The sequence below is a fragment of the Pantoea latae genome (assembly GCF_002077695.1).
GTDB lineage: Bacteria > Pseudomonadota > Gammaproteobacteria > Enterobacterales > Enterobacteriaceae > Pantoea > Pantoea latae.
The window spans coordinates 112,470-170,140 of the sequence record NZ_MWUE01000004.1 but is presented as its reverse complement, the minus strand read 5'-3'; the positions used below and the strand labels follow the sequence as shown (position 1 = coordinate 170,140).

At 60.1% G+C, this 57,671-nt stretch carries 41 protein-coding genes (2 of these 41 cut by a window edge); 27 read left to right on the top strand and 14 right to left on the bottom strand.

Annotated elements, in window-relative coordinates; genetic code table 11:
• On the top strand, nucleotides 1–1,877 hold the 3' portion of the coding sequence (gene clpA, locus B2J69_RS02240; RefSeq protein ID WP_081135915.1) for an ATP-dependent Clp protease ATP-binding subunit ClpA. 400 nt of this gene lie to the left of the window's left edge; the window shows 1,877 of its 2,277 coding nt (coding positions 401–2,277); its start codon lies off the left edge, out of view; the stop codon is at nucleotides 1,875–1,877.
• A gap of 89 nt (nucleotides 1,878–1,966) precedes the next feature.
• On the opposite strand, the gene infA is transcribed toward clpA, so the two are convergent.
• The 5 genes from infA to trxB form a co-directional block, all read right to left on the bottom strand.
• On the bottom strand, nucleotides 1,967–2,185 hold the full coding sequence (gene infA, locus B2J69_RS02235) for a translation initiation factor IF-1 (protein WP_002211347.1): 219 nt from the start codon (nucleotides 2,183–2,185) through the stop codon (nucleotides 1,967–1,969).
• A 348-nt stretch (nucleotides 2,186–2,533) separates the two neighbouring features.
• Nucleotides 2,534–3,226 carry a leucyl/phenylalanyl-tRNA--protein transferase gene (gene aat / locus B2J69_RS02230; protein WP_081135909.1) on the bottom strand — a complete coding sequence of 231 codons (693 nt, stop codon included), beginning with the start codon at nucleotides 3,224–3,226 and terminating at the stop codon, nucleotides 2,534–2,536.
• A gap of 31 nt (nucleotides 3,227–3,257) precedes the next feature.
• Nucleotides 3,258–4,988 carry a heme ABC transporter ATP-binding protein/permease CydC gene (gene cydC / locus B2J69_RS02225; RefSeq protein ID WP_081135906.1) on the bottom strand — a complete coding sequence of 577 codons (1,731 nt, stop codon included), beginning with the start codon at nucleotides 4,986–4,988 and terminating at the stop codon, nucleotides 3,258–3,260.
• Complete coding sequence (gene cydD / locus B2J69_RS02220; RefSeq protein ID WP_081135903.1) at nucleotides 4,988–6,757, bottom strand: heme ABC transporter permease/ATP-binding protein CydD; 1,770 nt, start codon at nucleotides 6,755–6,757, stop codon at nucleotides 4,988–4,990. The genes cydC and cydD overlap by 1 nt, the downstream gene beginning before the upstream one ends.
• A 139-nt stretch (nucleotides 6,758–6,896) precedes the next feature.
• Nucleotides 6,897–7,865, bottom strand: coding sequence for a thioredoxin-disulfide reductase (gene trxB, locus B2J69_RS02215; protein ID WP_081135901.1), 969 nt, complete (start codon nucleotides 7,863–7,865; stop codon nucleotides 6,897–6,899).
• Between the two features lie 526 nt (nucleotides 7,866–8,391).
• Here trxB and lrp point away from each other — a divergent pair.
• The 6 genes from lrp to B2J69_RS02185 all read left to right on the top strand — a co-directional run bounded on the left by lrp (nucleotide 8,392) and on the right by B2J69_RS02185 (nucleotide 17,653).
• Entirely contained in the window at nucleotides 8,392–8,886 is a 495-nt protein-coding gene (gene lrp, locus B2J69_RS02210) for a leucine-responsive transcriptional regulator Lrp (RefSeq protein WP_006118610.1), read from the top strand.
• A gap of 119 nt (nucleotides 8,887–9,005) precedes the next feature.
• Complete coding sequence (locus B2J69_RS02205; RefSeq protein WP_081135898.1) at nucleotides 9,006–12,677, top strand: DNA translocase FtsK 4TM domain-containing protein; 3,672 nt, start codon at nucleotides 9,006–9,008, stop codon at nucleotides 12,675–12,677.
• Between the two features lie 177 nt (nucleotides 12,678–12,854).
• Complete coding sequence (lolA, locus tag B2J69_RS02200) at nucleotides 12,855–13,466, top strand: outer membrane lipoprotein chaperone LolA (RefSeq protein WP_081135895.1); 612 nt, start codon at nucleotides 12,855–12,857, stop codon at nucleotides 13,464–13,466.
• A gap of 7 nt (nucleotides 13,467–13,473) precedes the next feature.
• A complete protein-coding gene (locus B2J69_RS02195) occupies nucleotides 13,474–14,817 on the top strand; it encodes a replication-associated recombination protein A (protein WP_081135892.1) in 1,344 nt (447 codons plus the stop codon).
• 94 nt (nucleotides 14,818–14,911) lie between these two features.
• Complete coding sequence (gene serS / locus B2J69_RS02190) at nucleotides 14,912–16,204, top strand: serine--tRNA ligase (protein WP_081135889.1); 1,293 nt, start codon at nucleotides 14,912–14,914, stop codon at nucleotides 16,202–16,204.
• A gap of 297 nt (nucleotides 16,205–16,501) precedes the next feature.
• Nucleotides 16,502–17,653 (top strand): MFS transporter, encoded by a 1,152-nt coding sequence (locus tag B2J69_RS02185; RefSeq protein WP_081136359.1) that lies wholly within the window; start codon nucleotides 16,502–16,504, stop codon nucleotides 17,651–17,653.
• A gap of 359 nt (nucleotides 17,654–18,012) precedes the next feature.
• Here B2J69_RS02185 and pflA read toward each other — a convergent pair whose 3' ends face one another.
• The 4 genes from pflA to ycaO form a co-directional block, all read right to left on the bottom strand.
• Nucleotides 18,013–18,753, bottom strand: a complete 741-nt coding sequence (gene pflA, locus B2J69_RS02175; RefSeq protein ID WP_081135886.1) for a pyruvate formate lyase 1-activating protein — start codon at nucleotides 18,751–18,753, stop codon at nucleotides 18,013–18,015.
• A gap of 162 nt (nucleotides 18,754–18,915) precedes the next feature.
• Nucleotides 18,916–21,198 (bottom strand): formate C-acetyltransferase, encoded by a 2,283-nt coding sequence (pflB, locus tag B2J69_RS02170; protein WP_081135883.1) that lies wholly within the window; start codon nucleotides 21,196–21,198, stop codon nucleotides 18,916–18,918.
• A 69-nt stretch (nucleotides 21,199–21,267) separates the two neighbouring features.
• Nucleotides 21,268–22,128, bottom strand: coding sequence for a formate transporter FocA (gene focA / locus B2J69_RS02165; RefSeq protein ID WP_081135880.1), 861 nt, complete (start codon nucleotides 22,126–22,128; stop codon nucleotides 21,268–21,270).
• A 368-nt stretch (nucleotides 22,129–22,496) separates the two neighbouring features.
• Nucleotides 22,497–24,257: a 30S ribosomal protein S12 methylthiotransferase accessory factor YcaO gene (ycaO, locus tag B2J69_RS02160; RefSeq protein ID WP_081135878.1), complete on the bottom strand. Its 1,761-nt coding sequence runs from the start codon at nucleotides 24,255–24,257 to the stop codon at nucleotides 22,497–22,499.
• 310 nt (nucleotides 24,258–24,567) lie between these two features.
• Here ycaO and serC point away from each other — a divergent pair, with 310 nt between their 5' ends.
• The 12 genes from serC (at nucleotide 24,568) to B2J69_RS02100 (ending at nucleotide 38,585) form a co-directional block, all read left to right on the top strand.
• Nucleotides 24,568–25,653: a 3-phosphoserine/phosphohydroxythreonine transaminase gene (gene serC / locus B2J69_RS02155; protein WP_081135875.1), complete on the top strand. Its 1,086-nt coding sequence runs from the start codon at nucleotides 24,568–24,570 to the stop codon at nucleotides 25,651–25,653.
• An 86-nt stretch (nucleotides 25,654–25,739) separates the two neighbouring features.
• Entirely contained in the window at nucleotides 25,740–27,026 is a 1,287-nt protein-coding gene (gene aroA, locus B2J69_RS02150) for a 3-phosphoshikimate 1-carboxyvinyltransferase (protein WP_081135872.1), read from the top strand.
• A 200-nt stretch (nucleotides 27,027–27,226) separates the two neighbouring features.
• Nucleotides 27,227–27,907 (top strand): (d)CMP kinase, encoded by a 681-nt coding sequence (cmk, locus tag B2J69_RS02145; protein ID WP_081135869.1) that lies wholly within the window; start codon nucleotides 27,227–27,229, stop codon nucleotides 27,905–27,907.
• 124 nt (nucleotides 27,908–28,031) lie between these two features.
• Entirely contained in the window at nucleotides 28,032–29,705 is a 1,674-nt protein-coding gene (gene rpsA / locus B2J69_RS02140; protein ID WP_081136357.1) for a 30S ribosomal protein S1, read from the top strand.
• 87 nt (nucleotides 29,706–29,792) lie between these two features.
• The gene (gene ihfB, locus B2J69_RS02135) at nucleotides 29,793–30,077 is read left to right on the top strand and encodes an integration host factor subunit beta (protein ID WP_033751281.1); all 285 of its coding nucleotides are present in this window, start codon (nucleotides 29,793–29,795) and stop codon (nucleotides 30,075–30,077) included.
• Between the two features lie 201 nt (nucleotides 30,078–30,278).
• Nucleotides 30,279–32,531: a DNA internalization-related competence protein ComEC/Rec2 gene (locus B2J69_RS02130; RefSeq protein ID WP_236722681.1), complete on the top strand. Its 2,253-nt coding sequence runs from the start codon at nucleotides 30,279–30,281 to the stop codon at nucleotides 32,529–32,531.
• A gap of 34 nt (nucleotides 32,532–32,565) precedes the next feature.
• Nucleotides 32,566–34,314 (top strand): lipid A ABC transporter ATP-binding protein/permease MsbA, encoded by a 1,749-nt coding sequence (gene msbA / locus B2J69_RS02125; RefSeq protein WP_081135863.1) that lies wholly within the window; start codon nucleotides 32,566–32,568, stop codon nucleotides 34,312–34,314.
• Nucleotides 34,311–35,312 carry a tetraacyldisaccharide 4'-kinase gene (gene lpxK / locus B2J69_RS02120; RefSeq protein WP_081135859.1) on the top strand — a complete coding sequence of 334 codons (1,002 nt, stop codon included), beginning with the start codon at nucleotides 34,311–34,313 and terminating at the stop codon, nucleotides 35,310–35,312. The genes msbA and lpxK overlap by 4 nt, the downstream gene beginning before the upstream one ends.
• 23 nt (nucleotides 35,313–35,335) lie before the next feature.
• Nucleotides 35,336–36,553 carry a winged helix-turn-helix domain-containing protein gene (locus B2J69_RS02115; protein WP_081135855.1) on the top strand — a complete coding sequence of 406 codons (1,218 nt, stop codon included), beginning with the start codon at nucleotides 35,336–35,338 and terminating at the stop codon, nucleotides 36,551–36,553.
• A gap of 106 nt (nucleotides 36,554–36,659) precedes the next feature.
• Entirely contained in the window at nucleotides 36,660–36,842 is a 183-nt protein-coding gene (locus B2J69_RS02110; RefSeq protein WP_081135850.1) for a Trm112 family protein, read from the top strand.
• The gene (gene kdsB / locus B2J69_RS02105) at nucleotides 36,839–37,588 is read left to right on the top strand and encodes a 3-deoxy-manno-octulosonate cytidylyltransferase (RefSeq protein WP_081135846.1); all 750 of its coding nucleotides are present in this window, start codon (nucleotides 36,839–36,841) and stop codon (nucleotides 37,586–37,588) included. Before B2J69_RS02110 ends, kdsB begins: the two co-directional genes overlap by 4 nt.
• 103 nt (nucleotides 37,589–37,691) lie before the next feature.
• Nucleotides 37,692–38,585 (top strand): protein kinase family protein, encoded by an 894-nt coding sequence (locus tag B2J69_RS02100; RefSeq protein WP_081135841.1) that lies wholly within the window; start codon nucleotides 37,692–37,694, stop codon nucleotides 38,583–38,585.
• Here the strand turns inward: B2J69_RS02100 and elyC are convergent.
• Nucleotides 38,565–39,350, bottom strand: a complete 786-nt coding sequence (elyC, locus tag B2J69_RS02095; protein ID WP_081135836.1) for an envelope biogenesis factor ElyC — start codon at nucleotides 39,348–39,350, stop codon at nucleotides 38,565–38,567. The genes B2J69_RS02100 and elyC overlap by 21 nt on opposite strands.
• 125 nt (nucleotides 39,351–39,475) lie before the next feature.
• Between elyC and cmoM the strand changes: the two genes are divergently transcribed.
• The 7 genes from cmoM (at nucleotide 39,476) to B2J69_RS02060 (ending at nucleotide 50,117) form a co-directional block, all read left to right on the top strand.
• On the top strand, nucleotides 39,476–40,261 hold the full coding sequence (gene cmoM / locus B2J69_RS02090; RefSeq protein ID WP_081135831.1) for a tRNA uridine 5-oxyacetic acid(34) methyltransferase CmoM: 786 nt from the start codon (nucleotides 39,476–39,478) through the stop codon (nucleotides 40,259–40,261).
• Nucleotides 40,258–41,580: a chromosome partition protein MukF gene (gene mukF / locus B2J69_RS02085; protein WP_081135828.1), complete on the top strand. Its 1,323-nt coding sequence runs from the start codon at nucleotides 40,258–40,260 to the stop codon at nucleotides 41,578–41,580. Before cmoM ends, mukF begins: the two co-directional genes overlap by 4 nt.
• On the top strand, nucleotides 41,561–42,277 hold the full coding sequence (mukE, locus tag B2J69_RS02080) for a chromosome partition protein MukE (protein ID WP_081135823.1): 717 nt from the start codon (nucleotides 41,561–41,563) through the stop codon (nucleotides 42,275–42,277). Before mukF ends, mukE begins: the two co-directional genes overlap by 20 nt.
• The gene (gene mukB / locus B2J69_RS02075; protein ID WP_081135819.1) at nucleotides 42,274–46,749 is read left to right on the top strand and encodes a chromosome partition protein MukB; all 4,476 of its coding nucleotides are present in this window, start codon (nucleotides 42,274–42,276) and stop codon (nucleotides 46,747–46,749) included. The genes mukE and mukB overlap by 4 nt, the downstream gene beginning before the upstream one ends.
• Before the next feature lie 153 nt (nucleotides 46,750–46,902).
• Nucleotides 46,903–48,711: a L,D-transpeptidase gene (gene ldtD, locus B2J69_RS02070; protein ID WP_081135814.1), complete on the top strand. Its 1,809-nt coding sequence runs from the start codon at nucleotides 46,903–46,905 to the stop codon at nucleotides 48,709–48,711.
• A gap of 188 nt (nucleotides 48,712–48,899) precedes the next feature.
• Nucleotides 48,900–49,448: a YcbK family protein gene (locus tag B2J69_RS02065; RefSeq protein WP_081135811.1), complete on the top strand. Its 549-nt coding sequence runs from the start codon at nucleotides 48,900–48,902 to the stop codon at nucleotides 49,446–49,448.
• 39 nt (nucleotides 49,449–49,487) lie between these two features.
• Nucleotides 49,488–50,117, top strand: coding sequence for an MBL fold metallo-hydrolase (locus B2J69_RS02060; RefSeq protein ID WP_081135807.1), 630 nt, complete (start codon nucleotides 49,488–49,490; stop codon nucleotides 50,115–50,117).
• Between the two features lie 45 nt (nucleotides 50,118–50,162).
• Here B2J69_RS02060 and B2J69_RS02055 read toward each other — a convergent pair whose 3' ends face one another.
• The 4 genes from B2J69_RS02055 to pncB form a co-directional block, all read right to left on the bottom strand.
• Nucleotides 50,163–51,353 carry an amino acid aminotransferase gene (locus B2J69_RS02055; protein ID WP_081135802.1) on the bottom strand — a complete coding sequence of 397 codons (1,191 nt, stop codon included), beginning with the start codon at nucleotides 51,351–51,353 and terminating at the stop codon, nucleotides 50,163–50,165.
• Nucleotides 51,354–51,560: 207 nt separating this feature from the next.
• Complete coding sequence (gene ompF, locus B2J69_RS02050; protein WP_081135797.1) at nucleotides 51,561–52,667, bottom strand: porin OmpF; 1,107 nt, start codon at nucleotides 52,665–52,667, stop codon at nucleotides 51,561–51,563.
• Nucleotides 52,668–52,968: 301 nt separating this feature from the next.
• Nucleotides 52,969–54,369 carry an asparagine--tRNA ligase gene (gene asnS, locus B2J69_RS02045; protein ID WP_081135793.1) on the bottom strand — a complete coding sequence of 467 codons (1,401 nt, stop codon included), beginning with the start codon at nucleotides 54,367–54,369 and terminating at the stop codon, nucleotides 52,969–52,971.
• 159 nt (nucleotides 54,370–54,528) lie between these two features.
• Nucleotides 54,529–55,734: a nicotinate phosphoribosyltransferase gene (gene pncB / locus B2J69_RS02040; RefSeq protein ID WP_081136355.1), complete on the bottom strand. Its 1,206-nt coding sequence runs from the start codon at nucleotides 55,732–55,734 to the stop codon at nucleotides 54,529–54,531.
• A gap of 241 nt (nucleotides 55,735–55,975) precedes the next feature.
• Here pncB and pepN point away from each other — a divergent pair, with 241 nt between their 5' ends.
• Nucleotides 55,976–57,671: the 5' portion of an aminopeptidase N gene (gene pepN, locus B2J69_RS02035; RefSeq protein WP_081135784.1), read on the top strand. Its footprint extends 920 nt past the window's final position; 1,696 of the gene's 2,616 nt are visible here — the first part of the coding sequence; its start codon is at nucleotides 55,976–55,978; the stop codon falls past the right edge of the window.

Sequence of the window (57,671 nt, the reverse complement as noted above, 5' to 3'; positions counted from 1 at the left end):
TGGTGAACTTCATCTCTCACGGCACGCGCAAAGACGAACCTGGTCAGGCGCCGCACAATGAGAATCCGGTCAACGAAGAGCAAGCAGGCGGGGAGGAACGTATGGAAAACTTCACCACCAATCTCAATCAGCTTGCTCGCGTCGGCGGAATCGATCCGCTGATTGGTCGCGACAAAGAGCTGGAGCGCACCATTCAGGTGCTGTGCCGTCGCCGTAAAAACAACCCGCTGCTGGTGGGCGAGTCGGGCGTCGGTAAAACCGCCATCGCGGAAGGGCTGGCCTGGCGTATCGTGCAGGGCGACGTGCCGGAAGTGATGAAGGATTGCACCATCTATTCGCTCGATATCGGCTCGCTGCTGGCGGGCACCAAATATCGCGGCGACTTTGAGAAGCGCTTCAAAGCGCTGCTGAAACAGCTGGAGCAGGACAACAGCAGTATCCTGTTTATCGATGAGATCCACACCATCATCGGCGCAGGCGCGGCGTCCGGCGGCCAGGTGGATGCGGCTAACCTGATCAAGCCGCTGCTCTCCAGCGGAAAAATCCGCGTGATGGGCTCAACCACCTATCAGGAGTTCAGCAATATCTTTGAAAAAGACCGCGCGCTGGCGCGTCGCTTCCAGAAGATCGACATTACTGAACCGACGCTGGATGAAACCGTGCAGATCCTGAACGGGCTCAAGCCGAAATATGAGGCGCACCACGACGTGCGTTACACCGCGAAAGCGGTGCGCGCCGCAGTGGAGCTGGCGGTGAAATATATCAACGACCGTCATCTGCCGGACAAGGCGATTGACGTCATCGACGAGGCGGGCGCGCGCGCGCGTCTGATGCCGGCCAGCAAGCGCAAGAAAACCATCAACGTGTCGGATATCGAGACGGTGGTGGCGCGCATCGCGCGTATCCCCGAGAAGAGCGTATCGGCCACCGATCGCGACACGCTGAAAAATCTCGGCGACCGCCTGAAAATGCTGGTGTTCGGCCAGGATAACGCCATTGAAGCGCTGACCGAGGCGATCAAAATGAGCCGCGCCGGACTGGGCCAGGATCGCAAGCCGGTTGGTTCCTTCCTGTTCGCCGGCCCGACCGGCGTGGGGAAAACCGAGGTCACGGTGCAGCTGGCGAAAGCGCTGGGCATCGAGCTGCTGCGTTTCGATATGTCCGAGTATATGGAGCGTCATACGGTCAGCCGTTTGATCGGCGCGCCTCCGGGCTACGTCGGATTCGATCAGGGCGGCCTGCTGACCGATGCGGTGATCAAACATCCGCATGCGGTGGTGCTGCTCGACGAGATCGAAAAGGCGCACCCGGACGTCTTTAACCTGCTGCTGCAGGTGATGGACAACGGCATGCTGACGGACAACAACGGCCGTAAAGCGGACTTCCGCAACGTGGTGCTGGTGATGACCACCAACGCCGGCGTACGTGAAACCGAGCGTAAGTCCATCGGCCTGATCCATCAGGACAACAGCACCGATGCGATGGAAGAGATCAAAAAGATCTTCACGCCGGAGTTCCGCAACCGTCTCGACAACATTATCTGGTTCCGCCACCTGTCGCCGGAGGTGATCCATCAGGTCGTGGACAAGTTTATTGTCGAACTGCAGGCGCAGCTGGACGCCAAAGGCGTTTCGCTGGAAGTCAGCGACGAAGCGCGCGACTGGCTGGCGGAGAAGGGCTACGACAAGGCGATGGGCGCGCGTCCAATGGCGCGTACGGTGCAGGAAAACCTCAAGAAACCGCTGGCCAACGAACTGCTGTTTGGCTCGCTGGTGGATGGCGGATCGGTTTCGGTGGCGCTCGACAAAGAGAAGAACCAGCTGACCTACCACTTCCTCAGCGCAGAAAAACGCAAAACGGAAGGCACGGTTCACTGATTGCCGTAGAGTAGAAATAGAAAAGGCCAGATGCGAATCTGGCCTTTTTTTTCACCGCCGTTCAGGCGGCGAATACGAAGTGGAGCCGCTTAGCGACTACGGAAGACAATGCGGCCTTTGCTCAGGTCGTACGGGGTCAGCTCAACAGTCACTTTGTCGCCCGTCAGGATGCGGATATAGTTTTTACGCATTTTACCGGAGATATGAGCGGTAACCACGTGACCGTTTTCAAGTTCTACACGGAACATGGTGTTAGGTAACGTATCAAGTACGGTACCTTGCATTTCAATATTGTCTTCTTTGGCCATCGAATCCTCTGGGTGGACTAGCTTTCAGTGAACCGGCAAAATAATGCCGAATTCCACGATTTATGTAAAGAAACGTTGGCGATAAGGCCAACGCTTCGCCGTGCTTCGCGCGCGGAGCGCGAGCATCTCGGTTAAATTCGGGTGTTTATGTGACGTCTGCGGGGGATTAGCGGGCTAAGAATCTGCATCAGTCGGCGGTAACACGCGCTCATCTGAAACAGTTCCGGGAGTGCGTAGTGATTCCCAGCCTGGCAATTCCGGCTCGCCGTTGCGAAGCGCGGACGACATACCAAACGCGACTATTATACCACTTTTGCGCCTGATTGTGTGCAAAACATCTGCGCGGGCTTAAAAAAGGGTCTGGGTGCGCCAGCATCCGGCGCTGACGGGCTGCCAGGCAAGGGTTTGAACGTACTGCAAATAGTCGACGCGCGGAATTTCGCGCGCGCCCAGCGAGGCCGTATGCGGGTTTAAAACCTGGCAATCCACCAGCCTGCCCTGGTGTTTGATAAAATGCTGGCAAAAGACCCACAGTGCGGTTTTCGACGCGTTCTCCATGCGGCTGAACATCGACTCGCCGCAGAAAATCTGGCCCAGCGCCAGCCCATACATGCCGCCGACCAGCTGGCGTTCCTGCCACACTTCAATCGAATGCGCATGTCCCAGCTCATACAGGCGCTGCCAGGCGCGCTTCACCTCGAAAGTGATCCAGGTGCCTTCCTGGCGACCGGCGGCGCAGCCTTCGACCACGTCGAAAAAGGCCTGATTCATGGTAACGCGAAACGGCGAACGCCGATGGAAGCGCGCCATACTGCGGCTGAGGTGAAACGTCTCCGGCAGCAGCACCGCGCGCGGATCGGGCGACCACCACAAAATGGGATCGCCCGGCGAGAACCAGGGAAAAATGCCGTGCTGGTAGGCGCTGAGCAGGCGGGCAGGGGAGAGATCGCCGCCCATCGCCAGCAGGCCGTTCGGCTCGCGCAGCGCCATCTCCGGCGGAGGAAAATGAAGGGATTCCCGTGACAGTTGCACCAGTCTCATCGCATCTCTACTCGCTGTTTTTTCGCTAAGACTATAGCGCAAAGCGCTGCTGGAAATGCCAGTAGCGACCCGCTTTTGAGATTAATTCCTGATGGGTGCCCTGTTCAACGATTTGGCCGTTTTCCATTACGCAGATGCGATCCAGCGCGTCCAGCCCGCTCAGCCGATGCGTCACCATAATCAGGGTCTTGCCAGCCGTGACCTGCTGCAGCAGCGCCAGGATATGGCGCTCGGTGGTGGCGTCGAGCCCTTCGGTTGGCTCATCCAGCAGCCAGAGATCGCCGTCGTGCAGCAGCGCGCGCGCAATCGCCAGGCGGCGCAGCTCGCCGCCCGACAGCGGACGGCCGCCGTCGCCGAGCCAGGCGTTCAGCCCTTCGTCACCCTCCAGCAGGCGCGCCAGGCCGGTCTGACGCAGCACGTCGCTAAGCTGCGCGTCACTGGCGTCGGGCCGCGCGATGCGCAGGTTGTCGCGCAGCGTCTGGTTAAACAGATGCACGCGCTGAGTGACAACGCTGATGCGCTGCCGCAGCGCGCGCGCATCCCAGTCGCGCAGCGCGAGGTTTTGCAGCCTGATCGACCCGCTCTCGACCTCCCATGCGCGGGTCAGCAGCGCCAGCAAGGTCGATTTGCCGCAGCCGGTCGGGCCGAGCAGCGCCACGCGTTCGCCCGCGCGCACCGTCAGCGACAGCTGGTCCAGCACCGCATCCGGGCGCTGCGGATAGTGAAAGCTGACCTGGTCGATCGCCACCGCCAGACTGCCTGCGTCAGAGGTCGAGGCGACGGGAAACGCCAGGGCGGGCGTCTGGTCAATAAGGGCGTTGACGCGCTCGGCGGCGGCGATCACCTGCGCCAGCGGCAGAAAGGCGCCGGCGACCGGCGCCAGCGCTTCAAACGCGGCCAGCGCGCAGAAGACCACCAGCGCGATGAGCGCGCCGGGCGACGCGTCGTGCGCCAGGCCACCCGCGCTCATCCACAGCAGCAGCGTCACGGTCGCGCCGCTCAGCAGCAGCAGCAGGCTTTGCGACAGCGCCTGTAAACGCTGCTGCTGGCGCTGCGCCGCCTGCCAGCGACGCTCGTCAATGTCGAGCTGCTGACGCCAGCCGGCGGCAAGGCCGTAAAGCGTCAGCTCCGCCTGGCCGCTCAGCCACTGCATCAGCCGCAGGCGCCAGGCGGCGCCCTGCAGCGCAATGGCGCGTCCGGCCGGCGCGCCCAGGCGGTAAAACAGCGGCGGCATCGCCACCAGCGCCGCCAGCATCACGCCGCCCAGCACCAGCGCCAGCCGCACATCCACCAGGCCGATGCCCAGCGTCACCACGACAATCACCACGAACGCGCCCGCCAGCGGCGCGATCACCCGCAGATAGAGATGATCAAGCGTATCGACGTCGCTAACGAAGCGGTTAAGCAGATCGCCCTGACGAAACGCCGCCAGCTGGCCCGGCGCCAGCGCAATCAGGCGGCTGAAGGTAAAGACGCGCAGATGCTGCAGCACGCGGAAAGTGGCGTCATGGCTCACCAGCCGCTCGAAATAGCGCGCGGCGGTACGCGCGATGGCCGCGCCGCGCACGCCGGCGGCCGGCAGCATGTAGTTAAAGCTGTAGAGCCCGGCGAGCCCCGCCAGCGACGAAGCGGCCAGGAACCAGCCCGACAGCGCCAGCAGGCCGATACTGGCGAGCAGCGTAACGATGGCGAGCAGCACGCCGAGCAGCAGCCGCCAGGGATGGCGCCGGAACAGGCGCAGGAAAGGACGCAGTGCGGACATCAGCCGATCTCCCGTTGACGATGCGAAACCATCTGACGAAACGGGCCGGGCTCGGCGATCAGCGCCTGCCAGCGGCCTTGCTGCGTCAGTTTGCCATCCTGCATCACCCAGATGGCGTCCCACTGCTGAAGGTGATCGAGCTGATGCGTGATCATCAGCGTGGTTTTCTGGCGCGACGCGGTGTCGAGCGCCTGCATCACATGCCGCTCGCTGCGGCTGTCGAGACTGGCGGCGGGCTCGTCCAGCAGCAGCAGGCGCGCCGGTTTATAGAGCGCGCGCGCCAGCGCGATGCGCTGCGCCTGGCCTACCGAGAGGCCAGCGCCGTCATCGCCGACCCGCGAATCAATGCCGTCGGCCAGGCGCGGCAAAAACTCGCTCACGCCGCACGCCGCCAGCAGATCCTCGAGATCGGCGTGGTGCGATGCGCCGCCCATCACAATGTTGTCGCGCAGCGTCTCGGCGGGCAACTGCGGATTCTGACCGAGCCAGGCGATGTGCTGATGCCAGGCTTCGCGGTGCATCTCGCGCAGCTCAACGCCGTTGACGCGCAGCGATCCCTGGTAGGGCAAAAAGCCGAGCAGCACGTTCATCAGTACGGTTTTGCCTGCGCCGCTCTCGCCCACCAGCGCGACGCGCTCGCCGGCCGCAAGAGTGAAGCTCAGCGGACCGCACAGGCTTTTTTTATCCACGCTGAGCGCAACAACATCCTGCGCGACGATAGCGATCGCCGCGTCGTCGGCCAGTACGGCCGAACCGGCTGGCTGCTCGGGTTCCGGACTTTCGCGCATAAAGCGCTCCAGAGCGTCCGCGCCGCCGATCGCCTGCGCTTTGGCGTGATAGAAGGTGCCGAGATCGCGCAGCGGCTGAAAAAACTCGGGCGCCAGCAGCAGGGCGACGAAGCCGGCAAACAGCGTCACGCCCTGACCATAGGCGCCGAAATGGAGTTCGCCAAGGTAGGAGAAGCCGAAGTAGACCGCGACCACCGCAATCGCCAGCGAGGCGAAAAACTCCAGCACGGCGGAGGAGAGAAAGGCGAGACGCAGCACCTCCATGGTGCGCTGGCGGAAGTCGGCGGTAGAGGCGGCGATGGCGGCGGTTTCCGCCTCGGCGCGGTGAAACAGACGCAGGGTTTCACGTCCGCGCAGGCGATCGAGAAAGTCGCCGCTCAGGCGCGCCAGCGCCACGAAGTTGCGGCGGCTGGCGTCGGCCGCGCCCATGCCGACCAGCGCCATAAACAGCGGGATCAGCGGCGCGGTCGCCAGCAAAATCAGGCCAGCCGCCCAGTTCAGCGGAAACAGGGTCAGGAGAATGCACAAGGGGATCAGCGCCGCCAGCGTCATCTGCGGCAGATAGCGCGCGTAGTAGTCCTGCATCTCCTCGATTTGCTCCAGCAGCAGCGTCGCCCAGCTGCCCGCCTGTTTGCCGCGGATCCAGGCCGGACCCAGCGCGGAAAGGCGATCCAGCACCTGCTGACGCAGCGCCCGGCGAATCGCCTGACCGGCGTGAAAGCCCGCGATCTCGCGCGCATAGTTAAGCAGCGCGCGCAGCGCAAACAGCAGCAGCAGCAGCGAGAAGGGGAGAAGAAGCTCGCCGCGCGGCCGCTGATCCACAATCAGCGCCTGCAGCAGAAACGCCAGCAGCCAGGCCTGGGCGATAATCGCCAGCGCGCTGCCCAGCCCGCAGAGCGTCGTCAGCCGCAGCCAGCGGCCGCCAGACGCGCGTTGCTGGCGCAGCCAGCGGGTAAGTTCATGTTGCCGGGTTTTGTTCATGCGAGACCGTAAGCGTTGTCAGCGACCAACGAAAGGATAAAAGGCTTTCTCTTCAGGCGCACGAATCTAGCACGGCGGCATAAAAAAAGGCGACTGAAAAACAGTCGCCCTGAATAACTAAGATCAACAGATTAACAACTTACCGATCGTTTTTAACCAGCCCATCCAGATAACGCTCGGCGTCCAGCGCGGCCATGCAGCCGGTGCCGGCGGAGGTGATCGCCTGACGATAGATATGGTCCATTACGTCGCCCGCGGCGAAGACGCCAGGGATGCTGGTCTGGGTGGCGTTGCCATGCAGCCCGGACTGCACCTTGATGTAGCCGTTTTCCAGCGCCAGCTGGCCGTCGAAAATCGCCGTATTCGGGCTGTGGCCGATAGCGACGAACAGGCCCGCCACCTCCAGCGACTCGGTTTCCGCGTCGTTAAGCGTCGAGCGCAGCGTCAGGCCGGTAACGCCCATCTGGTCGCCGACCACCTCTTCCAGCGTGCGATGGGTGTGCAGCACGATATTGCCGCTGCGCACTTTTTCCATCAGGCGGTCAATCAGGATCTTCTCTGCGCGGAAGCTGTCGCGACGGTGGATCAGATGCACCTCCGCCGCGATATTCGCCAGATAGAGCGCCTCTTCCACCGCGGTGTTGCCGCCGCCGATCACCGCCACTTTCTGGTTGCGGTAAAAGAAGCCGTCGCAGGTGGCGCAGGCGGAAACGCCTTTGCCCTTAAACGCCTCTTCGGAAGGCAGCCCCAGATAGCGCGCAGAGGCGCCGGTGGCAATAATCAGCGCGTCGGCGGTGTATTCGCCGCTGTCGCCGGTCAGGCGAAACGGGCGGTTCTGCAGATCGACGCTATGGATATGGTCGAAGATAATTTCAGTGTTGAATTTTTCGGCATGCTCATGCATGCGCTCCATCAGCGAGGGACCAGTGAGATCGTGCGGGTCGCCGGGCCAGTTCTCTACCTCAGTTGTGGTGGTCAGCTGACCGCCTTTTTCGAGGCCGGTAATGAGTACCGGATTCAGGTTAGCGCGGGCAGCATAGACCGCTGCGGTATAACCCGCCGGGCCGGAGCCCAGAATGAGCAATTTACTGTGTTTGGCCGTACTCATATGATCCTCAGTTTCATCGGCTGACAACATGACCTGGGATTGTAGGGAATTTACCGGGGCAAAAAAAGGGCTGGGAAATTTTGTTTCCAATAGCTGCAAACGGCGTAGACGATAATACCGGTTTCTGCACGCCGTCTGCGCCAAAAGGGGGCAATAATCGGTTTTTACTGGTGCAGGAGTAGAAAAATACTCATTTAAAAACAGTAACCCAGCGGTCTGTCTGGCATCTTGTCCTGAATTTGGTCTTTTTACTTTGACAATCGCCTGCGCTTTTGCGAAAACAATGGCAGAAGCGAAGAAGAAGGAGGGAGTCAAAACAGGGTTTCGTCTCTTGTTTTGCCTTTTACACCGGATAAATTACAGCCTGACATGGGTAATGACGCATGATGTGGACAGACAACATGCGTCATGCGGATGGATGCGCGAGGGCGCACAGGCTCTGATTCTTCACTTCAATAATGCCTTGAACAGTGACCGTTTTCAGGGTGTGGCAGGTAAAGGGAAGGAATTAAGAGAGACAATAATAATGGTAGACAATAAGAAACGCCCCGGAAAAGATCTCGACAGAATCGACAGAAACATCCTGAACGAACTTCAGAAAGATGGTCGTATTTCCAACGTAGAGCTTTCCAAACGCGTAGGATTATCGCCTACGCCATGTCTTGAGCGTGTGCGTCGTCTGGAGCGTCAGGGTTTTATTCTTGGCTATACCGCGCAACTTAACCCGCACTATCTTGATGCGTCGCTGCTGGTTTTCGTTGAGATTACTCTGAATCGTGGCGCGCCGGATGTGTTTGAACAGTTTAACGCCGCTGTGCAAAAACTTGAGGAAACTCAAGAGTGTCACCTCGTTTCCGGTGACTTCGACTACCTGTTGAAAACGCGCGTGCCGGATATGTCCGCCTATCGTAAGCTGCTCGGCGAAACCCTGCTGCGCCTGCCGGGGGTCAACGACACCCGTACTTACGTGGTGATGGAAGAGGTCAAACAGAGCAATCGGCTGGTGATTAAAACCCGATAACGCAGCGCAGGTGCAAAACCTGTGATATTTCGATACACTCCTGTGAATTCATACAGGACCAGCGTCGGGCTTGCCCGACGCTGTTGCCTTCATAATTTACAGGCACCTGGAGAGTTCTCTTGAGCCAGGAATACACAGAAGACAAAGAAGTTTCGTTAAAACCGCTAAGCAGTGGACGCCGTCTGCTGGAAGCGTTGCTTATTCTCGTCTCACTTTTCGCCATCTACCTGATGGTTTCTCTCGTCAGCTTCAATCCTTCCGATCCAAGCTGGTCGCAGACCGCCTGGCACGAGCCGATCCATAACCTCGGCGGCGGCGTGGGCGCCTGGCTGGCGGATACGCTGCTGTTTATTTTCGGTGTGATGGCCTACGCCATTCCGCCGGTGATCATCGGCCTCTGCTGGATCGCCTTTCGCCAGCGCGATCGCCAGGATTACATCGACTATTTCGCTATCGGCCTGCGCTTGATCGGCGTACTGTCGCTGGTGGTCACCACCTGCGGCCTGGCGGCGCTTAACGCCGACGATATCTGGTACTTCGCCTCCGGCGGCGTGATCGGCAGCCTGGTCAGCAGCGCGATTGCGCCCTGGTTCAGCCCGGCCACCGGCACGCTGGCGCTGCTGTTTGTCTGGGCGGCGGGCATTACGCTCTACACCGGCTGGTCATGGCTGACCATCGCCGAACGCATCGGCGGCGTGGTCATGGGCGTGCTGACCTTCGCCAGCAACCGCTCGCGTCGCGATGAGCCCTGGCACGAAGAGGATGAGGTCGAGTATGAGGACGCGCCGCGCGCCGTAACGGCCGCGCAGGACGAGCACGACGTGCTGCTCTCTTCGCCACGCGCCCATGCGCAGGCTGCTGCGCCGGTAGCCGACGATCCGCTGCTGGCGAAAGCGGCGGCGGCGACCGACGCCGCGCTGACCTCCGCCGTTGAAGCTGCGGGCGTCTCTGCGTCCGTCGCGCCGGCGCCGGTTGTCGAGGCCGGGTCAGCGCCGGTAGCCGCGCCGGTTTCAGCGCCTGCCGCTTCTGCGCCGTCAGCGCCGTTCCAGCCCGCAGCGGCTATGCCCCAGCAGGCTGCCAGTACCGTTACTCCAGCGCCGCAGCAGGCTAGCAGCGTCGCTACCCCAGCACCGCAGCAGGTCACCAGCGCCTTTACGCCAGCGGTCGCTCAGCCAGAGCCGCCCGTTGCGCCTGCGCCGGTCGAACCGCCGCGTTATCACTTTGAAATGCCTCAGCAGACGCCTGAGCCCGCCTTCTCGCAGTGGGAAGAGGACGACGGCCCGCAGATGGGCAACTGGCGCGACGCCGATATGGGCGCTGCGGCCACCGCGGGCGCGGCGACAGCCGCCGCCGCCGCGCAGGCCGCGACCACGCCGCTGTTCGACATCGCCCCGGAAGGGGATTTCAACCCGCAGGTGAAGCAGGGTATCGGTCCGGCGCTGCCGCGTCCTAACCCGGTCAAACTGCCGACGCGCCGCGAACTCGCCTCATACGGCATTAAGCTGCCTTCACAGCGCATGGCGGAAGAGAAAGCCAAAGCGGAAGAGCAGCAGCGCGCCGACGCCGTCGCGCAGCCCGTTGACGCTGAGCCAGCATGGCAGGAAGAGGATGCTCAGGAGCAGGCGCAGCTGCGTGCCGCGTTCGCCAGCCAGCAGCAGCAGCGCTACGGCGAAAGCTGGCAGCCGCAGCAAGAAGAGCACGAAGAGGCGGCGGAGCAGGCCGCGCTGGCGCAGCAGTTCGCCGCGCAGCAGCAGCAGCGCTACGACGAAGAGCCGGAAGCGCAGGCGCCTGCCTTTAGTCTCGACACCTCTGCCGCATTCGACTTCTCGCCGATGAAAGATCTGGTGGACGACGGCCCTAACGAGCCGCTGTTTACCATCGCCAGCGCGCCGGAGCCGAAAGCCCCGGCGGCGACGCATACGCCGTGGCAGCAGCCTGCGGAAGCGCCGGTGGCGCAGCCCGCTATGCCTGTGGCCGCGCCGTCAACGACCGCCGCTTACGGCTCCGCTGCGTCTGAACCCGCGGCTTACTCGCCCACCGCGCCGACGCAAACCTCTGCGCCAGCGGCGTACGAGCGCGCTGCACCGACGCAAACGCCTGCGGCTTATCAACCCGCTGCGCCAGTACAGACGCCTGCGCCTGCGGCTTATGAACCCGCTGCGCCAGCACAGACGCCTGCGCCTGTGGCTTACGAACCTGCTGCGGCAGTTCAGACGCCTGCCGCTGCCCAGCCGCAGTCCGGCTCGCTGGATAACAGCCTGATCCATCCGTTCCTGATGCGCCATAACCAGCCGCTGGAGAAACCCTCTACGCCGCTGCCGACGCTGGATCTGCTTACCTCGCCGCCTGCGGAAGAGGAGCCGGTCGATATGTTCGCGCTGGAGCAAACGGCGCGTCTGGTTGAAGCGCGCCTGGGCGACTATCGCGTCAAGGCGGAAGTGGTCGGCATCTCGCCTGGCCCGGTGATTACCCGCTTCGAGCTGGATCTGGCGCCTGGCGTCAAGGCTGCGCGCATCTCCAACCTGTCGCGCGATCTGGCGCGTTCAATCTCCGCAGTGGCGGTGCGCGTGGTGGAAGTGATCCCCGGCAAGCCCTATGTTGGCCTGGAACTGCCGAACAAGCATCGCCAGACGGTCTATTTGCGCGAGGTGCTGGACTGCGCCAAATTCCGCGATAACCCGTCGCCGCTCGCCGTGGTGCTGGGAAAAGATATCGCCGGTCAGCCGGTGGTCGCGGACCTGGCGAAGATGCCGCACCTGCTGGTGGCCGGTACCACCGGCTCCGGTAAGTCGGTCGGCGTCAACACCATGATTATCAGCATGCTCTATAAGGCGACGCCGGAAGAGGTGCGCTTTATTATGATCGACCCGAAAATGCTCGAGCTGTCGGTCTACGAAGGCATTCCGCACCTGCTGACCGAAGTGGTCACCGATATGAAAGACGCGGCCAACGCGCTGCGCTGGAGCGTCGGCGAGATGGAGCGTCGCTATAAGCTGATGTCGGCGCTGGGCGTGCGTAACCTGGCGGGCTACAACGAAAAAGTCGAGCAGGCGGAAGCGATGGGCCGTCCGATCCCCGATCCGTTCTGGAAACCGGGCGACAGCATGGATATGATGCCGCCGGTGCTGGAAAAACTGCCCTATATCGTGGTGCTGGTGGATGAGTTCGCCGACCTGATGATGGCGGTGGGCAAAAAGGTAGAAGAGCTGATTGCGCGTCTGGCGCAAAAGGCGCGCGCCGCGGGCATCCACCTGGTGCTTGCGACGCAGCGTCCCTCCGTGGATGTGATCACCGGCCTGATCAAGGCCAACATCCCGACGCGTATCGCCTTTACCGTGTCGAGCAAAATCGACTCGCGCACCATCCTCGATCAGGGCGGCGCCGAATCGCTGCTGGGGATGGGCGACATGCTCTATATGCCGCCGAACTCCTCTATGCCGGTGCGCGTGCACGGCGCCTTTGTTCGCGACCAGGAAGTGCATGCGGTGGTGCAGGACTGGAAAGCGCGCGGACGTCCGCAGTACATTGAAAGCATTACCGCTGGCGAAGAGAGCGAAGGCGGCGGCGGCGGGCTGGAAGGCGACGAAGAGCTGGATCCGCTGTTCGATCAGGCGGTGGCCTTCGTGGTCGACAAGCGTCGCGCCTCGATTTCCGGCGTGCAGCGTCAGTTCCGCATCGGCTACAACCGCGCCGCGCGTATTATTGAACAGATGGAAGCGCAGGGCATCGTCTCGGAGCCGGGTCACAACGGCAACCGTGAAGTGCTCTCGCCGCCGCCGCACGAAATGTAGCGCGACACGCTTTGCAACAAACAATCATGGGCCAGTTTTCACTGGCCCATTGTTTACGCGCGGTTTGCCCCCTATATCAGATAACGCTTTCGGGTTTTTCTCCTGGCTCAATGCCGGAACGGCGACCAGAATTAAAACGGGTTTCACTGGACAGAGATAAATAAGGAATTGAAGCGGATGAAATTAAACCTAATCGTGCCTGGCCTGTTGGCCGTTTTCGCATCAGCCAGCGTGATGGCGGACGCCTCCAGCGACCTGCAGCAGCGCCTGAATAAAGTAAATAGCTTCCACGCCAGCTTTAGCCAAAAAGTGACCGACAGCAGCGGCGCCAACGTGCAGGAAGGCGAGGGCGAACTCTGGGTAAAACGTCCCAGCCTGTTTAACTGGCACATGACCGCCCCGGATGAGAGCGTGATTATCTCCGACGGCAAAAACCTGTGGTTCTACAATCCGTTCGTGGAACAGGCGAGCGTCAGCCTGTTGAAAAACGCCACCAGCAACACCCCGTTTATGCTGATTGCGCGCAACCAGCCGAGCGACTGGCAGCAGTACAACATCAAGCAGCAGGGTGACGCCTTTGAGCTGACGCCCAAAAACAGCGATGGCAATCTCAAGCAGTTCACTATCAACGTGACCTCTGCCGGCACCATCAATCAGTTCAGCGCCATTGAGCAGGATGGCCAGCGCAGCAGCTATCAGCTGAAGAGCCAGAAGAACGGCGCTATCAGCCCGGATAAATTTACCTTCACGCCGCCGAAAGGGGTGACGGTAGACGACCAGCGTCAGTGAGGTAAGCGTGGGTAATCTGTCTCTGGACTTTTCCTCTGAGGATTTTAAGCCGCTGGCGGCGCGTATGCGCCCCGAAACGCTTAAGCAGTACATTGGCCAGCAGCACCTGCTGGCGCCGGGCAAGCCTTTGCCGCGCGCTATCGAGGCTGGCCATCTTCACTCGATGATCCTCTGGGGACCGCCGGGCACAGGCAAAACCACGCTGGCGGAGATTATCGCGCGCTACGGCAATGCCGACGTCGAGCGTATCTCCGCCGTCACCTCCGGCGTTAAAGAGATCCGCGAGGCGATTGAGCGGGCGCGGCACAGCCGTCAGGTGGGGCGCCGCACTATCCTGTTCGTCGACGAAGTGCACCGCTTCAACAAAAGCCAGCAGGATGCGTTTTTACCGCATATTGAAGACGGCACCATCACCTTTATCGGCGCTACCACCGAGAACCCCTCGTTCGAGCTTAACTCCGCGCTGCTGTCGCGCGCGCGTGTCTACCTGCTGAAGTCGCTCACCACCGAGGATATCGAGCAGGTGCTCGATCAGGCGATGCAGGACAAGACGCGCGGCTACGGCGACAGTGATATTCTGCTGCCCGATAACACGCGCCGCATGATCGCCGAGCTGGTGAGCGGCGATGCGCGCCGCGCGCTGAATACGCTGGAGATGATGGCGGATATGGCGGAGAGCAACGCGCAGGGCAAGCGCGAGCTGACGCCGCAGCTGCTGACCGAGGTCTCCGGCGAGCGCGCCGCGCGGTTTGACAACAAGGGCGACCGCTTTTACGACCTGATCTCCGCGCTGCATAAATCGGTGCGCGGCTCCGCCCCGGACGCCGCGCTCTACTGGTACGCGCGCATTATCACCGCCGGCGGCGATCCGCTCTATGTGGCGCGGCGCCTGCTGGCGATTGCCTCAGAGGATGTCGGCAACGCCGATCCGCGCGGCATGCAGGTGGCGATCGCCGCCTGGGACTGCTTTACCCGCGTCGGGCCCGCCGAGGGCGAACGCGCCATCGCGCAGGCGATCGTCTATCTTGCCTGCGCGCCGAAAAGCAACGCCGTCTATACCGCCTTTAAAGCGGCGATGCGCGACGCGCGCGAACATCCCGACTACGACGTGCCGGAGCATCTGCGCAACGCGCCGACCAGACTGATGAAAGAGATGGGACTGGGCAAAGAGTACCGCTACGCCCATGACGAAGATCACGCCTATGCGGCCGGCGAGGTCTATTTTCCGCCGGAAATGGCGCAGACGCGCTACTACCAGCCGACCCAGCGCGGGCTGGAAGGCAAAATTGGTGAAAAGCTCGCCTGGCTGGCTGAACAGGATCAAAATAGCCCGACAAAACGCTACCGCTGAAACAGGCGTTACGGTAAGGTGAGCAAGGATTTCAATGCATTCCCGCGGGAGTGCATCCCTTCATTCTTTCAACCTTTTATTACACAGGATAAGCATGCTCGATCCCAATCTGCTGCGTAATGAGCCAGACGCAGTCGCAGAAAAACTGGCACGCCGAGGATTCAAACTGGATGTGGAAACGCTGCGCTCCCTCGAAGAGCGTCGTAAAGTGCTGCAGGTAGAAACCGAAAACCTGCAGGCAGAGCGCAACTCCCGATCCAAATCCATCGGTCAGGCCAAAGCACGTGGGGAAGACATCGAGCCGCTGCGTCAGGAAGTGAACGCGCTGGGCGAACGCCTGGATGCGGCCAAAGCGGAACTGGACGCCCTGCAAAACGACATTCGCGACTTCACGATGGCGCTGCCTAACCTGCCGGCAGACGACGTGCCGCTGGGCAAAGATGACAGCGAAAACCAGGAAGTCAGCCGCTGGGGCGAGCCGCGCCAGTTTGATTTCCCGGCGAAAGATCACGTCGAACTGGGCGAAATGGCCAAAGGCCTCGACTTTGCCTCCGCCGTGAAGCTGACAGGCTCGCGCTTTGTGGTGATGCAGGGCCAGATCGCCCGTCTGCATCGCGCGCTGAGCCAGTTTATGATCGATCTGCATACCGAACAGCACGGCTATCTGGAAACCTACGTGCCTTATTTGGTTAACCACGCGACCCTGTACGGCACCGGTCAGCTGCCGAAATTTGGCGAAGACCTGTTCCATACCCGTCCGCTGGAAGAGGAGTCAGAGAGCAGCAACTATGCGCTGATCCCGACGGCGGAAGTGCCGCTGACCAATCTGGTGCGCGACGAGATTGTAGAAGAGGAGAGCCTGCCGATCAAACTGACCGCGCATACGCCATGCTTCCGTTCTGAAGCGGGCTCCTACGGACGCGATACGCGCGGCCTGATCCGCATGCATCAGTTCGACAAGGTGGAGATGGTGCAGATCGTCGCGCCGGAAACCTCCATGGACGCGCTGGAAGAGCTGGTTGGCCACGCGGAGAAAGTGCTGCAGCTGCTTAATCTGCCCTACCGCAAGGTGCTGCTCTGCACCGGCGATATGGGCTTTGGCTCCACCAAGACATACGATCTGGAAGTGTGGCTGCCGGCGCAGAACACCTATCGCGAAATCTCTTCATGCTCCAATATGTGGGATTTCCAGGCGCGCCGCATGCAGGCGCGCTGCCGCAGCAAAACCGACAAGAAGCCGCGTCTGGTGCACACCCTGAACGGCTCAGGTCTGGCGGTTGGCCGTACGCTGGTGGCGGTGCTGGAGAACTATCAGCAGGCTGACGGACGTATTCAGGTGCCAGAAGTGCTGCGCCCTTATATGAACGGCGTCGAGTTTATCGGCTGATTCAGATGCATTAAATTAAACCCGGAGCCATCCGGGTTTTTTTATGCCTGAAACCGGCAAAAAGTTATCAGAAATAAATGTTATCGTCGCTCACTGTGGCGTCGCGCTTAAAAATCCTGTTTTTCATTAAGATAGCGCTAAAGGCCGTCCCGTTTGACACTTCTATAACCTACTGAAGATTAATAAATTAAATTATCCTGCAGCAAAATGTGCTGCGCCTTTTTTTTGTGCTTTTCCTTTATTTTCGCCGGTGGCAAACTGCGCGCAACTTCCTCTCTTCTCTTTGGTTTTATCCCTATGTCAACCTGGTCACGTCCCGTGGTGCTGCTGCTTTGCGGCCTGCTTTTGCTGACGGTCGCAATTGCTGTGCTCAATACGCTGGTTCCGCTGTGGCTGACTCACGACGCGCTGGCTACCTGGCAGGTAGGCGTGGTGAGTTCCTCTTTTTATACCGGCAATCTGGCAGGCACGCTGATGGCGGGCTGGCTGATTAAGCATTACGGTTTCAACCGCAGCTACTATCTGGCGACAGCGATTTTCGCCGCGGCGACCGCCGGTTTGATTATGATGGATGGCTTCTGGGCCTGGTCGATACTGCGTTTTAGCGCCGGGATAGGCTGTGCGTTGATTTGGGTCGTGGTGGAGAGCGCGCTGCTCTGCAGCGGCACGGTACGCAACCGCGGTCAGCTGCTGGCTGCCTATATGATCGTTTACTATCTGGGCACCGTGGCGGGTCAGCTGCTGGTCAGCAAAGTCTCTACCGAGCTGTTTAGCGTTATTCCGTGGCTCACCGCGCTGATGATCTGCGCCATCCTGCCGCTGGTGTTCGTTAAGGTGACCGCCGCCAGCGAAGCGACCGACGCCGCGCCCGGTAAAATCTGGCCGATGCTGCGCCGTCGCAGCTCCAGGCTCGGCATTAACGGCTGTATTATTTCCGGCATCGTGCTGGGATCGCTCTATGGACTGATGCCGCTTTATCTCTCTCATCAGGGGATGAGCGACGCCAACGTCGGCTACTGGATGGCGCTGCTGGTGAGCGCCGGCATCGTCGGACAGTGGCCGGTTGGCCGTCTCGCCGATCGCTTCGGCCGTTTGCTGGTGCTGCGCGTGCAGGTGTTTGTGGTGATTTTGGGCGCGCTGGCTATGCTGACCAACGCCGCAATGGCACCCGCGCTGTTTGTGCTGGGGCTGGCGGGCTTTACGCTCTATCCGGTGGCGATGTCATGGGCATGCGAGACCGTGGCGCATCATGAGCTGGTGGCGATGAATCAGGCGCTGCTGATGAGCTATACGCTGGGCAGTCTGGCGGGTCCGAGCATGACGGCGGTGCTGATGCAGAGCTATTCCGACCGCATTCTGTTTGTGATGATCGCCGGCGTGGCGCTGGTCTACCTGATGATGCTGCTGCGTAAGGCCGATCAGCAGGCGACGCCGGTGGCGCACGCCTGACGTCAGGGCAGTCATAAAAAAGGGAGCCATCGGCTCTAATGTTTGGCAGTTAAGCACGGGGTACTCACGCAGTCTGGTGCCGCTCAGGGGCGGGCGCTCCTCGCGCCGCTGACGCGGTACCTTCACGCCATTCGTCTGCCTGACGGACCGGTGGGGATGGAACCTCCCTGTTCCAGCCCCACCTTTCGCCCGCATCCCTGCGGGCTCTCCTGGCAGACGCATTCTGTTCAGCGCTGCGAAATGCCCGCACCAGCATACCCACACGCATTAATGAAAAGGCCGCCATTTAGAGAAAATAGCGGCCTTACCTGAACATGATCTCAACTGACAAGCATTAAGGCATCGGCTCTCTTTTACGTTTAATACATCACATGATGACCGTAACTAGCGAGAATGTTCTTCACGCGCTCCATGGTCTCTTTGGTCGGCGGATTCACGCCGTCGAGCTTGTACTCTTCGCCCATCGCAATCCATTTATGCTTGCCCAGTTCATGATAGGGCAGCAGCTCAATCTTCTCGACGTTATCCATATCCCGGGTGAACTCGCCCAGCCGGTGCGCGGAATCATCGTCATCAGAATAGCCAGGCACCACCACGTATCGGATCCAGGTGCGTTTGCCTTTCTTCTGCAGGTAGCGGGCAAAGTCGAGCGTGCGGTGGTTGGAGACGCCGACCAGAATCTGATGCACCTCATCGTTGATCTGCTTCAGATCGAGCATCACCAGATCGGTGACCTCCAGCAGTTCGTCAATCACCGGATCGTAGCGGCGCACGAAACCGTTGGTATCGAGACAGGTATGAATGCCTTCCGCCTTGCAGGCGCGGAACCAGTCGCGTACAAACTCGGCCTGTAAAATCGCTTCGCCGCCGGACGCAGTCACGCCGCCGCCAGAGGCGTTCATAAAGTGGCGGTAGGAGACCACGTCCTTCATCAGCTCCTCGACGGTGATGGTTTTTCCGCCGTGCGTGTCCCAGGTGTCGCGGTTATGGCAGTAGAGGCAGCGCATCAGGCAGCCCTGAAAGAAGGTGATGAAACGGATGCCGGGACCGTCAACCGTCCCGCAGGATTCGAATGAGTGGATACGACCGATGCAAGACATTGCGATGTATTCTCCAGGTTAACCTGCCAGCAGGCGCACAATCTCTGTTGTGCTCGGTGATAAAGTCAGTTTTAACTGGTTCCTGCGCTGAGGAGCGCAGTTAAAACGGGCCTTAGAGAAAAGGCTCCCGAAGGAGCCTTGAGACAGCTCAGCGCATCAGGCTTACAGCGATTTGGTGAAGGTTCGCGTAATCACATCCTGCTGCTGCTCTTTGGTCAGCGAGTTAAAGCGCACCGCATAGCCAGAGACGCGAATGGTCAGCTGCGGATAGTTCTCAGGATGCTCCATCGCATCCAGCAGCATTTCGCGGTTCATCACGTTGACGTTGAGATGCTGGCCGCCTTCGATGCTCGCTTCATGATGGAAATAACCATCCATCAAACCGGCAAGGTTAGTTTTACGCACGTCGTCGTCTTTACCCAGCGCGTTCGGCACGATTGAGAAGGTATAGGAGATACCGTCTTTCGCGTAGGCGAAGGGCAGTTTCGCCACCGAGGTCAGCGAGGCGACGGCGCCTTTCTGATCGCGGCCGTGCATCGGGTTGGCGCCTGGGCCAAAAGGCGCGCCGGCGCGACGACCATCCGGGGTGTTACCGGTTTTCTTACCATAGACCACGTTAGAGGTAATGGTCAGTACTGACTGAGTCGGCACGGCGTTGCGATAGGTGGCGAGCTTCTGAATTTTCTTCATGAAACGTTCAACCAGGTCGCAGGCCAGGTCATCGACGCGCGGGTCATTATTACCAAACTGCGGATATTCGCCTTCGATTTCGAAGTCCACCGCCAGGCCGTCTTCGTCACGCACCGGTTTCACTTTGCCGTATTTAATCGCGGAAAGCGAGTCGGCAGCCACTGACAGACCGGCGATACCGCAGGCCATGGTGCGATAGACGTCGCGGTCATGCAGCGCCATCAGCGAAGCTTCGTAGCTGTACTTGTCATGCATGTAGTGAATGATGTTCAGCGCGGTGACGTACTGCTTCGCCAGCCAGTCCATGAAGTGGTCCATACGTGCCATCACGGTGTCGAAATCGAGCACGTCGTCCATTACCGGCGCCTCTTTCGGACCGACCTGCATTTTCATTTTTTCATCCATGCCGCCGTTGATTGCGTACAGCAGGGTTTTCGCCAGGTTGGCGCGCGCGCCGAAGAACTGCATCTGTTTACCAACGATCATTGGGCTGACGCAGCAGGCAATGGCGTAGTCGTCATTGTTGAAGTCGGGACGCATCAGATCGTCGTTCTCATACTGCAGAGACGAGGTGTCGATCGAAACTTTTGCCGCGTATTTTTTGAAGTTCACCGGCAGTTTTTCTGACCACAGAATGGTCATGTTCGGCTCCGGCGACGGGCCCATGGTGTAAAGGGTATTCAGGAAGCGGAAGGTGGTTTTTGTCACCAGCGTGCGGCCATCGACGCCCATGCCCGCCAGGGATTCAGTAGCCCAGATCGGGTCGCCGGAGAAGAGTTCGTCATATTCCGGCGTACGCAGGAAGCGCACCATACGCAGTTTCATCACCAGATGGTCAATCAGCTCCTGCGCTTGCTCTTCGGTGAGTTTACCAGCCTGCATATCGCGTTCGATATAGATGTCGAGGAAGGTTGAAACGCGACCGAACGACATGGCGGCGCCGTTTTGTGATTTCACCGCGGCCAGGTAGCCGAAGTAGGTCCACTGCACCGCTTCCTGCGCGTTAGTCGCCGGGCCAGAGATATCGCAGCCATATTTCGCCGCCATCTCTTTAATCTGAGCAAGGGCGCGATGCTGTTCCGCAATCTCTTCGCGCAGACGGATAGTGGCTTCCAGATTGACGCCGTTTTCCAGGTCGCTCTGCAGCGAATTGAACTGCGCCAGTTTGTCCTGCATCAGGAAGTCGATGCCGTACAGGGCGACGCGGCGGTAGTCGCCGATGATGCGGCCACGGCCGTAGGCGTCCGGCAGACCGGTCAGCACGCCTGATTTACGGCAGCGCAGGATATCCTGGGTATAGACGTCGAACACGCCCTGGTTATGGGTTTTACGATACTCGGTGAAGATTTTTTTCAGCGCGGGATCCAGTTCGCGGCCATAAACCTTGCAGGAGCCTTCCACCATTTTGATGCCGCCGAACGGAATAATGGCGCGTTTCAGCGGGGCTTCAGTCTGTAAGCCGACGATTTTTTCCAGCGATTGATTAATATAGCCGGCGTCGTGCGCGGTAATAGTCGACGCGAGATCGGTGTCGAAGTCGACGGGCGCATGGGTGCGGTTTTCAATTTTGATCCCTTCCAGTACGGCATTCCACAGCTTAGTGGTGGCGTCTGTGGCGCCTGCCAGGAAGGACTCATCGCCCTCATACGGGGTATAGTTCTTTTGAATGAAGTCGCGAACGTTTACGCTGTTCTGCCATTCGCCGTTGGCGAATCCTTCCCAGGCCGCAGCCTGTTTTGCATTCAGATCGGTCATGATATACCTGCCTTATCTAAGAAGACTTTATGTTGGCGCCGCCAGCTGCGCGGCGTCGGCCAGAAATGATTAGTGTGCGGTCGAACCGTTGCGTAAATAGATCACCCAGTAGGTCAGTCCGACCAGCAGCCCGCCGCCGATGATGTTGCCGATGGTCACTGGGATCAGGTTGTCGACGATAAAGTTAACGGGCGTCAGCGCCTGAAACTGGTCGGCGCTGGCGCCGGCGGCTTGCCAGAATGCCGGTCCGGAGAAGTCGCGGATCACGATAGCCAGCGGAATGAGAAACATATTAGCGATGCAGTGCTCAAAGCCGCTGGCGACAAACATGGCGACCGGCAGGATCATGGCGATGGTTTTATCCATCAGGCTGTGGCCGGAATAGCTCATCCAGACCGCCAGACAGACCATCAGGTTCGCCAGGATGCCAAGGCAGACCGCTTCGAGAAAGCTGTGGTGCATTTTGTGATCGGCGGTTTGCAGCACGTTAAGGCCCCAGGCGCCGTTCGCGGTCATATGCATGCCGCCGAACCAGATCAGCGCGACGAAAAAGAGCGCGCCGGCCAGGTTGCCGAAATAGACGTTGATCCAGTTGCGCGTCAGCTGGCCCCAGGTGATGCGACCGCTGGCTTTCGCCACCACAATCAGCACCGTCGAGGTAAAGAGGTCAGCGCCGCAGACTACCACCAGAATCAAGCCAAGAGAGAAGCAGAGGCCGCCGATCAGCTTCGCGACGCCGTAAGGCATGCCTGCACTGCCGGTGGTCGCCGTGATATAGAAGACAAACGCGATGGAAATGAAAACGCCGGCGTTGATGGCGAGAAAAAAGGTGGTCAGGGGATGTTTTGTGGCTTTATAAACTCCAGCATCCTCCGCCACTTTGGCCATTGCAGCCGGTAATAACAGATTAAAAGGGTTGTCAGCTTTCACACTAACGCTCTCCAAAAGATGTCTGGAAAAATACTAACAAAGGAGTATAGGACAGGATTTGATCTGGATCATATTTGACCGGAAGGCAGCGGGTTGAGGCGAGAAGTCGACAGGCGGATTTTATTTAATTTGTTGATTTTAAATAAATAAATTTATTTTAAATTTTATAATATTATTTTAAATGGTATAAGGATGATGGCGCCGTTCTGTTAATTAAAATAATTAAACGCTATTTTATTGTTAAATAAAACCAGGGTGTTACCCATCAATATGTGTTAATAAAATATTCCCGACGGGTGTATAAAAAAGGGCGCCAGCTGCGCTGACGCCCTTTTAAATGACTCTGCCTGCGGATAACACAGCGGGAGTTACGCTTTCCAGTAACGGCGCTTCGCCGCCTGCAGTTTTTCATAGGCCTGCAGCAGCGCCTGATGCGCCGGGAAGGCGTTCAGGTTTTCATCCACGGCCTGCAGACCGTAGAACGGCGCTTCGCCGCTGATCGCCGCCGAGGCCGCTTCCAGCGTCTCCGCGCCATACATGCGGGTGAAAGCGTGGTGATACTGCAGCGGATCGCGCTCGTCTTCCATCGCCAGCAGCAGCAGCGTCTGCAGGCAGCGGTAGTAGTTGGCGCGCTCCGGCGAGAAGATCGAACCGTTGAACTCCATCGTCCACTCGGTCCAGATCAGCGCCTGGTCGAGATCGCCGCCCGCCAGCGCCAGCATCGCTTTCAGCTCGCCGATGCGCAGCGTGTACCAGCCGTTATCTTTGCCGCTCGCCAGACCCAGCAGTTCGCGCACGCGGGTGAAGTCGTCGTGGCCTTCTTCATCCAGCTGCACAATGAGATCCAGATACTCTTCCGGATTCCAGTTGGTGGCAGGCAGCGCCAGCAGCGTCTCGCGCAGGCCAGCGCCCATGTTGTTGTTCGCCAGCAGCAGATCTTCCGCAGGATAGATATCGGACATGCCCGGCACGATAATGCGGCAGGCGTAGACGCCCAGATGATCGTAGTCGGCGATGTAGACCTCTTGATCCTCTTTGCGGAAGATTGCCATCAGGGTGGCGAATTCCTCTTGCGTGGTGCCGCTAAACGACCAGTCGACAAACGGATAGTCCGCTTTCTCTTTAAACAGATCCCAGGAGATAAGGCCGCTGGAGTCGATAAAGTGCGTCTCAAGGTTGGCGTGCTCGGCCACTTCTTCGTCATCAAACGTCGGCGGGGTAAAGACGTCGAGATCTTTCAGGCCACGGCCCTGCAGCAGCTCGGTCACGGTACGCTCAAGGGCGACGCCGAAGTCGGGATGCGCGCCGAAAGAGGCGAAGCAGGTGCCGTTCTGCGGGTTAAACAGCACCACGCAAATCACCGGATAGTTACCGCCCAGCGAGGCGTCGTAGGCGAAAATCGGGAAGCCTTCCGCCTCCAGGCGCGCGATCGCTTCCACTACGCCGGGATAGCGCTGCATCACGCTGTCGGGAATGGTCGGCAGGCTAATCGCTTCGGCGATGATGCGGTTTTTAATGTAGCGCTCAAACACCTCGGAGAGGCCCTGAACGCGTGCCTCGTTGGCGGTATTGCCCGCCGACATGCCGTTAGAGACATAGAGGTTGCCGATGATGTTCATCGGGATATAGACGGTTTGCTGGTCAGACTGACGGGTAAAGGGCAGGCCGCAAATGCCGCGCTCGGCGTTACCGGACTGCAGATCCACCAGCTCTGGCGCGGTCAGCGCGTTGTCCGGATCGTAAAAGGCGCGCAGACGCGCATCGAGAATGCCTTCCGGCAGCGAGCCGTCCGCCGGCAGCGGGAACCACTTTTCATTGGGGTAATGCACGAAATCGCCGTTAGCGATCGATTTACCCAGCCAGAAATCAGCGAAGAAGTAGTTGGTTGAGAGGCGCTCGAAATATTCGCCCAGCGCCGAGGCCAGCGCGGCTTTCTTGCTGGCGCCTTTGCCGTTGGTAAAGCAGAGCGGGCAGTCGCGATCGCGAATATGCACCGACCAGACGTGGGGAACCGGATTCAGCCAGGAGGCCTCTTCAATATTAAAGCCCAGGTCGGTGAGCTTTTGCTGGAAGCGCGCGATGGAATCTTCCAGGGCCGCGTCTTTGCCGGGAATAAAGGTTTGCGTCATGAAACCGCTCTCTCATAGATAGTGGGCGTAAAGCGCGCAATGATACGGACTTTGCCGTTCTGGCGCTATGAAGACGGCATAAATTTCTCCGCGCCATTATCGCTAAAAGGCGCGGGAAATAACGGCCATATCGCCATGCAAACGCGCCGCCTCACAAAATTTCGCTCTGCGTTGCATTTGTGACATAAGCTGCGGGGCGGCAGATTCAGAAAATGTGATCCCGTCCGGATTTATCATTGCAGGCGTCATAAGGCAGTGATAAAACCGGTAAGCAATGCATAACCGTTCTGGATAACCGTGGTGAGGGGAAATGACGCAGATTTATAATTTTAGTTCCGGTCCAGCGATGCTGCCGGTTGAAGTGCTCCGTCGTGCAGAACAAGAACTGACAAACTGGCACGGTCTGGGGACCTCCGTTATGGAGATCAGCCATCGCAGCAAAGAGTTTCTTAAGGTAGCGGAAGAGGCGGAGCAGGACTTACGCGATCTTCTGAAAATCCCGGCCAACTACAAAGTTTTATTCTGCCACGGCGGCGCGCGTGCGCAGTTTGCCGCCGTACCGGGCAATCTGCTGGGCGAGGCAACCACGGCGGATTACGTCGACGGCGGCTACTGGGCGCACAGCGCCATTAAAGAAGCGGAAAAGTACTGCACGCCGCGCACGCTGGATGTGAAAACCACCCGCGACGGCAAGCGCGCCATTCTGCCGATGAGCCAGTGGGATCTGAGCAGCGACGCCGCCTACGTGCACTACTGCCCGAATGAAACCATTGATGGCATCGCCATCGATGAGCAGCCTGACTTCGGCGATAAGATCGTCGTGGCGGATCTCTCCTCTACCATTCTGTCGCGTCCGCTCGACATCAGCCGCTACGGCGTGATTTACGCTGGCGCGCAGAAAAACATCGGCCCGGCAGGGTTGACGATTGTTATCGTACGCGACGATCTGCTGGGCAAAGCGCGTCAGTCAGTGCCCTCTATCCTCGACTATCAGGTGCTGGCAGAGAACGACTCGATGTTCAATACGCCGCCTACCTTTGCCTGGTATCTTTCTGGCCTGGTGTTCAAATGGTTGAAAGAGAAGGGCGGCGTAGGCGAAATTGACAAGATCAATCAGGCCAAAGCCGATCTGCTCTACGGCCTGATCGATCAGAACCCCTTCTACCGTAACGACGTCGCGGTAGAGAACCGCTCGCGCATGAATGTGCCTTTCCAGCTGGCGGACGCCGCGCTGGACGCGCTCTTCCTGGAAGAGTCGTTCAAGGCGGGCCTGCACGCGCTGAAAGGCCATCGCGTGGTAGGCGGCATGCGCGCATCGATCTACAATGCGATGCCGCTGGAAGGCGTGAAAGCGCTGACCGACTTTATGGCTGACTTCGCTCGTCGTCACGGTTAAGCCTTCGCAGTAGCGTCGGCGCTCGCGCCGACTTCAGACCCCGTCTCGCGGCGGGGTTTTGTCCTTTTTTGGAGATTTGGTTTCACATGCAGGACTCCCTGACCTTACAACCCATCGCACGCGTTGACGGCACCGTTAACCTGCCGGGTTCAAAAAGCGTTTCTAACCGTGCGCTGCTGCTGGCGGCGCTGGCGAAAGGCACCACGCGTCTGACAAACCTGCTGGACAGCGACGATGTTAAGCACATGCTGAACGCCCTGAAGGCGTTGGGCGTCGACTTCACCCTCTCCGCCGATCGCACGCAGTGCGAAGTGGTCGGTCAGGCCGGTGCGTTGCGTGCGTCCCAGCCGCTGGAGCTGTTCCTCGGCAATGCCGGAACGGCGATGCGCCCGCTGGCGGCGGCGCTCTGCCTGGGTGAGCAGGATATCGTGCTGACCGGCGAGCCGCGTATGAAAGAGCGTCCTATCGGGCATCTGGTCGACGCGCTCCGTCAGGGCGGCGCGCAGATTGACTATCTGGAAAACAGCGATTACCCGCCGCTGCGCCTGAAAGGCGGCTTTACCGGCGGCGAAGTGAGCGTTGACGGCAGCGTCTCCAGCCAGTTCCTCACCGCGCTGCTGATGACCGCGCCGCTGGCGCAGCGCGATACGACGATCGCCATTAAAGGCGAGCTGGTGTCGAAGCCCTATATCGACATCACGCTGCACCTGATGCGCTGTTTTGGCGTCGAGGTAGAGAACCAGCATTACCAGCGCTTCCTGATTAAAGGTCAGCAGCAGTATCAGTCGCCGGGCGACTATCTGGTCGAGGGCGACGCCTCTTCCGCCTCCTATTTCCTCGCTGCCGCCGCCATTAAAGGGGGAACCGTGCGCGTAACCGGCATTGGCCGCGACAGCGTGCAGGGCGATATCCGCTTTGCTGACGTGCTGGAAAAAATGGGCGCGCGCATCGAGTGGGGCAGCGACTATATTGCCTGTACCGCGGGCGAGCTGAACGCCATCGACATGGACATGAACCATATTCCCGACGCCGCGATGACCATCGCCACCACCGCGCTGTTTGCCAAAGGCACCACGCTGATGCGCAACATCTACAACTGGCGCGTTAAAGAGACGGACCGTCTGGCTGCGATGGCGACCGAGCTGCGCAAAGTCGGTGCGGAAGTGGAAGAGGGGCACGATTTTATCCGCATCACGCCGCCGGAAAAATTAACCCATGCCGAGATCGGCACCTATAACGATCACCGCATGGCGATGTGCTTCTCGCTGGTGGCCCTCTCCGATACGCCGGTCACCATCCTCGATCCTGGCTGTACCGCGAAAACCTTCCCTGATTATTTCCATCAGCTGGCGAAAATCAGCCACAACGCCTGATGGGCATCCTGCCGGAGAGGCGCGTTCTCCGGCATTCTCACTGCGTCTGGCCTTACCGGCCAAGAAATCGTCTGAATCTGCTGCAATTTTTAGCGATGTCTCCGCTAAAGGGTAACGCCGTTATCCTTGTCGGCGTATAATGCTACCCATTCTGAACAGCCTGAAGGCTGGACTATTACGCGCAGCAACAGGAGAGAATAATGACGGCAACGGCCCCGGTTATAACTGTCGATGGACCCAGCGGCGCAGGCAAAGGCACCCTGTGCAAAGCGATGGCGGAAGCGCTGCAGTGGCATCTGCTCGATTCCGGCGCCATCTATCGCGTTCTGGCGCTGGCTGCGCTGCATCATCAGGTGGATATCGAATCCGAAGAGGCGCTGGTGCCGCTGGCCGCGCATCTGGACGTGCGTTTCGTCTCACAGGAAGGCGAACTGCAGGTGATCCTGGAGGGCGAAGAGGTGACAGGCGAAATCCGCACGCAAGAGGTCAGCAACACCGCGTCACGCGTCGCCGCCTTTCCTCGCGTGCGTGAGGCGCTGCTGCGTCGTCAGCGCGCCTTCCGCGATGAGCCTGGCCTCATCGCCGACGGCCGCGATATGGGCACCGTGGTTTTCCCCGACGCGCCGGTAAAAATTTTCCTCGACGCCAGCCCGGAAGAGCGCGCCCAGCGCCGTATGCTACAGTTGCAGGAGAGCGGCTTTAGTGTTAACTTTGATCGCCTTTTAGCCGAGATAAAAGAACGTGATGACCGCGATCGTAACCGCGCCATTGCGCCTTTAGTCCCCGCCGCCGATGCGCTGGTTCTGGATTCTACGCAGTTATCCATCGAGCAAGTCATTGATCAGGCGCTGGAATATGCCCGCACTAAGCTGGGCATTTAATCTTTTCGGCCAAACAGAATTGCAGTAACCCTGTGCCAGGGAAAGCGCGCAGGGCATGTGAAACAACCCCATCCGACACTGACGTCAGGTGGACGTTAAATTGAAGAATCCTAAGATTATCAATATGACTGAATCTTTTGCTCAACTCTTTGAAGAGTCCCTGAAAGAAATCGAAACCCGCCCGGGTTCCATCGTTCGTGGCGTTGTTGTCTCTATCGACAAAGACGTCGTTCTGGTTGATGCGGGTCTGAAATCTGAATCTGCCATCCCGGCAGAGCAGTTCAAGAACGCAGCCGGCGAACTGGAAATCCAGGTTGGTGACGAAGTTGACGTTGCCCTGGATGCAGTGGAAGACGGCTTCGGTGAAACCCTGCTGTCCCGTGAGAAAGCTAAACGTCATGAAGCCTGGATCACGCTGGAAAAAGCTTACGAAGACGCTGAAACTGTTACCGGTGTTATCAACGGCAAAGTTAAAGGTGGCTTCACAGTTGAGCTGAACGGTATTCGTGCGTTCCTGCCAGGTTCACTGGTTGACGTGCGTCCGGTTCGCGACACGCTGCACCTGGAAGGCAAAGAGCTTGAATTCAAAGTAATCAAGCTTGATCAGAAACGTAACAACGTCGTGGTTTCACGCCGCGCGGTTATCGAATCTGAGAACAGCGCTGAGCGCGATCAGCTGCTGGAAAACCTGCAGGAAGGCATGGAAGTCAAAGGTATCGTTAAGAACCTCACTGACTACGGCGCATTCGTTGATCTGGGCGGCGTCGATGGCCTGCTGCACATCACCGACATGGCGTGGAAACGCGTTAAGCATCCGAGCGAAATCGTCAACGTGGGCGACGAAATCACTGTTAAAGTGCTGAAGTTCGACCGCGAGCGTACCCGTGTATCTCTGGGCCTGAAACAGCTGGGCGAAGATCCGTGGGTGGCTATCGCTAAACGCTATCCGGAAGGCACTCGCCTGACCGGTCGTGTGACCAACCTGACTGATTACGGCTGCTTCGTTGAAATCGAAGAAGGCGTTGAAGGTCTGGTGCACGTTTCTGAAATGGACTGGACCAACAAAAACATCCACCCGTCTAAAGTTGTTAACGTGGGCGACGTGGTTGAAGTTATGGTTCTGGACATCGACGAAGAGCGTCGTCGTATCTCCCTGGGCCTGAAGCAGTGCAAAGCCAACCCGTGGCAGCAGTTTGCTGAGACCCACAACAAGGGCGATCGCGTTGAAGGTAAAATCAAGTCAATCACTGACTTCGGTATCTTCATCGGCCTGGACGGCGGCATCGACGGTCTGGTTCACCTGTCTGACATCTCCTGGAACGCGACTGGCGAAGAAGCCGTTCGTGAGTACAAGAAAGGCGACGAAATCGCTGCCGTTGTACTGCAGGTTGACGCAGAGCGCGAGCGCATCTCTCTGGGCGTGAAACAGCTGGCTGAAGATCCGTTCAACAACTACATCACCCTGAACAAGAAAGGCGCCATCGTTACTGGTAAAGTAACGGCAGTTGACGCTAAAGGTGCTACAGTTGAACTGGCAGACGGCGTTGAAGGTTACCTGCGCGCTTCTGAAGCTTCACGTGACCGCGTTGAAGACGCAACTCTGGTTCTGAATGTTGGCGACGATGTTGAAGCTAAATTCACCGGCGTTGATCGTAAAAACCGCGTTGTTAGCCTGTCTGTTCGTGCGAAAGACGAAGCTGACGAAAAAGACGCTATCGCGACCGTGAACAACAAGCAGGAAGAAGGCAACTTCTCTAATGCTATGGCTGAAGCGTTCAAAGCAGCTAAAGGCGAGTAATCGACCTGAAGCAACCGGGCAGGGAAATCTGCCCGGTTACGGTAGCAGGCTGTCATACCTTTCCCACAAGGATTAACCGGAGGTTACATGACCAAGTCAGAACTGATTGAAAGACTTGCTGGCCAGCAGACTCATATTCCGGCGAAAGTCGTTGAGGATGCTGTAAAAGAGATGCTGGAGCACATGGCCACAACGCTGGCCCAGGGCGAACGCATTGAAATCCGGGGATTCGGCAGCTTTTCTTTGCATTACCGCGCACCGCGTACGGGTCGTAACCCGAAAACGGGCGATAAAGTGGAACTGGAAGGTAAATACGTTCCCCATTTTAAGCCGGGCAAAGAATTGCGAGACCGTGCAAACATTTACGGCTAAGCCGTAACCGAACGCAGAAACGACATCCCAGGATGTCGTTTTTTTTTGCCTGCGGTAACAGGCGAGCGCGCTCAAAAAAACGGTATTCTCTCTGCAATATCCCTTTTTCTCTGCGAAGCGACGCGCAGACCGGTCATCCTGCCCCTGATCCAGCCTTGATTCATCTGCATACTGAGCCGGTTGAACAGGGATGGATAAATCATGACGGTAACACTGTTTGCCAGCCTGGCGATCCTCGCGGCGCTGCCGCTGCTGTTGCTCCATCAGCTGCCGCCGCCGGCAGGCATCGCGGCTGTGGCCATGGCCGGCATGCTGCTGCTGTGGGCAAACACCGCCTGGCTGCGTGCGGCAGCCATCGCGCTGCTGCTGGTTGCCTGGATGCTGGGTGCCGCGCGCTCCAGCGTCGATGAGACCGAGGCCGCCAGCGCCACGCCCGCCGCCTATAGCGTGCGCATCGATGAAGTCCGACACGACCGCCAGCAGATCAAAGTGCAGCTCCTCAGACGAGAAGGGCGCTATCTGTTTCCGCCGCGTTTCGCCTGGCTGTCGCTGGGCGATCGCCAGGAGAGCTGGTGTCCGGGACAGCGCTGGTTGATGACCCTGACCCTACGGCCGGTTCATGCCCAACTCAATGAGGGCGAATTTGACGCTCAGCGCTTTGCGCTGGCGAACCATACATCATTGCGCGGCCGCATTCAGCGCTATCAGCCGGAATCGCTCGCCTGCAGCTGGCGCTGGCAGCGAATCATGCGCGATCTACCGGTTATTAATGCCCTTGAGCAGCGCGCGGTATTACAGGCACTGGCGTTTGGCGAACGCGCGGAGATGAGCGAGGCGCTGCGCCAGCTGCTGCGGGAAACCGGTACCGCGCATCTGATGGCGATTTCGGGCATGCATATCGCGCTCGCCGCCAGCAGCGGCTGGCTTATGGCGCGCGCCGTGCAGCTGGCTCTGCCGGCGCATCTGATCGGCTACCGCTTTCCGCTGCTGGTGAGCTGGCTGTTGGCGGCGCTCTATAGCTGGCTTTCCGGTAGCCACGCCCCGGCGCAGCGCGCGTTGATCGCCCTGACGCTGTGGGTCATCTTTCGCATGAAGGGTATTCAGCTCAGCGGCTGGCAGGTGTGGGCCTGCTGCGTCGGCGGCCTGCTGCTGTTCGATCCCTTAAACGTGCTGTCAGAGAGTTTCTGGCTCTCGGCGCTGGCGGTGGCCATGCTGCTGAGCTGGTATCACTGGTTTCCGCTACCGGCGCGCTGCTGCCGCGGCCTGCGCTGGCTGCCGCTTCAGCTGTTTCATCTGCAGCTCGGGATGCTGCTGCTGATGGCGCCGCTTCAGGTGATGCTGTTTGAAGGCCTCAGCCTCTCGGCGCTGGCGGCGAATATGCTGGCGATACCGGCTATCTCCTTTGTCAGCGTGCCGCTGATCCTGCTGGCGCTGCTGATGCCGGGCGGCGCGCTCTGCAGCGCCTTATGGTGGCTGGCGGATCGCTCCGTGGCCTGGCTGATGGCGGCGCTGCAGGCCTTGCCGGCGGGATGGTGGGCCTTTTATGACGCCGGCACGCTGGCGCTGCTGCTGTGGGGCGGTCTGATCGTCTGGCGATGCGGCTGGTGTTACGCGACGCCGGTTAACTGTCTGCTGCTGGCGCTGGCGCTAATTGTCTGGCGCTGGCCGCGCGAGGCGCCGGGCTGGCATATCGATATGCTGGATGTCGGCCAGGGGCTGAGCGTGGTTATCCGTCAGGGCAGAGAGGCGCTGCTCTACGACACCGGGCCGCGCTGGGAAAGCGGCGACGCTGGCACGCGCCACGTTATTCCATGGCTGTTACGCAAGCGTCTGCGCCTTGACGCCGTGGTGCTGAGCCATCGTCATCTGGATCACAGCGGCGGCCTGCGCGCTATCAGGCAACGCTGGCCGGATGTTCCGGTGCGCAGCGCCACGCGAGATCCCACTCATCTGCCCTGCGTGCGCGGCACGCGCTGGCGCTGGGGGCGGCTCAACGTCGAGGCGCTCTGGCCGCTTAAACGCTCCGACGTCAGCAACAACAACGACTCCTGCGTGCTGAGCGTGGATGACGGCACCACGCGCCTGCTGCTAATGGGCGATCTGGAGGCGTCGGCGGAGCGGCAGCTGGTGGCGCTGGAAAAGGCGCGGCTAAAGGCGGATATCATTCAGGTTCCGCATCACGGCAGCCGCACCTCATCGACGCCGCTGCTGCTGCGCAGCGTGGCGGGTAACATCGCCATCGCCTCCGCGTCGCGCTATAACGCCTGGCGCATGCCGGTGCCGGGCGTGGTGAAAAACTACCGCCGCGCGGGCTACAGCTGGCGCGATACCGCGCAATCGGGTCAGATAAGCGTCGCTATTCACAACAATAAAATCAGGATATCGGGCCTGAGAGAGCAAATTTTGCCCCGTTGGTACCATCAGTGGTTTGGCGTCAAACGGGAATCCAGGTAGAATGAGCGGCTATTTCAAACAGCGTGAATAAATAATGCATCAAGATAAAGATCTCTCAACGTGGCAGACATTTCGTCGACTCTGGCCGATGATCGCGCCGCATAAAGCGGGTTTATTCGTGGCCGCTGTGGCCCTGATACTGAACGCCGCCGGCGACACACTTATGCTCTCCCTGTTGAAGCCTTTACTGGATGATGGGTTTGGTAAAGCGGATAAATCGGTGCTGATCTGGATGCCGCTGGCCGTTGTCGGCCTGATGCTGATCCGCGGCGTCACCAGCTATATTTCCAGCTACTGCATCTCCTGGGTTTCCGGCAATGTGGTGATGAACATGCGTCGTCGCCTCTTCAGCCATATGATGGGTATGCCGGTTTCCTTCTTCGACCAGCAGTCGACCGGCACGCTGCTGTCGCGCATTACCTATGACTCTGAGCAGGTCGCCTCCTCGTCATCCAGCGCGCTGGTTACCGTGGTTCGCGAAGGCGCGTCGATTATCGGCCTGTTTATTATGATGTTCTATTACAGCTGGCAGCTGTCGCTGATCCTGATTGTGCTGGCGCCCATCGTTTCGCTGGCGATTCGCTCGGTGTCCAAGCGCTTTCGCAGCATCAGCAAAACCATGCAGAACACCATGGGGCAGGTCACCACCAGCGCCGAGCAGATGCTGAAAGGCCATAAAGAAGTGCTGATCTTCGGCGGCCAGGAAGTGGAATCGGAACGCTTCGGCCGCGTCAGCAACCGCATGCGCCAGCAGGGCATGAAGCTGGTGTCAGCTTCCTCTATCTCCGATCCGATTATCCAGCTTATCGCCTCGCTGGCGCTGGCGTTCGTGCTTTATGCCGCCAGCTTCCCTAGCGTGATGGAGACGCTGACCGCAGGCACCATCACCGTGGTCTTCTCCTCGATGATCGCACTGATGCGCCCGCTGAAGTCCCTGACTAACGTCAACGCGCAGTTTCAGCGCGGCATGGCGGCGTGCCAGACGCTGTTCTCGATTCTCGACAGTGAGCAGGAAGTCGACACCGGCACGCGCGAAATCAAACGCGCCAAAGGAGACGTCGAGTTCCGCAACGTCACCTTTACCTATCCAGGCCGCGATACGCCGGCGCTGCGCGACATCAACCTGGCGCTGCCGGCGGGGAAAACCGTGGCGCTGGTCGGGCGTTCCGGCTCAGGCAAGTCGACGCTGGCTAGCCTGCTGACGCGTTTTTACGACATTCAGCAGGGTGAAATTCTGCTGGACGGCCATGACCTGCGCGAATACACGCTGCGTTCGCTGCGTAATCAGGTGGCGCTGGTTTCGCAGAACGTGCATCTGTTCAACGACACCATCGCCAACAATATCGCCTACGCGCGCAGCGAGCAGTACAGCCGTGAAGAGATTGAGCGCGCCGCCACCATGGCGCACGCGATGGATTTCATCAACAAGATGGATCACGGACTGGATACGGTGATTGGCGAAAACGGCGTGCTGCTCTCCGGCGGCCAGCGTCAGCGTATCGCCATCGCGCGCGCGCTGCTGCGTGACTGCCCGATCCTTATCCTCGACGAAGCGACCTCTGCGCTCGACACCGAATCGGAACGCGCGATCCAGTCTGCGCTGGACGAGCTGCAGAAAAACCGCACCTCGCTGGTGATCGCCCACCGCCTGTCGACTATCGAAAAAGCAGACGAAATCGTGGTGGTGGAAGATGGCCGTATCGTCGAGCGCGGCACCCATGCCGTTCTGCTTGAGCAGCGGGGCGCCTATGCTCAGCTGCATAAGATGCAGTTTGGGCAATGATTGAGCGCATCTGGAGTGGACGCTCGCCGCTGTGGCTGCTGTTATGGCCGCTCAGCCTGATCTATGGCGCCGTCTCCTCCCTGATTCGCCTTAGCTACCAGCGCGGCTGGCGTAAAAGCTGGCGCGCGCCGGTGCCGATCGTGGTGGTCGGCAATCTTACCGCGGGTGGCAATGGCAAAACGCCGGTGGCGATCTGGCTGGTGCAGGCGCTGCAGCGCCGCGGGCTAAAGGTGGGCGTGGTGTCGCGCGGCTACGGCGGCAAAGCGGAGCGCTATCCACTGCTGGTTAATGGCGACACGTCGACGGAGCTGGCGGGCGACGAGCCGGTGCTGATCGCCCAGCGCAGCGGCGCGCCGGTCGCGGTGGCGCCGAAACGCCGCGCGGCCGTCGAGGCGCTGCTCGCCAGCCAGCCGCTGGATCTTATCGTTACTGACGACGGGCTGCAGCACTACGCGCTGCAGCGCGATCGCGAGATTGTAGTCGTCGACGGCGTGCGCCGCTTCGGCAACGGCTGGTGGTTGCCCGCCGGGCCGATGCGCGAACGCGCGTCGCGGTTGCAGCAGGTCGACGCGGTGATCGTCAACGGCGGCCAGGCGCAGCCGGGTGAAATCGCGATGACGCTGCGGCCAGGCCAGGCGGTGAATCTGCAGAGCCAGAGGCGCGCGCCGCTCGCCGACCTGAACAACGTGGTGGCGATGGCCGGTATCGGCCATCCGCCGCGCTTTTTCGCCACCCTTAAGCAGCATGGCGTTACGCCGGTTAGCGAAATCGCTTTCGCCGATCACCACGCCTACAGCCAGCCGGAACTCGCTCAATTGCTGACCGACGGGCAGATTCTGCTAATGACCGAAAAAGACGCGGTGAAGTGTCGAGGCTTCGCCCAGCCCAACTGGTGGTATCTGCCGGTCGAGGCTGAGCTGAGTGACGACGCGACGACGCCGCTGCTGGATGATATCGAACGTCTGGCGCGGCACAACGCTAACGGGGCCGCCAGCTAACTTACGCCGAACGCAGGAAGGGAATGAACACAACGCTTTCGCTTTCGCTTCAACAGGCACGACATCTTCATCTGGCCGCGCAGGGCCTGCTGCGCGCGCCGTCAAAACGCGCCCGCTATCCCGATCTGCTCGCCGCCATCCGCCGCATGTCGCTGCTGCAAATCGACACCATCCACGTTGTCGCGCGCAGTCCCTATCTGGTGCTGTTCAGCCGCCTCGGCAGCTATCCGCCTGTCTGGCTGGAACAGGCGCTGGCGCAGGGCGAACTGTTTGAGTACTGGGCGCACGAAGCCTGCTTTATTCCACGCGAAGACTACCGGCTGCTGCGCCACCGCATGCTTGAGCCAGAGCGCCTGGGCTGGAAATATAACGCCCAGTGGGTGCGCGACCATCAGCAGGAGATCGCCGACCTGCTGCAGCATATCGCCGAGCAGGGGCCGGTGCGCGCCGCCGACTTCGCCAGCGGCGCCGATCACAAATCCGGCTGGTGGGCGTGGAAGCCGCACAAACGTCATCTGGAAAATCTGTTCAGCGCGGGCGAGCTGATGGTCAGCGAGCGGCGTAATTTTCAGCGGGTCTACGATCTGCGTTCGCGCCTGCTGCCCGAGTGGCAGGATGCGCTGCACGCCCTCAGCGAAGCGGACGCGCAGCGGGAGATGCTGCGCAACAGCGCGCGCAGCCTCGGCATTTTTCGCGCCGCCTGGCTGCCGGATTACTACCGTCTCAGGCGCGTGGCGCTGAAGCCACACCTGGAGGAGGCGCAGCGAACGGGCGAGATTGTGCCCGTCACGGTAGCGGATCTGGGGGAGATGTGGCTGCATCGCGATCTGCTGCCGCTGCTCGACGCGCCGCTTAACGCCACGCACAGCGCCATCCTGTCGCCGTTCGATCCGGTGGTGTGGGATCGGCGCCGCGCGCTGGAGCTGTTCCAGTTCGACTACCGGCTCGAGTGCTATACCCCAGAGGCGAAGCGCCAACATGGCTATTTCGTGCTGCCGGTGCTGCATCGCGGCGTCATCAAGGCGCGGCTGGATGCGCGCATGCAGCGGCAGGCGCGACGGCTGGTGGTGAAAAACCTCTGGCTGGAGGCGGACGTGCGCGTGACCGCCGCCTTCGTCAGGGATATTCGCCAGGCGATTAGCCGCTTTGCGGCGTGGCAGAATGCGGAGAGCGTGCTGTTCGAACAGATGCCCGCCGCGCTGCGGGCGCACTGGCCCTCTGAGTGGGCGCTCAATTCCTGAGCTTTGCGGCTTGCGCCGCAGATTCGCGGCCGCTTTACGCGCACGCTGAGACCCTGCGCTATGGTATCCTTAGCGCCTTATGCAATCGGTCCGTGATGGAGGACATATGGATCACCGTTTACTCGAAATCGTTGCCTGCCCGGTATGCAACGGCAAGCTCTACTACAACAACGCGCAGCAGGAGCTGATCTGTAAACCTGACGCGCTGGCGTTCCCGGTGCGCGACGGTATTCCGGTGCTGCTGGAAAACGAAGCGCGCACGCTCTCTGTTGAAGAGATCCATCCATGAGTTTCACGGCCATCGTTCCTGCGCGCTACGCGTCGACGCGTCTGCCTGGCAAACCGCTGGTTGATATCGCCGGAAAGCCGATGATTGTTCATGTGATGGAGCGCGCGCGCGCCTCTGGCGCCAGCCGCGTGATTGTCGCGACCGATCATCCCGACGTGAAAGCGGCGGTGGAGGCAGCAGGCGGCGAAGTCTGCATGACCCGCGCCGATCATCAGTCAGGCACCGAGCGGCTGGCTGAGGTGATTGAAACCTGCGGCTTCGCCGACGACGAGATTATCGTCAACGTGCAGGGTGACGAGCCGCTGATCCCGCCGGAGATCGTGCGGCAGGTGGCGGCGAATCTGGCTGGCGCGCAGGCGGGCATGGCGACGCTGGCGGTGCCGATCCATGACGCGGAAGAGGCGTTCAACCCCAACGCGGTGAAAGTGGTGATGGACGCGCAGGGCTATGCGCTCTATTTCTCTCGCGCCACCATTCCCTGGGATCGCGAGCGCTTCGCCGCCTCCCGCGAGGAGATTGGCGACACGCTGCTGCGCCATATCGGCATTTACGCCTATCGCGCCGGTTTTATTCGTCGCTACGTCTCCTGGGCGCCGTGCCCGCTGGAGCGCATTGAACTGCTGGAGCAGCTGCGCGTGCTCTGGTACGGCGAAAAGATCCACGTCGCCGTGGCGGAAACCGTGCCGGGCGTCGGCGTCGATACCCCGGAAGATCTGGCGCGCGTGCGCGCCGCGCTGCAGGGCTAAAACGTCGGGGGAGATCGCCCCCGGCGCTTTTTATTGATCTGTTTCCGTATCTTTGCCCGCTGAGGCCTCCAGGATGGTGTGATATTTTCCTTGAGGAGGATGCATGGAAAGTCTCAAATCTGAACTGTCGCTGGTGCTGGGCGAGACGGTCAGCCGGCTCGAAACCATCAGCGACCAGCCGCCGACGCGGCTTTATGCGCTCTACGATCGCCAGGACAAACCGATGCCGCTGGTGGCGAAATATTTTCGTCATCAGGGACGCGCCGCGCTGGAAGCGAAAAAGCTGGCGCTGCTCGGGCACGAAGGGCTGATCGCCGTGCCGGCGGTCTACGGCCTGGTGCTGAGCCAGCAGCCGCCGGTGCATGAAATGCTGCTGATGGCGCGCCTCAACGGCGTCTCCGCCGAGGCGCCGACCCGCGATGGCGCCCGCTGGCAGCAGCTGTGCGAAGAGGTGGTAGAGGGATTACTCGCCTGGCACCGCATCAGCAGCCACGGCCTGGTCGGCACCGTCGACAGCACGCAGCAAAACACCTGGCCCGCCTGGTTTCATCAGCGCGTGGAGGTGCTATGGGCCACGCTCAGCTATCTGCAGCCGCCCGCCTTTACCCTCGCCGATCGTCAGGTGCTGTTTCGCAGCCGCGAACAGCTGGAGCATCTCATGCGCGACGTCGACGATCCCTGCGTGATGCTACACGGCAATCTCCGCCTCACCAGCATCGTTAAAAACGCGCGCAGCGATCAGCTGCTGGCGATGACCCAGCCTGGGTCGATATTATGGGCGCCGCGCGAATATGAGCTGATCCACCTTGGCGAAAGCCCGGCGGAAAGGGCGCTGATGCAGCACTATCTGCGCCGCGCGCCGGTTGCCGAAGGCTTCCTCTGGCGGCGCTGGCTCTACCAGCTGTGGGACTGCATCGACGGGCTGGTACAGTATGGCGAATTTGACCGCGCGCGCTTCGATCACGCCCACGCCCAGCTACTGCCCTGGCTCGGCTGAGGGCGCGTCGCCGCCTTTCAGCCACTGCCACACGCTTCCCAGCGCCTCATAGGCGACGCGATCGCTGTGGCTAAGCCAGAGCGGCGAGGGAATGGTGCGCTCCCACCCGTTGAGCGGCGAGGTTACCGCCAGCTGGTTGGCGGGCGCGGCGAACGGCGTTAATCCTGCGGCATGGAAAAAATTGAGCGCGCGCGCCATATGGTTGGCGGAGGTTACCAGCAGAAAAGGACGCTGGCCGACCAGGCCGCGCACCGCGCGCGCTTCCTCTTCGGTATCCTTTGGCCGATCCAGCAGCTGGATATGATCCTGCGGCACCCCCAGGCTCAGCGCCACCGAGGCCGCCACCTGCGCGTTGCTGACCGGATTACGTCCGGCGGCGGCGCCGGTAAAAATCATCGTCGCCTGCGGCTGACGTCGCCACTGGCGCACGCCTTCGGCGACGCGCGGCAGGCTGTTGCCGATCAGATTCGAACTCGGCGCCCAGTCGGGATTAAAGGTGTAGCCGCCGCCCAGCACCACGATAAAGTCAACCGGCTGCTCGCCGTTCCAGGTGGCGTAACGCGACTCCAGCGGCAGCAGCAGGCGATCGGCCACCGGCTGCAGGCTTAACAGCAGCAGCAGCGCCCAGCTCAGCGTCACTAAAATTTTGCCACTTTTTTGCCAGCGGCTGAACCAAAGCAGCAAAATGCCCGCCGCCATTACCAGCAGCAGCAGCGGTAAAGGCATCAACAGGCCGCCCGCCACTTTTTTCAGCGCAAAAAACATCAAAAAAACTCCTTGTTGTCCGAAAAAACAGCAGCCGGAAAGGAAGAAGGGGATGAAAGGTTCATTCTTGTTGAGGCTGTGACAAAATAGCACAAGTCTGAGCGCAGCATACCGGAGCCCACGCCATGCAGGATCGTAACTTCGACGATCTCGCGGAAAAATTTTCGCAAAATATTTACGGCACCACCAAAGGGTTGGTGCGTCAGGCGATCCTGTGGGACGAGCTAGAGGCAATCCTGCCGACGCTCGGCACGGATCCGCTGCGCGTGCTCGACGCCGGCGGCGGGCTGGGGCAAATTTCCAGCGGGCTGGCGCAGCGCGGCCATCAGATCCTGCTGTGCGATCTCTCGGCGGAGATGCTGCGCCGCGCGCAGCAGCATGCCGACGCGCAGGATGTGAGCCACAACATGCAATTCAGACAAATCGCAGTCCAGCAGGTGGGCGAACATTTGGATACGCCGGTGGATCTGGTATTGTTTCACGCTGTGCTTGAGTGGGTCGCAGAGCCTGAAAAAGCGCTGCAGGCGCTGTTTGACGCATTGCGGCCGGGCGGCGTGATGTCGCTGATGTTTTTTAACCGCCACAGCCTGGTGTTTCGCAACCTGACGCTGGGTAACTTCGGCTATCTGCGGGTCAATATGGCGAAGCAGAAGAAGCGCTCCCTGTCGCCGGACTACCCGCGCGATCCTGACGATGTCTATCGCTGGCTCACCGCCTGCGGTTTCGACATCGAGCAGCGTACGGGCGTGCGCGTCTTCAGCGACTATATGAAAGCCCCGCCGGCAGACGGCGGCGGCGATGCGAGCATTCTTGAGATGGAGCGACGCTACTGTCGCCAGGAACCCTTTTTAAGCCTGGGACGTTACATTCACGTAACCGCGCGTAAACCAGGGCAGAAGGACGAACTATGAGTGAATTTTCCCAGACGGTACCCGAGCTGGTCAGCTGGGCGCGCAAGAACGATTTTTCTCTTGCGCTGCCGGTCGATCGTCTGGCCTTTTTGCTGGCCATCGCCACGCTAAACGGTGAGCGCATGGATGGCGAAATGAGTGAGGGCGAGCTGATCGACGCCTTTCAGCACGTCAGTAAAGCCTTTGAACAGACTCACGAAACCGTGGTGGTGCGCGCTAATAACGCCATCAACGACATGGTGCGCCAGCGGCTGATCAACCGTTTTACCAGCGAACTAACCGAAGGGCACGCCATCTACCGCCTGACGCCGCTGGCGATCGGCATCACCGACTACTACATCCGCCAGCGCGAGTTCTCGACGCTGCGCCTGTCGATGCAGCTGTCGATCGTGGCGGGCGAGCTGAGGCGCGCCGCCGATGCGGCGGAAGAGGACGGCGACGAGTTTCACTGGCACCGCAACGTCTTCGCGCCGCTGAAATATTCGGTGGCGGAGATTTTCGACAGCATCGATATGACGCAGCGCCTGATGGATGAACAGCAGCAGGCGGTGAAGAACGACATCGCCGAGCTGCTGAACAAAGACTGGCGCGCGGCGATCGCCAGCTGCGAAATGCTGCTGTCGGAAACCTCCGGCACGCTGCGCGAGCTGCAGGATACGCTAGAGGCGGCGGGCGACAAGCTGCAGGCCAATCTGCTGCGCATCCAGGACGCCACGCTGAGCAGCCCCGATCTCGGCTTCGTCGATAAGCTGGTGTTCGACCTGCAAAACAAGCTGGATCGCATTATCAGCTGGGGACAGCAGGCGATCGACCTGTGGATCGGCTATGACCGCCACGTGCATAAATTTATTCGTACCGCCATCGACATGGACAAGAACCGCGTCTTCGCGCAGCGTCTGCGTCAGTCGGTGCAGAACTACTTCGACCAGCCGTGGGTGCTGACCTACGCCAACGCCGATCGTCTCTTTGATATGCGCGACGAGGATCTTACGCTGCGCAACGACGAGGTGCTGGGCGAGCTGCCCGCCGAGCTGGAGTTTGAAGAGTTCAACGAAATCCGCGAACAGCTGGCGGCGATGATCGAAGAGGCGCTGCTGAGCTACAAATCGGCGCGCAAACCGCTCAACCTCGCCACGGTGATGCGCGACTATCTGGCCCAGTATCCGCGGGCGCGCCACTTTGACCTGGCGCGCATCGTCGTCGATCAGGCGGTGCGTCTCGGCGTGGCGGAAGCGGATTTAGCCGGCCTGCCCGCAGAGTGGCAGGCCATTAATGATTACGGAGCCAAGGTGCAGGCACATGTCATCGACAAATATTGAACAAGTGATGCCGCTTAAGCTGGCACAGGCACTGGCCAATCCGATTTTTCCCGCGCTCGACAGCCAGTTGCGCGCCGGCCGCCATATCGGCATCGAAGAGCTGGACCAGCACGCTTTTCTGATGGATTACCAGAGCTTTCTGGAAGAGTTTTACGCCCGCTACAACGTGGAGCTGATCCGCGCGCCAGAGGGCTTTTTCTATCTGCGTCCGCGCTCGACCACGCTGATCCCGCGCTCGGTGCTCTCTGAACTCGATATGATGGTCGGCAAGCTGCTTTGCTACCTCTATCTCAGCCCGGAACGCCTGGCGAACGAAGGCATCTTCACCCAGCAGGAGCTGTATGACGAGCTGCTGACGCTGGCAGACGAAAGCAAGCTGCTGAAGCTGGTGAACCAGCGTTCGACCGGATCCGATCTCGATCGCGCCAGGCTGCAGGAGAAAATGCGCGCCTCGCTGAGCCGACTGCGTCGCCTCGGCATGGTGTGGTTTATGGGCAACGACAGCAGCAAATTTCGCATCACCGAGTCGGTGTTCCGCTTTGGCGCCGACGTGCGCAGCGGCGACGATCCGCGCGAGGCGCAGCTGCGCCTGATCCGCGACGGCGAAGCGATGGCGCTCGACAGCGTCAGCGCGACCCCCGAGCAGGATGAGAGCGACAGCGACGCGAGTGATAGCGCAGAGGAAGAACAGGCATGATTGAACGCGGTAAATTTCGTTCGCTGACGCTGATCAACTGGAACGGCTTTTTTGCCCGTACCTTTGATCTCGACGAACTGGTCACTACTTTATCGGGCGGCAACGGCGCGGGTAAATCCACCACCATGGCCGCCTTCGTCACGGCGCTGATCCCGGACCTGACGCTGCTGCACTTCCGCAACACCACGGAAGCGGGCGCCACCAGCGGTTCGCGCGACAAGGGGCTGCACGGCAAGCTGCGCGCCGGCGTCTGCTATGCGATGCTCGACGTCATCAACTCGCGCCATCAGCGCGTGGTGGCGGGCGTGCGTCTGCAGCAGGTCGCGGGCCGCGATAAAAAGGTCGATATCAAGCCGTTCAGCATTCACGGTTTGCCGCTGGAGAGCCAGCCGACCGATATGCTGACCGAGATCATGGGCAGCCGCCAGGCGCGGGTCTTGCCGCTGAGCGAAGTCAAAGAGCGCGTCGAAGCGCTGGACGGGGTGCAGTTCCGCCAGTTCAGCTCGGTCACCGACTACCACGCGATGATGTTCGAGCACGGCATCGTGCCGCGCCGCCTGCGCTCCGCCGGCGACCGCAGCAAATTCTACCGGCTGATCGAGGCGTCGCTCTACGGCGGCATCTCCAGCGCCATTACCCGCTCGCTGCGCGACTATCTGCTGCCGGAAAACAGCGGCGTGCGCAAAGCCTTCCAGGATATGGAAGCGGCGCTGCGCGAAAACCGCATGACGCTGGAGGCGATCCGCGTCACCCAGTCCGATCGCGATCTGTTCAAGCACCTGATCTCCGAAGCCACCAGCTATGTTTCGGCGGACTATATGCGCCACGCTAACGAGCGACGCATTCACCTCGACGACGCCCTGCAGCTGCGCCGCGATCTCTTCTCCAGCCGCAAGCAGCTGGCGTCGGAGCAGTATCGCCATATCGAGATGGCGCGCGAACTTGCCGAGCACGGCGGGGCGGAGAGCGATCTGGAAGCGGACTATCAGGCCGCCAGCGACCACCTCAATCTGGTGCAGACCGCGATGCGCCAGCAGGAAAAAATCGCGCGCTACGAAGCTGACCTCGACGAGCTGACTCACCGTCTGGAAGAGCAGAACGAAGTAGTGGCGGAAGCGCGCGAAGTGCAGGAAGAGAACGAAGCGCGCGCCGAGGCGGCGGAGCTGGAGGTCGACGAGCTGAAAAACCAGCTGGCTGATTTTCAGCAGGCGCTCGACGTGCAGCAAACGCGCGCCATTCAGTATCAGCAGGCGCTGCAGGCGCTGGAGCGCGCCCGTACGCTGTGCCAGCTGCCCGATTTAACCCTCGACAGCGCCGACGAGTGGCAGGCGCGCTTCCAGGCGACCGAAGAGGAAGCGACCGAAACCCTGCTGCGGCTGGAGCAGAAGCTGAGCGTGGCGGAAGCGGCGCACAGCCAGTTCGAGCAGGCGCTGGCGCTGGTCACCAGCATCGCCGGCGAGGTGCCGCGCCAGGAGGCGTGGCAAACCGGCCGCGAGCTGCTGCGCGACGCCGCCAATCAGCGCCACTACGCCGAGCAGCTCTCCTCGCTGCGCCTGCGCCTGAATGAGATGGAGCAGCGTCTGCGCGAGCAGCATGAGGCGGAACGCCTGCTGGCGGAGTTCTGCAAACGGCAGGGCGCGCACTATGACGCCGACGCGCTGGAAGGGCTGCACAGCGAGCTGGAAGCGCAGATCGAACAGCTCAACGCCAGCGTCTCCGACGCCGGTGAGCGCCGTATGGTGATGCGCCAGGAGTTGGAGTCGCTGCGCGAGCGCATCGCCGCGCTCACCGCGCGCGCGCCGCACTGGCTGGCGGCGCAGGAGATCCTGACGCAGCTTAGCGAGCAGACCGGCGAGGCGCTGGAAAACAGCCAGCAGATCACCGAATACATGCAGCAGCTGCTGGAGCGCGAGCGCGAAACTACGGTGGAGCGCGACGAGATCGCCGCGCGCAAACGCAGCGTCGAACGTAAAATTGAACGCCTTAGCCAGCCTGGCGGCGCGGAAGATGCGCGCCTGACGCAGCTGGCGGAGCGCTTCGGCGGCGTGCTGCTCTCTGAAATTTACGACGACGTCACGCTGGAGGACGCGCCTTACTTCTCGGCGCTCTACGGTCCGTCGCGCCACGCTATCGTGGTGCCGGATTTGTCGCTGGTGCGCGAGCAGCTCGATGGCCTGGAAGAGTGCCCGGAAGATCTCTACCTGATCGAGGGCGATCCGCAGTCGTTTGACGACAGCGTCTTCGCTGTGGAAGAGCTGCAGAACGCGGTGGTGGTGAAGGTGGCGGAGCGTCAGTGGCGCTATTCTCGCTTTCCAAAAGTGCCGCTGTTCGGCCGCGCCGCGCGTGAAAATCAGCTGGAGCAGCTGCACATCGAGCGCGATCGCCTGGCGGAACGCTACGCCACGCTCTCGTTCGACGTACAGAAAACGCAGCGTCTGCATCAGTCGTTCAGCCGCTTTATCGGCACGCATCTGGCGGTCGCCTTCGAGGAGGATCCCGAAGCGCAAATCCGCCAGTTCAACGCCCGCCGCACCGAGCTGGAGCGCGCGCTGGCGCAGCATGAGAGTGACAATCAGCAGCAGCGCCAGCAGTACGATCTGGCGAAAGAGGGCGTGGCGCAGCTTAACCGCCTGCTGCCGCGCGTCAATCTGCTGCTGGACGATACGCTGGCCGATCGCTGCGACGAAATCCGCGAGCAGGTCGAAGAGGCGCAGGACGCGGCGCGCTTCCTGCATCAGCACGGCGCTAAACTCACGAAGCTGGAATCGCTGATTAGCGTGCTGCAGAGCGATCCGGAACAGCATGAACAGCTGCAGGCGGACTATCAGCAGGCGCAGCAGCAGCAGCGCACGGCGCGTCAGCAGGCGTTCGCCCTGACCGAAGTGGTGCAGCGCCGCGCCCACTTCAGCTACGGCGACTCCGCCGGCATGCTGAACGGCAACAACGATCTCAGCGACAGGCTGCGTCGCCAGCTGGAGCAGGCCGAAGGCGAGCGCAGCCGCGCGCGCGAACGCCTGCGCGAGCATCGCGCGCAGCTGACGCAGTACAGCCAGGTGCTGGCGTCGCTGAAGAGTTCGCACGACACCAAACGCGACATGCTGAAAGAGCTGCTGCAGGAGATGCAGGATATCGGCGTGCACGCCGACGCCAGCGCGGAAGAGCGCGCCCGCATCCGCCGCGACGAGCTTTACGCCGCGCTGAGCCACAACCGCGCGCGCCGCAACCAGCTGGAAAAACAGCTCACCTTCTGTGAAGCGGAGATGGAGAACCTGCAGAAACGGCTGCGCGTGCTGGAGCGCGACTACCATCGCATTCGCGAGCAGGTGGTGAGCGCCAAAGCGGGCTGGTGCAGCGTGCTGCGCCTGGTGAAAGAGAACGGCGTCGAGCGACGCCTGCACCGCCGCGAGCTGGCCTACCTGAGCGGCGACGAGCTGCGCTCAATGTCGGATAAGGCGCTGGGCGCGCTGCGTCTGGCGGTGGCGGATAACGAACATCTGCGTGACGTGCTGCGCCTGTCGGAAGATCCGAAGCGTCCGGAGCGCAAGATCCAGTTCTTTATCGCCGTCTATCAGCATCTGCGCGAGCGCATCCGTCAGGACATCATCCGCACCGACGATCCGGTCGAGGCGATCGAGCAGATGGAGATCGAGCTGAACCGCCTGACCGAGGAGCTGACGGCGCGTGAGCAGACGCTGGCGATCAGCTCACGCAGCGTCTCCAGTATCATTCGCAAAACCATTCAGCGCGAGCAGAACCGCATCCGTCAGCTGAACCAGGGGCTGCAGATGGTGAGCTTCGGCCAGGTGCGCAGCGTGCGGCTCAACGTCAACGTGCGCGAAGCCCACGCCACGCTGCTCGATACCCTGTCGGAAGAGCACGAGCAGCATCAGGACCTGTTCAACAGCAACCGCCTGACGTTCTCCGAAGCGCTGGCGAAACTTTATCAGCGCCTTAACCCGCAGATCGACATGGGCCAGCGCACGCCGCAGACCATTGGCGAAGAGCTGCTGGACTACCGCAACTATCTGGAGATGGAGGTTGAGGTTAACCGCGGCTCCGACGGCTGGCTGCGCGCCGAGAGCGGGGCGCTGTCGACCGGCGAGGCGATCGGCACCGGGATGTCGATTCTGGTGATGGTGGTGCAGAGCTGGGAAGAGGAGTCGCGCCGCCTGCGCGGCAAGGATATCTCTCCCTGCCGTCTGCTGTTCCTCGACGAAGCGGCGCGTCTCGATGCGCGCTCTATCGCCACGCTGTTCGAACTCTGCGAACGTCTGGAGATGCAGCTGGTGATCGCCGCGCCGGAGAACATCAGCCCGGAGAAAGGCACCACTTATAAACTGGTGCGTAAAGTGTTTAACAATACCGAGCACGTGCACGTTGTCGGCCTGCGCGGCTTCTCCGCCGACGCGACGCCGACGCGCAGCGGCAGCCCGGAACAGGCGGGCCTGGAAGCGGAAAACTCGCAGGTTTAATCTGTTCAAAAATTACCACATTGGGTAATCTGTAAACGGCATTTGTCCCCTGAGGCAAATGCCGTTTTTTATTTGTATACTCAGGAGACGAGTAACAGCCCAGTTGCAGCGGATCCAGGACACGCTGCGTGGTAAACAAATGAGGGGGCAGGGATGTTGCTGACCAATAAAACCAACAACTACGTTTTTTCACTGCTGGCGCTCGCGCTGGCCTTGACGCCGCTGCATCTGACTCAGGCGGCCGTTATTGCAGCCTTACCCGGTACGACACACGCGGCCATTTCAGTGAGCGACAGCCAGCAGCGTCTGCGTCAGGCGTTCGCCGGCAAAGAGCCGCCGTTCTATTTAGCCTCGCTGGCCACGCTCTATGCGGCGCATAACATGCAGCCGATGTGGCAGGATCGCGCGGCGGTGCAGCAATTCCAGCAGCAGCTGGCGGAAGTGGCGATGTCGGGCGTGCAGCCGCAGTTTACCCGCTGGGTCGATCGTCTGACCGATCCCGCTATCAGCGGATTCGCGCGCGACGTGGTGCTCAGTGACGCCATGCTCGGCTATCTGCAGTTTGTCTCCAGCGTGCCCACCCAGGGTGAAAGCTGGCTCTACAGCAACGTGCCCTACAAACTGGCGCAGCCGTCGCTGGCGGTGGTCAATCAGTGGCAGAAGGCGGTGCTCGCCGGGGCCTCCGCCTCTTTCGTCGCCTCGCTGGTGCCGCAGCATCCGCAATATGCGCCGATGCACGCCGCGCTGAAACAGCTGCTGGCCGACTCGCGGCCGTGGCCGCAGTTAAAAAATCGCGACACGCTGCGCCCCGGCCAGGTTAGTGACGACGTGCCCGCGCTGCGCGACATTTTACAGCGCACCGGCATGCTCGCCGCGCAGACCGCCGCGCCGACGCCAGCGGATGATGCGGTGCCCACCGCGCCGGTGCCGGTCAGTCAGAGCGCACAGCCTGCTGCGGTCAGCCCCTCGGCGGCCAGCGTCGGCGATCTCGCGGCGCAGACGCCGCAGGCCGCGGGCAACGTGCAGAACAGCGGCGCTGACGCAGGCGGCGATAAGGTCTATGACGCGGCGCTGGTGGAGGCGGTGAAACGCTTTCAGCAGTGGCAGGGGCTGGGTAGCGATGGCGCTATCGGCCCGCGCACCCGCGAATGGCTCAACGTGACGCCGCAGATGCGCGCCGCGCTGCTGGCGCTTAACATTCAGCGTCTGCGCCTGCTGCCGGATGATATGCATAACGGCATTATGGTCAACATCCCTAACTACTCACTGACCTACTACAACAACGGCAGCAAGATCCTCTCGTCGCGCGTTATCGTCGGCCGTCCCGATCGCAAGACGCCGCTGATGCGCAGCGCGCTCAATAATGTGGTGCTAAACCCGCCGTGGAACGTGCCGACCACGCTGGTGCGTCAGGATATCATTCCCAAGGTGAAGCAGGACCCGAGCTACCTCTATAAGCACGGCTATACGCTGCTCTCTGGCTGGAGCGCGGATGCGGAGGTGATCGACCCCAGCATGATCGACTGGAGCATGGTGTCAGCCTCCTCGTTCCCCTATCGCCTGCGTCAGGCGCCGGGCACCACTAACTCGCTGGGCCGCTACAAGTTCAACATGCCGAGTTCAGACGCCATCTATCTGCACGACACGCCGAACCACGGCCTGTTCCAGCGCGATATTCGCGCGCTCAGTTCAGGCTGCGTGCGCGTCAATAAAGCGTCGGAGCTGGCGGGGCTGCTGCTGCAGGATGCGGGCTGGAATGATTCGCGCATTTCTGACCAGTTAAAACAGGGCGATACGCGCTACGTGCCGATCCGGCATCGCATTCCGGTGAATTTGTACTATCTGACCGCCTGGGTTGCCGACGACGGCAAGCCGCAGTTCCGCACAGATATTTACAATTATGATAATACCGCGCGTTCCGGCAGTCAGGTGCTGGCGCGCGCCGGGCAGCTGCTGCTCTAATCCTTGATTTTCCAACTCTGTTACTTATCGCCCGGCGTGCGATAAGCCTTCCAGAATGGCGATCCCGTCTGGGATCGCCGCGCAAACCTCTTTACGACGGGTTGACGAGACCCTGGCGGACGGTTATGGTTCGGCCTTGTGCGGTTTTTGCACATTTCGATGGCTTCAATCTCAGGTAACCGTTTTTCATGTCCAGTTTTAACTTAACACGTCGCAAATTGCTTCTTGGCGGAACGGCTGCGGCCGGGATGGCGCTACTGCCCAACGCAGCTATGGCCTCGCTTTCCACGTCACGTCCTCGGGTGCTGACGCTGAGCAATCTTCACACCGGTGAAACCCTTAAAACTGAGTTTTTTAATGGAAAAAGTTACGACAAGAGCGAACTGGCTCGTCTGAACCACTTTTTCCGTGATTATCGCGCCAATCTGACCAAAAGCATCGACCCGCATCTGTTCGATCAGATCTACCGACTGCAGGCGCTGCTGGAAACCCGCAAACCGATCCAGCTGGTCTCTGGCTATCGCTCGCTGGCGACCAACAATATGCTGCGTGAAAGCGGTCCGGGCGTGGCGAAGCACAGCTACCACACCAAAGGGCAGGCGATGGATTTCCATATCGAAGGCATTGCGCTGAATAACATTCGCAAGGCGGCCTTAACAATGCGCGCCGGTGGTGTAGGATATTATCCTCGCAGCAACTTCGTTCATATTGATACCGGGCCGGTTCGGCACTGGTAACAACGCCGGCAACGCTGCGTGCGCCGGTCATGGAGCGTTATGAACTACCACATTATTCCCGTTACCGCCTTTGCGCAGAACTGTTCCGTTATCTGGTGCGAGGCGACGCGCGACGCCGCCCTGGTCGATCCCGGCGGCGATGCGGCGACCATTATTGAGACGCTCCAGCAGCTCAACCTTACCCCCACGCAAATTTTACTGACGCATGGCCATCTCGACCACGTAGGCGCGGCGGCGGAGCTGGCTGCGCACTTTCAGGTGCCCATCGTGGGTCCGCAGCAGCTGGATGCCTTCTGGCTGGAGGCGTTGCCGACCCAGAGCCGCATGTTCGGCCTGGCAGAGTGCGCGTCGTTCACGCCGGATCGCTGGCTGGAAGAGGGGGATCGCGTTCAGGTTGGCGAGGTCACGCTGGAGATCCTGCACACGCCGGGCCATACTCCGGGCCATATCGTCTTCTTCGACCGGGCTGGCCGTCTGTTGATCTCCGGCGACGTGATTTTCCACGGCGGCGTAGGCCGCAGCGATTTCCCGCAGGGCAGCCATCAGGATTTGATCGCCTCGATCAAAGAGAAGCTGCTGCCGCTGGGCGACGACGTCACCTTTCTTCCCGGTCACGGCGCCATCTCGACGCTGGGACGCGAACGTATCAGCAACCCCTTTCTGCAATAAAAAAATGGGCCGTAATGGCCCATTTTTCGTTAGCTGTTGCCGCGCTTAAAGCACTGCAACAATCGCCTCGCACAGCGCCGACATATTATCCGGCGTCATACCCGCGACGTTCACGCGACCTGAATTGACCGCATAGATGGCGAACTCATCACGCAGGCGAACAACCTGATCTTTGGTCAGGCCGCTGAAAGAGAACATGCCGTTCTGCTGGATGATAAAGCTGAAATCGCGCGTGGCGCCTTTCTCCGCCAGGGTGTTCACAAACAGCTGACGCATGCGCTGGATGCGCTGGCGCATATCGGTCAGCTCCTGCTCCCAGATGGTGCGCAGCGCCTGATTGCTCAGGATAGTGGCGACCACCGCCGCGCCGTGCGCCGGCGGGTTGGAGTAGTTGGCGCGGATGGTGTATTTCACCTGGCTAAAGGCGGTTTCTGCGGTTGCCGCATCGGCGGCGACCAGCGTAATCGCGCCGACGCGCTCGTTGTATAAGCCGAAGTTTTTCGAGTAAGAGCTGGCAACGATCAGCTCCTGATGCGAGGCGGCGAAAATACGCAGGCCCTCTGCGTCTTCATCCAGACCGCGCGCAAAGCCCTGATAGGCGAAGTCGAACAGCGGCAGCCAGCCTTTGGCCTGGGAGAGCTGCGCCAGCTGCTGCCACTGCTCCGCCGTTGGATCGATGCCGGTAGGGTTGTGGCAGCAGCCGTGGAACAGCACCACGTCACCCGCTTTGGCCTCCTGCAGCGCGGCCAGCATGCCGTCGAAATCGAGCTGGTGCTGCTCCGCGTCGTAGTAAGCGTATTCGCACACTTCCAGACCGGCGGCGTTAAAGACGTTTTTATGGTTCGGCCAGCTCGGGTTGCTCACCCAGACGCGCTTAACGGCTGTCTGGGTGGCAAGGAAATCCGCCGCCACGCGCAGCGCGCCGGTGCCGCCTGGGGTCTGCGCGGTGCGCGCGCGGCCAGCGGCGATCAGCGGGCTCTCTGCGCCAAACAGCAGCGCCTGGGTGCAGCGCGCAAAATCAGCCAGACCATCAATGCTGAGGTAGTTTTTGGTGGTTTCGTTTTCCAGCAGATACTGCTCGGCTTTTTTTACGCTGGTCAGCACCGGCGTATTGCCGGTTTCATCTTTATAAACGCCGATGCCAAGGTTGATTTTGTGCGGGCGGTCGTCGGCGCGAAACAGATCGGCCAGCCCAAGAATAGGATCGGCGGGTGCCGCAGAGATAGATTCAAACATGAGTCGTGTCCAGTAGCGTGAACTTTAACGAAATGAGCCTTCAGGTTAACGTCAGCGCTCTGCCTTGCCAACCGTTTAGGAAAAAAATCGTCGCTCGCTGCGGGTCATACAGCAGGCTGATGGCTGCGAACGGAAGCGCGCCGTGGCGGCGCAGATTTCAGGCATAAAAAAACGGAGCCGAAGCTCCGTTTTTTTGCGACAGGTAACTTAGAACTGGTAAACCAGGCCTACTGCTACGGTGTCGTCGGTGTTCAGACCCAGGCGGTTGTTGTCGTCCAGCTGGTTGATCTGATAGTCAACATAGGTCGACATGTTTTTGTTGAAGTAGTAGGTTGCGCCCACGTCGATGTATTTGACCAGGTCAGCATCGCCCACGCCTTCGATGTCTTTGCCTTTAGACTGCACGTAGGCGATAGACGGACGCAGACCGAAGTCGAACTGATACTGTGCAACCAGCTCGATGTTCTGCGCTTTGTTGGCGAACGCAGTGGTGTTGCCAGTAGTGGTGGTCAGAGTGAACGGCGTAGAGTTACGGGTTTCACCGTAGTAAGCCGCCAGGTAGACATTGTTGGCGTCATATTTAACCGCGGTGCCCCAGTTTTCAGCGCGTTTGCCCTGGCCTACTACGTTGCCGGTGCCGTCAGCCACGCCAGCCGCCTGGCTGTCGGTGCGGTCGCTGCTGCTGTAGGCGCCTACAACACCCAGGCCGATTGGCGAGGTGTAGGAGGTTGACAGGCCCCAGCCGTCGCCGTTCGCGCGGCGAATTTCGTCACGGTCGTTTTTGCCCTGATACTGCGCCGCGAAGTCCCAGCCATCAACCAGGCCGAAGAAGTTTTTGTTGCGGTAGGTCAGCAGGCCGGTGCTACGACCGTTCATGAAGTTGTCTGAGTAGCCAGAGTCGCCGCCGAATTCTGGCAGCATATCGGTCCAGCCGATGGCGTCATAAACTACGCCGTAGTTACGACCGTAGTCGATTGAGCCAGCGTCGCCGAATTTCAGACCGGCGAAGCCCAGACGGGTGCGGTTGCCGTCCTGTGCGTCAGTAGAACTTTCAGAGTTGTTCGCCTGAACGTTGTATTCCCACTGGCCGTAACCGGTCAGCTGGTCGTTAATCTGAGTTTCACCCTTGAAGCCGAAGCGAACGTAAGTGTTGTCGCCATCGTTGCCGTCATTATCAGAAAAATAGTGCAGACCAACAGCTTTGCCGTACAGGTCCAGCTTGTTGCCGTCTTTATTATAAATTTCTGCTGCGTTTGCTGCGCCGGCAGCTAACAGAGCAGGGATAACCACTGCAAGAATGTTGCGCTTCATCATTATTTATTACCCTCATTGGAGTTTATTCGGACACCTGCCACTGCCGTCAAGAAACCGTTACGGAACCCTGAGAGAAGTTTGGTGTCTTCCTGTGTCTGCACGCATCTTTCCATCCCACAGCAGGATATGCCACACTGAAAATGCTACTAAACTCGTAATCTGGTTTCTAAAAGAAAATTTGTATTACAGGATGTAAATATTGGGGAACTTTGTGAGAGAACTCAAAATTTACAAAAATAAAAAAAGGCCGGCAGGGCCGACCTCTTTATATATATGAATTTCTTATAATTAATAGAGTATTTTAGAAACTCGCGTTGCGCGGGGTGCGTGGGAAAGGGATAACGTCCCTTACATTTTGTACGCCGGTGACATAGGCGATTAAACGTTCAAAGCCTAAACCAAAGCCAGAATGCGGCACGGTGCCGTAGCGACGCAGATCGCGATACCACCAGTAATCTTCTTTGTTCAGGCCCATCTCTTCCAGACGCGCGTCCAGCACGTCGAGACGCTCTTCACGCTGGGAGCCGCCGATAATTTCGCCGATGCCCGGCGCCAGCACGTCCATCGCCGCCACGGTTTTGTTGTCTTCGTTAAGGCGCATATAGAACGCCTTAATGTCTTTCGGGTAGTTTTTCACCACCACCGGCGCTTTAAAGTGCTGCTCGGCCAGGTAGCGCTCATGCTCGGAGGAGAGGTCGATGCCCCAGGAGACCGGGTTTTCAAAGCTCTGACCGCAGTTTTCCAGAATGGTGATGGCGTCGGTGTAGTCGACCTGCGCAAAATCGGTGGAGATAAAGCGCTGCAGACGCTCGACCGCCTCTTTATCCACGCGCTCGGCAAAGAACGCCATATCGTCGGCGCGTTCGTCCAGCACCGCTTTAAACACATATTTCAGCATCGCTTCGGCGAGCGCGGCGGCGTCATCGAGCGTGGCGAAGGCGATTTCCGGCTCCAGCATCCAGAACTCCGCCAGGTGACGGCTGGTGTTGGAGTTTTCCGCGCGGAAGGTCGGGCCGAAGGTGTAGATTTTCGACAGGGCGCAGGCGTAGGTTTCGCCGTTCAGCTGGCCGGATACGGTCAGGAACGCCTCTTTGCCGAAAAAGTCTTCATTGAAATCAACCGCGCCCTGCGGCGTGCGCGGCAGGTTTTCCAGATCCAGCGTCGAGACGCGGAACATCTCGCCGGCACCTTCGGTGTCCGAGGCGGTGATCAGCGGCGTCGAGACCCAGAAATAGCCGTTCTCGTGGAAGAAGCGATGCAGCGCCTGCGCCAGCGTGTGGCGCACGCGCGCCACGGCGCCGATCAGGTTGGTGCGCGGACGCAGGTGCGCCACTTCGCGCAGGTATTCGATGCTGTGACGCTTCGCCGCCATCGGATAGGTGTCGGGATCGTCCACCCAGCCGGTGACCTCCACGCGGGTCGCCTGAATCTCAAACGCCTGGCCCTGGCCCGGCGAAGCCACCACGGTGCCGGTAACAATCACCGAGCAGCCGGTGGTCAGGTGCAGAACCTCGTCCTGATAATTATTCAGAGAACTATTCACAACGGCCTGAACGGGATTAAAGCAGGAACCGTCATAAACGGCGACGAAGGAAAGACCGGCTTTTGAATCTCTTCGGGTACGCACCCAACCACGTACGGTGACTTCGCTGTCCACCGCGACGCGACCGTGCAGTACGTCCGCTACAGGCACTACGCTCATAAATATCTCTCTATATAGAAGAAGTGAGTTGACATAATTCCCCCGGAAAGGGGTGTTGCTATGTTACTTGCGAGTCGCAAGGAAACAAGCAAAATCCGGCGGGACGGCAGATTTATTACAGAGAGAGCGGGGCGCGTCAACGCCCCGATAACGCGAGGATTAGCTGGCTTTTTTCACCAGCGGTAAATCAAAGGCTTTACGCAGGGCTCTGACGAAGGCCTGATCCTGACAGATGGTTTTGCCGGGGCTGTCGGAGAGTTTCGCCACCGGCTTGCCGTTGCACTCCACCAGTTTAATCACGATATTGAGCGGCGTGACGCCGGGAATATCGCAGGTCAGGCGCGTGCCGATGCCGAAAACCACGTTGGTGCGCTGGCCGAAGTGGCGATAGAGCGCCAGCGCCTTGTCCAGGTTGAGGTTGTCGGAGAACACCAGCGTTTTGCTGTGCGGATCGATGCCCAGTTTTTCATAGTGAGCAAGCGCCTTTTCTCCCCATTCAACCGGATCGCCGGAGTCGTGGCGCAGCCCCTGATAGCGGCTGGCGAAATTGACGCCGAAGTCGCGCAGAAAGGCGTCCATCGCGATGCAGTCGGTCAGGGCAATGCCGAGCTGATCGTCATACTCGTCGAGCCACGCCTGCAGCGCCGCGCGCTGGCTGTTGGCCAGCACCGGACTGATCTGCTGAAACGCCTGAAACCACTCGTGCGCCTGGGTGCCGACCGGGGTTAACGCCAGGCGGCGCGCCAGATCGTAGTTGCTGGTGCCGATCAGCCAGGGGAAATCCTGCTTCAGCGTCGAAACGATGGCGTGCTGCACCTCGTGCGAGAAACGGCGGCGGGTGCCGAAATCCATCAGGCGAAAGCGCGACATATCGATGTCGGCAACGTCGCGGCGAAAGGTTTCCAGCTTCTGCTGCAGATGGTCGACCGCCTGCTGCGCGCCAGCCTGCGGCGAGCGGTAGCGATGCACCACTTCGCTGATCAGCGCCAGCAGCGGCACCTCCCACAGAATCACCTCGCGCCACGGCCCGGTGATGCGGATAGCGAGATGGCCGTCGCGGTTGCGCACCTGCACCTGTTCGGGGTTATAACGAAAATCGCGCAGCCAGTTAAGGTAGTCGGACTGGAAGAAGGGCAGGCCAGAGAGATAGCTGTATTCGTCATCGGTCAGCGCCAGCGTCTGCATGGCATTGATGGCCTCGCGGATCTCATTCGCGTAGAGACCGAGCAGATCGTCGCCGCGGCAGCGAAACTCAGCCGCCACCGTAACGTCGTGATAACGGTGAAAAACGGCTTGCTGCATATGAAGCTTGTAGGCGTCAGTATCCAGCAGGGAAGTCAGTATCGGGGAAGCATGTCCTGTCATGGTGCGTTTCAGCATCCTGTTCGGCGGCGCAGAGCCCGGTGTGTAAAAGTCATAAAGACGCAGGAGTATAAATCAGTAACTGCGACCGATCACAGCATATTTCAAGCCCGCAGGTCGAGGTTAAATCGTGCCGTTGTTAATGAATTGTAGCTATTTATGCCGCGACATGCATTGTGCATGGCAAGCTAAAGGCAACGCGCTTAGACTTTGGCGGTAAACCTATAACAATGCGAGACGGAATATGACGCAACAGCCCCACATCAAATATCGCCACGACTATCGTGCGCCGGATTACACCATCACCGATATCGATCTGACCTTTGCGCTCGACGCCGCCGCGACGCGCGTCACCGCCGTTAGCCAGGTGAAACGACTCGGCGATGCGCAGGCTGAGCTGCGTCTCGATGGCGAAGCGTTAACCCTGATCGCCCTGGAGGTGGATGGCTCGCCCTGGAGCCACTATCGCCAGGAAGCGGGCGCGCTGGTGCTGAGCCAGCTGCCGGCGCAGTTTGAGCTGAAGATTGTCAACGATATCCATCCCGATAAAAACACCGCGCTGGAAGGACTCTATCAGTCAGGCGAGGCGCTCTGCACCCAGTGTGAAGCCGAAGGCTTCCGTCATATTACCTGGTATCTCGATCGCCCGGACGTGCTGGCGCGCTTCACCACCACCATTATCGCCGACGAGGCGCGCTACCCCTATCTGCTCTCTAACGGCAACCGCATCGACGGCGGCAAAGCGGAGCAGGGCAAACACTGGGTGAAATGGCAGGATCCCTTCCCAAAACCCTGCTACCTCTTTGCGCTGGTGGCGGGCGATTTCGACGTGCTGCGCGACAGCTTCAAAACCCGCTCCGGGCGCGACGTGGCGCTGGAGATCTTCGTCGACCGCGGCAATCTGGATCGCGCCGACTGGGCGATGACCTCGCTGAAAAACAGCATGAAGTGGGATGAAGAGCGCTTCGGCCTGGAGTACGACCTCGACATCTTTATGATTGTCGCCGTCGACTTCTTCAATATGGGCGCGATGGAGAATAAAGGCCTGAACGTCTTTAACTCTAAATACGTGCTGGCGAAGGCGGAGACCGCCACCGACAAAGACTACCTCGGCATCGAGGCGGTGATCGGCCACGAATATTTCCATAACTGGACCGGGAACCGCGTCACCTGCCGCGACTGGTTCCAGCTCAGCCTGAAAGAGGGGCTGACGGTGTTCCGCGATCAGGAGTTCAGCTCCGATCTCGGCTCGCGTGCGGTCAACCGCATCGACAACGTCCGCGTGATGCGCGGCGCGCAGTTTGCCGAAGACGCCAGCCCGATGGCGCACCCGATCCGCCCGGATCAGGTGATGGAGATGAATAACTTCTATACCCTGACCGTTTACGAAAAGGGATCGGAAGTGATCCGCATGATGCATACGCTGCTCGGTGAAGAGAACTTCCAGAAAGGTATGCAGCTCTACTTTGAGCGCCACGACGGCAGCGCGGCGACCTGCGACGATTTCGTGCAGGCGATGGAAGACGCCTCCAGTGTCGATCTGTCGCAGTTCCGCCGCTGGTACAGCCAGAGCGGCACGCCGGTGCTGTCGGTGCGCGACGACTATAACCCCGAGCTGGAGCAGTACACGCTGCACGTTACCCAGCACACGCCGCCCACCGCCGATCAGAAAGAGAAGCTGCCGCTGCATATTCCGCTCGATATCGAGCTGTATGACAACGAAGGCAAGGTGATCCCGCTGCAGCACAACGGGCATCCGGTGCATCACGTGCTGAACGTGACCGAGGAGTTCCAGACCTTTATTTTCGACAACGTCTATTTCCAGCCGGTGCCGTCGCTGCTGCGTGAATTCTCCGCGCCGGTGAAGCTCGACTATAAGTGGAGCGACGCTCAGCTCACCTTCCTGATGCGCCACGCGCGCAATGACTTTGCGCGCTGGG

What these genes read in the sequence shown, in the direction of transcription:
- B2J69_RS02110 (WP_081135850.1), top strand. Translation starts at nt 36,660, where the DNA reads ATGGATCACCGTTTACTCGAAATCGTTGCCTGCCCGGTATGCAACGGC.
- trxB (WP_081135901.1), bottom strand. Translation starts at nt 7,865, where the DNA reads ATGAGTACGGCCAAACACAGTAAATTGCTCATTCTGGGCTCCGGCCCG.
- msbA (WP_081135863.1), top strand. Translation starts at nt 32,566, where the DNA reads ATGCATCAAGATAAAGATCTCTCAACGTGGCAGACATTTCGTCGACTC.
- elyC (WP_081135836.1), bottom strand. Translation starts at nt 39,350, where the DNA reads ATGTTTTTTGCGCTGAAAAAAGTGGCGGGCGGCCTGTTGATGCCTTTA.
- aroA (WP_081135872.1), top strand. Translation starts at nt 25,740, where the DNA reads ATGCAGGACTCCCTGACCTTACAACCCATCGCACGCGTTGACGGCACC.
- lrp (WP_006118610.1), top strand. Translation starts at nt 8,392, where the DNA reads ATGGTAGACAATAAGAAACGCCCCGGAAAAGATCTCGACAGAATCGAC.
- B2J69_RS02130 (WP_236722681.1), top strand. Translation starts at nt 30,279, where the DNA reads ATGACGGTAACACTGTTTGCCAGCCTGGCGATCCTCGCGGCGCTGCCG.
- aat (WP_081135909.1), bottom strand. Translation starts at nt 3,226, where the DNA reads ATGAGACTGGTGCAACTGTCACGGGAATCCCTTCATTTTCCTCCGCCG.
- mukF (WP_081135828.1), top strand. Translation starts at nt 40,258, where the DNA reads ATGAGTGAATTTTCCCAGACGGTACCCGAGCTGGTCAGCTGGGCGCGC.
- pflA (WP_081135886.1), bottom strand. Translation starts at nt 18,753, where the DNA reads ATGTCTTGCATCGGTCGTATCCACTCATTCGAATCCTGCGGGACGGTT.
- ihfB (WP_033751281.1), top strand. Translation starts at nt 29,793, where the DNA reads ATGACCAAGTCAGAACTGATTGAAAGACTTGCTGGCCAGCAGACTCAT.
- cmoM (WP_081135831.1), top strand. Translation starts at nt 39,476, where the DNA reads ATGCAGGATCGTAACTTCGACGATCTCGCGGAAAAATTTTCGCAAAAT.
- ycaO (WP_081135878.1), bottom strand. Translation starts at nt 24,257, where the DNA reads ATGACGCAAACCTTTATTCCCGGCAAAGACGCGGCCCTGGAAGATTCC.
- pncB (WP_081136355.1), bottom strand. Translation starts at nt 55,734, where the DNA reads ATGACAGGACATGCTTCCCCGATACTGACTTCCCTGCTGGATACTGAC.
- B2J69_RS02100 (WP_081135841.1), top strand. Translation starts at nt 37,692, where the DNA reads ATGGAAAGTCTCAAATCTGAACTGTCGCTGGTGCTGGGCGAGACGGTC.
- pflB (WP_081135883.1), bottom strand. Translation starts at nt 21,198, where the DNA reads ATGACCGATCTGAATGCAAAACAGGCTGCGGCCTGGGAAGGATTCGCC.
- cmk (WP_081135869.1), top strand. Translation starts at nt 27,227, where the DNA reads ATGACGGCAACGGCCCCGGTTATAACTGTCGATGGACCCAGCGGCGCA.
- mukE (WP_081135823.1), top strand. Translation starts at nt 41,561, where the DNA reads ATGTCATCGACAAATATTGAACAAGTGATGCCGCTTAAGCTGGCACAG.
- B2J69_RS02115 (WP_081135855.1), top strand. Translation starts at nt 35,336, where the DNA reads ATGAACACAACGCTTTCGCTTTCGCTTCAACAGGCACGACATCTTCAT.
- cydD (WP_081135903.1), bottom strand. Translation starts at nt 6,757, where the DNA reads ATGAACAAAACCCGGCAACATGAACTTACCCGCTGGCTGCGCCAGCAA.
- rpsA (WP_081136357.1), top strand. Translation starts at nt 28,032, where the DNA reads ATGACTGAATCTTTTGCTCAACTCTTTGAAGAGTCCCTGAAAGAAATC.
- asnS (WP_081135793.1), bottom strand. Translation starts at nt 54,369, where the DNA reads ATGAGCGTAGTGCCTGTAGCGGACGTACTGCACGGTCGCGTCGCGGTG.
- B2J69_RS02055 (WP_081135802.1), bottom strand. Translation starts at nt 51,353, where the DNA reads ATGTTTGAATCTATCTCTGCGGCACCCGCCGATCCTATTCTTGGGCTG.
- cydC (WP_081135906.1), bottom strand. Translation starts at nt 4,988, where the DNA reads ATGTCCGCACTGCGTCCTTTCCTGCGCCTGTTCCGGCGCCATCCCTGG.
- B2J69_RS02060 (WP_081135807.1), top strand. Translation starts at nt 49,488, where the DNA reads ATGAACTACCACATTATTCCCGTTACCGCCTTTGCGCAGAACTGTTCC.
- kdsB (WP_081135846.1), top strand. Translation starts at nt 36,839, where the DNA reads ATGAGTTTCACGGCCATCGTTCCTGCGCGCTACGCGTCGACGCGTCTG.
- lolA (WP_081135895.1), top strand. Translation starts at nt 12,855, where the DNA reads ATGAAATTAAACCTAATCGTGCCTGGCCTGTTGGCCGTTTTCGCATCA.
- lpxK (WP_081135859.1), top strand. Translation starts at nt 34,311, where the DNA reads ATGATTGAGCGCATCTGGAGTGGACGCTCGCCGCTGTGGCTGCTGTTA.
- ompF (WP_081135797.1), bottom strand. Translation starts at nt 52,667, where the DNA reads ATGATGAAGCGCAACATTCTTGCAGTGGTTATCCCTGCTCTGTTAGCT.
- ldtD (WP_081135814.1), top strand. Translation starts at nt 46,903, where the DNA reads ATGTTGCTGACCAATAAAACCAACAACTACGTTTTTTCACTGCTGGCG.
- B2J69_RS02185 (WP_081136359.1), top strand. Translation starts at nt 16,502, where the DNA reads ATGTCAACCTGGTCACGTCCCGTGGTGCTGCTGCTTTGCGGCCTGCTT.
- infA (WP_002211347.1), bottom strand. Translation starts at nt 2,185, where the DNA reads ATGGCCAAAGAAGACAATATTGAAATGCAAGGTACCGTACTTGATACG.
- B2J69_RS02065 (WP_081135811.1), top strand. Translation starts at nt 48,900, where the DNA reads ATGTCCAGTTTTAACTTAACACGTCGCAAATTGCTTCTTGGCGGAACG.
- mukB (WP_081135819.1), top strand. Translation starts at nt 42,274, where the DNA reads ATGATTGAACGCGGTAAATTTCGTTCGCTGACGCTGATCAACTGGAAC.
- serS (WP_081135889.1), top strand. Translation starts at nt 14,912, where the DNA reads ATGCTCGATCCCAATCTGCTGCGTAATGAGCCAGACGCAGTCGCAGAA.
- serC (WP_081135875.1), top strand. Translation starts at nt 24,568, where the DNA reads ATGACGCAGATTTATAATTTTAGTTCCGGTCCAGCGATGCTGCCGGTT.